Source organism: Paraburkholderia diazotrophica (assembly GCF_900108945.1).
GTDB classification, from domain to species: Bacteria; Pseudomonadota; Gammaproteobacteria; order Burkholderiales; family Burkholderiaceae; genus Paraburkholderia; species Paraburkholderia diazotrophica.
Map to the genome: position 1 here is coordinate 171810 of NZ_FNYE01000010.1, position 51169 is coordinate 222978.

The 51169-nt window shown below is 62.8% G+C and carries 37 protein-coding genes (1 of these 37 running past the window's edge); 15 read left to right on the forward strand and 22 right to left on the reverse strand.

Going from position 1 to position 51169, the window contains the following annotated elements:
* On the reverse strand, positions 1-477 hold the 5' portion of the coding sequence (gene tssD, locus BMW76_RS15535; RefSeq protein WP_090866454.1) for a type VI secretion system tube protein TssD. 6 nt of this gene lie to the left of the window's left edge; 477 of the gene's 483 nt are visible here — the first part of the coding sequence; the start codon lies at positions 475-477; the stop codon falls past the left edge of the window.
* A 281-nt stretch (positions 478-758) separates the two neighbouring features.
* Here tssD and BMW76_RS42815 point away from each other — a divergent pair, with 281 nt between their 5' ends.
* Positions 759-1040, forward strand: a complete 282-nt coding sequence (locus BMW76_RS42815; protein WP_407668962.1) for a hypothetical protein — start codon at positions 759-761, stop codon at positions 1038-1040.
* A 318-nt stretch (positions 1041-1358) separates the two neighbouring features.
* On the opposite strand, the gene BMW76_RS15545 is transcribed toward BMW76_RS42815, so the two are convergent.
* The gene (locus BMW76_RS15545) at positions 1359-4289 is read right to left on the reverse strand and encodes a putative bifunctional diguanylate cyclase/phosphodiesterase (RefSeq protein ID WP_245763242.1); all 2931 of its coding nucleotides are present in this window, start codon (positions 4287-4289) and stop codon (positions 1359-1361) included.
* 167 nt (positions 4290-4456) lie between these two features.
* The gene (locus BMW76_RS15550; RefSeq protein ID WP_090866458.1) at positions 4457-5200 is read right to left on the reverse strand and encodes an N-acyl amino acid synthase FeeM domain-containing protein; all 744 of its coding nucleotides are present in this window, start codon (positions 5198-5200) and stop codon (positions 4457-4459) included.
* Between the two features lie 587 nt (positions 5201-5787).
* Here BMW76_RS15550 and BMW76_RS15555 point away from each other — a divergent pair.
* Positions 5788-6690, forward strand: a complete 903-nt coding sequence (locus BMW76_RS15555) for a DMT family transporter (protein WP_090866529.1) — start codon at positions 5788-5790, stop codon at positions 6688-6690.
* Positions 6691-6713: 23 nt separating this feature from the next.
* Here the strand turns inward: BMW76_RS15555 and BMW76_RS15560 are convergent, their stop codons facing one another.
* The 9 genes from BMW76_RS15560 to BMW76_RS15600 form a co-directional block, all read right to left on the reverse strand.
* Positions 6714-9206, reverse strand: coding sequence for a glycogen/starch/alpha-glucan phosphorylase (locus BMW76_RS15560; RefSeq protein ID WP_090866460.1), 2493 nt, complete (start codon positions 9204-9206; stop codon positions 6714-6716).
* A gap of 206 nt (positions 9207-9412) precedes the next feature.
* Positions 9413-10357, reverse strand: a complete 945-nt coding sequence (locus BMW76_RS15565; RefSeq protein ID WP_177200395.1) for a helix-turn-helix domain-containing protein — start codon at positions 10355-10357, stop codon at positions 9413-9415.
* A gap of 193 nt (positions 10358-10550) precedes the next feature.
* The gene (locus BMW76_RS15570) at positions 10551-11951 is read right to left on the reverse strand and encodes a response regulator receiver protein (protein ID WP_143062267.1); all 1401 of its coding nucleotides are present in this window, start codon (positions 11949-11951) and stop codon (positions 10551-10553) included.
* 197 nt (positions 11952-12148) lie between these two features.
* Entirely contained in the window at positions 12149-13537 is a 1389-nt protein-coding gene (locus tag BMW76_RS15575; RefSeq protein ID WP_407668963.1) for a c-type cytochrome, read from the reverse strand.
* A 5-nt stretch (positions 13538-13542) separates the two neighbouring features.
* Positions 13543-14001, reverse strand: coding sequence for a hypothetical protein (locus tag BMW76_RS15580; protein ID WP_090866466.1), 459 nt, complete (start codon positions 13999-14001; stop codon positions 13543-13545).
* The gene (locus tag BMW76_RS15585; RefSeq protein WP_090866468.1) at positions 13998-14654 is read right to left on the reverse strand and encodes a cytochrome c oxidase subunit 3; all 657 of its coding nucleotides are present in this window, start codon (positions 14652-14654) and stop codon (positions 13998-14000) included. Before BMW76_RS15585 ends, BMW76_RS15580 begins: the two co-directional genes overlap by 4 nt.
* A gap of 1 nt (position 14655) precedes the next feature.
* A complete protein-coding gene (ctaD, locus tag BMW76_RS15590; protein ID WP_090866470.1) occupies positions 14656-16659 on the reverse strand; it encodes a cytochrome c oxidase subunit I in 2004 nt (667 codons plus the stop codon).
* A 16-nt stretch (positions 16660-16675) separates the two neighbouring features.
* Positions 16676-17749: a cytochrome c oxidase subunit II gene (gene coxB / locus BMW76_RS15595; RefSeq protein WP_090866472.1), complete on the reverse strand. Its 1074-nt coding sequence runs from the start codon at positions 17747-17749 to the stop codon at positions 16676-16678.
* 256 nt (positions 17750-18005) lie between these two features.
* Positions 18006-19799, reverse strand: a complete 1794-nt coding sequence (locus tag BMW76_RS15600; protein ID WP_090866474.1) for a thiamine pyrophosphate-requiring protein — start codon at positions 19797-19799, stop codon at positions 18006-18008.
* Positions 19800-19972: 173 nt separating this feature from the next.
* On the opposite strand from BMW76_RS15600, the gene BMW76_RS15605 reads away from it, so the two are divergent.
* From BMW76_RS15605 to BMW76_RS15625, 5 genes are all read left to right on the forward strand, one after another.
* Positions 19973-21112: an enolase C-terminal domain-like protein gene (locus BMW76_RS15605; protein ID WP_090866476.1), complete on the forward strand. Its 1140-nt coding sequence runs from the start codon at positions 19973-19975 to the stop codon at positions 21110-21112.
* 71 nt (positions 21113-21183) lie between these two features.
* The gene (locus BMW76_RS15610) at positions 21184-22140 is read left to right on the forward strand and encodes a hypothetical protein (RefSeq protein ID WP_090866533.1); all 957 of its coding nucleotides are present in this window, start codon (positions 21184-21186) and stop codon (positions 22138-22140) included.
* Positions 22133-22768 carry a gluconate 2-dehydrogenase subunit 3 family protein gene (locus BMW76_RS15615; RefSeq protein WP_090866478.1) on the forward strand — a complete coding sequence of 212 codons (636 nt, stop codon included), beginning with the start codon at positions 22133-22135 and terminating at the stop codon, positions 22766-22768. The genes BMW76_RS15610 and BMW76_RS15615 overlap by 8 nt, the downstream gene beginning before the upstream one ends.
* Positions 22758-24401 (forward strand): GMC family oxidoreductase, encoded by a 1644-nt coding sequence (locus tag BMW76_RS15620; protein WP_090866480.1) that lies wholly within the window; start codon positions 22758-22760, stop codon positions 24399-24401. The genes BMW76_RS15615 and BMW76_RS15620 overlap by 11 nt, the downstream gene beginning before the upstream one ends.
* Before the next feature lie 108 nt (positions 24402-24509).
* A complete protein-coding gene (locus BMW76_RS15625; protein WP_090866482.1) occupies positions 24510-25511 on the forward strand; it encodes an SDR family oxidoreductase in 1002 nt (333 codons plus the stop codon).
* Positions 25512-25542: 31 nt separating this feature from the next.
* Here BMW76_RS15625 and BMW76_RS15630 read toward each other — a convergent pair whose 3' ends face one another.
* From BMW76_RS15630 to BMW76_RS40350, 4 genes are all read right to left on the reverse strand, one after another.
* On the reverse strand, positions 25543-26853 hold the full coding sequence (locus tag BMW76_RS15630; protein ID WP_245763243.1) for an NRAMP family divalent metal transporter: 1311 nt from the start codon (positions 26851-26853) through the stop codon (positions 25543-25545).
* A gap of 17 nt (positions 26854-26870) precedes the next feature.
* Entirely contained in the window at positions 26871-28637 is a 1767-nt protein-coding gene (locus BMW76_RS15635; protein WP_090866484.1) for a SulP family inorganic anion transporter, read from the reverse strand.
* Between the two features lie 135 nt (positions 28638-28772).
* Complete coding sequence (locus BMW76_RS15640; RefSeq protein ID WP_218162536.1) at positions 28773-29729, reverse strand: NADP-dependent oxidoreductase; 957 nt, start codon at positions 29727-29729, stop codon at positions 28773-28775.
* A 118-nt stretch (positions 29730-29847) separates the two neighbouring features.
* Complete coding sequence (locus tag BMW76_RS40350) at positions 29848-30135, reverse strand: hypothetical protein (RefSeq protein ID WP_143062268.1); 288 nt, start codon at positions 30133-30135, stop codon at positions 29848-29850.
* Here BMW76_RS40350 and BMW76_RS15645 point away from each other — a divergent pair.
* The 3 genes from BMW76_RS15645 to BMW76_RS15655 all read left to right on the forward strand — a co-directional run bounded on the left by BMW76_RS15645 (position 30134) and on the right by BMW76_RS15655 (position 32391).
* Positions 30134-30727 (forward strand): ParB-like protein, encoded by a 594-nt coding sequence (locus BMW76_RS15645; protein WP_090866538.1) that lies wholly within the window; start codon positions 30134-30136, stop codon positions 30725-30727. The genes BMW76_RS40350 and BMW76_RS15645 overlap by 2 nt on opposite strands.
* Before the next feature lie 60 nt (positions 30728-30787).
* Positions 30788-31285: a DUF421 domain-containing protein gene (locus BMW76_RS15650; RefSeq protein WP_090866486.1), complete on the forward strand. Its 498-nt coding sequence runs from the start codon at positions 30788-30790 to the stop codon at positions 31283-31285.
* 320 nt (positions 31286-31605) lie between these two features.
* Positions 31606-32391 (forward strand): SDR family oxidoreductase, encoded by a 786-nt coding sequence (locus tag BMW76_RS15655; RefSeq protein WP_090866488.1) that lies wholly within the window; start codon positions 31606-31608, stop codon positions 32389-32391.
* A gap of 177 nt (positions 32392-32568) precedes the next feature.
* Here the strand turns inward: BMW76_RS15655 and BMW76_RS15660 are convergent, their stop codons facing one another.
* Both BMW76_RS15660 and BMW76_RS15665 read right to left on the reverse strand, forming a co-directional pair.
* Entirely contained in the window at positions 32569-33063 is a 495-nt protein-coding gene (locus tag BMW76_RS15660; RefSeq protein ID WP_090866490.1) for a hypothetical protein, read from the reverse strand.
* 165 nt (positions 33064-33228) lie between these two features.
* Positions 33229-34863, reverse strand: a complete 1635-nt coding sequence (locus tag BMW76_RS15665) for a mechanosensitive ion channel family protein (RefSeq protein WP_090866492.1) — start codon at positions 34861-34863, stop codon at positions 33229-33231.
* Between the two features lie 492 nt (positions 34864-35355).
* On the opposite strand from BMW76_RS15665, the gene BMW76_RS15670 reads away from it, so the two are divergent.
* The 5 genes from BMW76_RS15670 to BMW76_RS15690 all read left to right on the forward strand — a co-directional run bounded on the left by BMW76_RS15670 (position 35356) and on the right by BMW76_RS15690 (position 41760).
* Complete coding sequence (locus BMW76_RS15670; protein WP_245763244.1) at positions 35356-37089, forward strand: alpha-galactosidase; 1734 nt, start codon at positions 35356-35358, stop codon at positions 37087-37089.
* A 116-nt stretch (positions 37090-37205) separates the two neighbouring features.
* Positions 37206-38093, forward strand: coding sequence for a LysR family transcriptional regulator (locus BMW76_RS15675; protein ID WP_090866494.1), 888 nt, complete (start codon positions 37206-37208; stop codon positions 38091-38093).
* Between the two features lie 378 nt (positions 38094-38471).
* Positions 38472-39674 carry a CaiB/BaiF CoA transferase family protein gene (locus tag BMW76_RS15680; RefSeq protein WP_090866497.1) on the forward strand — a complete coding sequence of 401 codons (1203 nt, stop codon included), beginning with the start codon at positions 38472-38474 and terminating at the stop codon, positions 39672-39674.
* Positions 39671-40435 carry an enoyl-CoA hydratase gene (locus BMW76_RS15685; protein ID WP_090866499.1) on the forward strand — a complete coding sequence of 255 codons (765 nt, stop codon included), beginning with the start codon at positions 39671-39673 and terminating at the stop codon, positions 40433-40435. The genes BMW76_RS15680 and BMW76_RS15685 overlap by 4 nt, the downstream gene beginning before the upstream one ends.
* Positions 40436-40461: 26 nt before the next feature.
* On the forward strand, positions 40462-41760 hold the full coding sequence (locus tag BMW76_RS15690; protein ID WP_090866501.1) for an MFS transporter: 1299 nt from the start codon (positions 40462-40464) through the stop codon (positions 41758-41760).
* Positions 41761-41835: 75 nt separating this feature from the next.
* On the opposite strand, the gene BMW76_RS15695 is transcribed toward BMW76_RS15690, so the two are convergent.
* From BMW76_RS15695 to BMW76_RS15710, 4 genes are all read right to left on the reverse strand, one after another.
* Positions 41836-42096 carry a hypothetical protein gene (locus BMW76_RS15695; protein ID WP_090866503.1) on the reverse strand — a complete coding sequence of 87 codons (261 nt, stop codon included), beginning with the start codon at positions 42094-42096 and terminating at the stop codon, positions 41836-41838.
* A 101-nt stretch (positions 42097-42197) separates the two neighbouring features.
* Positions 42198-42362: an FmdB family zinc ribbon protein gene (locus tag BMW76_RS15700; RefSeq protein WP_090866542.1), complete on the reverse strand. Its 165-nt coding sequence runs from the start codon at positions 42360-42362 to the stop codon at positions 42198-42200.
* Positions 42363-42497: 135 nt separating this feature from the next.
* Entirely contained in the window at positions 42498-44642 is a 2145-nt protein-coding gene (locus BMW76_RS15705; RefSeq protein WP_090866505.1) for a response regulator, read from the reverse strand.
* Between the two features lie 9 nt (positions 44643-44651).
* Positions 44652-50687 carry a hybrid sensor histidine kinase/response regulator gene (locus tag BMW76_RS15710; RefSeq protein ID WP_218162537.1) on the reverse strand — a complete coding sequence of 2012 codons (6036 nt, stop codon included), beginning with the start codon at positions 50685-50687 and terminating at the stop codon, positions 44652-44654.
* Positions 50688-51169 lie beyond the last annotated feature (482 nt).

Below are 51169 nucleotides of genomic sequence, written 5' to 3' on the forward strand. Positions count from 1 at the left end.
CAATGTCCATGCGTCTGTGAATTTCAGATTGCCATCCAGATAGGACCATGCAATTTCCTCGCACCTGAATTCGACGATCTCGAAGTGGTTTCGATGCGCTGTCGCGTCTTCCTTGATGTTTGGGACTTTCGGGGAGACCGAGACCACCTTAACGTTGCGCATTGTTATGTTGTAGTACTCCTCCTCTTTTCCTGCGTCGTTTGTCCTGTACCACTTGAGTTCAGCAGACGCCAAAGTCTGGCCTCGTACAACAGCCTGATTTAGCAATACAGAAGAACGATCTACTTCCTTCTCGATGGTGATCGGTCGATGCGAACGACCACCGATCAATTTTCCCGTCACATTATCGGTAGGGGCATGTACCGAATGCGTCAGGCTGAGCACCTCGATGCTGCCTTCTCGTCCAGCGACCGTACTCGATCCTCTAATTGCAGCACCGCGTTCATCCTTTAACCAAAGGTGTAATGGGGTAGGCATAGCTCCTCCCTTCTTTTAGTAACCAGGGAGTCCTTTATTACCATCTGGCGCGCTGTGATCTGTTGCTTTTTGTAAAACGTTGCGATTTGAAGCGAGGTACGTGCAGGCCACTAGAGCTTGATCAGATCCAGCATCGGGACCGAGTAGTGAGTATGCAGCGCGAAGGTCTTGGTGTGGCGGTCGTGCTCGATCCAGAACGGTGATGCGAGCTTGTCACGTCCCGGTACAGACTACGCCGACTTACTTGTACCGAACCCATTGCTGGGGACTGCGCGACGCCGATGATGAAGCGCTGGAGACGCCTGAACGATGTCGTGAAACCGGGCAAGGGCGCGCTATATGGGCGTATCGGCGATGTTCGTGTGGCAGTTCGCGAAGGCGTTGGCGCATCGAAGCGGCATCATCTGGACGATGCCATTGCGGCATTTGATGTGACGCTCACCGCGGACGAACTCGCATCGCTGGAAGCGCTGTATGTACTGCATGATGTGGTGGGCTTTCAATTGCCATCTCGAACGTATCAGTCCGCGCGAGTGCTCAAGAACTTTACTGTTGCTTTTTAATGTCCCCAGCATCGATAGTTCCATTGTCAGGACACGAGTCTCGTATCCTGACATGGAGCTCGTAGTAATCGACGTTTGTCCCGCGCCCCCATGCGCGGGACTTTTTTTATATTCATGTATCGTCGCGTCGGCCCGTCGCGCATTTGCGCACGCAATAGAAGAAGCGATCTATATCAGCCGTAAATAGAGAACAAGACGGCGCATTAGCACAGATGCCTTCTTCGAGCGGCGCACTATTGAATGAAGAGATGAAGGAACGAACCGCGTCGGTGCGCAAGTCCCCAATGCGGAGACCGTGCGCCAGTTCAGTGCACGAGCCTAGTAAATCTCGAAGTGATCGCTCGAACGCGCCTGCGCGCCGATCGCGCTCGCCACGGCGGAATCCGTCACGAAATCCGCCGACGATTTCGCTGCGAGAATCAGCTCGGGCTCCAGTGGCCGCGCGATCGCGTAGCCCTGCACGTAGTCGACGCCGAGTTCCCTGAGCATCGTGAGCGTATCGGCGTCCTCGACCCACTCGGCGACGCTGCGCATCCCGAGCGCGCCCGCCAGCGAGACCAGCGCCTCGACGATCGCCACGTCCTTTGGATGCTCGCGCATCGAACGCACGAATTCGCCGTCGATCTTCAATGCATCGGCAGACAAACGCTTCAGATAACGGAACGATGTATAGCCCGCGCCGAAATCGTCGAGCGCAATTTTCGCGCCGAGATCATGAATGCGCGCGATAAAGCGCTGTGTGTTCTCCAGATCGTGCAACGCGACACTTTCGGTGATTTCGAGGCACAAGTACTGCAAGACGGGCCGATGCTCCACCAGCAGATCGAAAATCTCTCGCGTGAAGCGCTCGTCGTTGAGCGACGCGCCGTTCAGGTTCACGCAGACGAACTGCGTATTCGCAAGATGCGCCTGATGCCCGGAGATCCATTCGAGCGTGGTCTTGACGACCCACATATCGATGGCCGCGATCGCGCCCGATTCTTCGGCGGCGCTCAGAATGCGGTCCGGCGTGATGAGCTGCCCTTCCGGCGAGCGCATGCGCAGCAGCACTTCGAAGTTCAGCGATTCATAAGGCGCCGACAGCGACATGATCGGCTGCATCAGCAGGAACAGTCCCGGCGGCAGACTGGTGCCGCGGAACGACTCGACGAGCCGCAATTCCGCCGCGCGATGTTCGAACGCCTCGGCGCCGCGCCGGTACGCAACGATGCTGTTGCCCGATTTGTGCTTCGCCTCGCGGCACGCACGGTCCGTATGCGCGAGCGCATCCTGCACGCGCATGCCGTGCTCGCATTCGGTGAGGCCGATCGATGCCTTGACCATGAACGCCCGATTGCCAACCTGATAGGGCACATCGTTGATCGCGTTCACGACGTTGGTCCAATGCTCGAGCGCTTCGTCGATCGACACGTCCTTCATGATGCAGACGAACTCGTCTCCGCCGATACGCCCGAGCGAGCAGCGCTCGTCGAGCATGCCGACGATACGTTTCGCGACCAGCCTCAACACCTCGTCGCCGGCCTGATGGCCGAACAGATCGTTGATCAGCTTGAAGCGGTCCAGATCGATATAGACGAGCACCCAGCGGGAAAGCGCCTCCGACTGCGCGGCGATCGCGCTCTCTACGCCGCGCCGGTTCAGCAGGCCCGTCAGCGAATCGTGCTCGGCGAGAAAACGCAGACGCTCGACCGCCTTCGAGCGCTCCGTCACGTCCTGCAGCGATCCCTCGATGAACTGGCCCGAGCGGATCGCCGAAATTTGAAAACGCCGGTCGGTGTTGCCGAGCAGCGTCATGCCGTTGATACCCGGTTCGCCGCCCAAGCCGCCCAAGCCGACGGAGCCGCCCGTCAGGAACGACTCCAGCTTGCCCCACGCGCCCGCTTCGAAGAAATCGTTCCAGTGATGCATCCGGTACGACGCCCTGTCGAGGCCGAGCATCTGCAGCAGCGCCGGGTTCGCGCGAACGAAGCGGCCCATCGCATCGAGCGTGAATAGCCCAACGGGCGCCACGTCATAGGTGTTGCGCAAGTCGATTTCGGCCTGCTGGCGGTGCTGCCGTTCGGCGCGCATCTGCTCGGCGATCGCGAACGCGGCCATCATGCTCGACATCAGCGCGGCGAGCACGGGGCTCACCCCTGCCGCGAGCGCGGGAAAGCCGAACATCGCGCCGATCAGTTCCGAAAACGTCGAGCCGAGCACGACCGCGAGCGAGCCGACGTACCACAGCACCGTGCGCGAGCGCGCTTTCCTGACGAACTGCGCGAGATGAAGGATCAGCACGCAGATGCCGAAGCCGCCCAGCGACCACAGCGCCAGAATGAAGCGCGAATACGGCAGCACCAGCGCGGCGACGAGCAGCAGCACACCCGTCCATTGCGCCGTCCGATAGAGCCGGATGAACCCGGTGCGGCGCAACTCCCGGCGGAACAGCCGGCTGAACAGCGCGCCCGTCAAAATGTAGTACGCGGCAAAACTCAGTTCACGCAAGAAGGCGATCGACGTCGAAGGAATCGTGCGGTCGACCCACTGCGTGTCCCAGCCCATCGCGTTCGCGCACATGCGCAGATTGCCGACGAGCCACATCGAGAACAGCACGTACGTCCATTCGCGATTGATCAGCGCGGTAACGAACACAAAGCACGCGAGGGTCAGCAGGCCGCCGGCGATCAGCGCGGCGCCTTCCTGGAAGTCGAGTTCGGACGCGTGAAATTCGTCGATGCCCCACGACAACACCGATACCTGGGCCGGCCCGGAATATGTCGCGCGGCACAGGATTACGTTTGCGCTATCGTTTGCGTCGAGCGGAATCGCAAAGCCTGCCTTGGCTGCACGCATCGGCGCCATCTGGTGCTCGCGGTCCGCCCGGCCGAGCGGCGCGAGAGACGAAGCGAGCCAGCATTGCATCGACGTGGCGTGGCGCGACGGGAAGTCGAGAATGCGCTCCGCAGAACCGGATGCAGGTGCAAGGAATTCGATCCAGATTGGGGTTTCCGAAAGCTTCGTGCCGTAGCGGGTCGTTTCGCGCGCGCCCGACAGCGCCGCGCGTGCCTCCACGGGCCCCATTGACGCGGCCTTGTCGTCGAGTACCTTGAACTGCAATGGCTGCGCGGCTTTCGGCTGGAAAGCATGCGGCAGGCACACCAGCACGACGACCGTGCCGATCGCAACCGCGGCCGGCACGCCGTAAATGGAGAACGCGTCCAGCCACGCGTCGATCGACGAGCCAGCGCTACGTAGTATTCGTGACAACCATCGCGACCGCATCATGTCTGCGGCACCCCCAGTCCAACAAGCCTGTTTTATGACGGCTGCGCAATCCACTAGCGCACAACCGTGCTCTTTCCGTGATTCGATCAGCCACCTGCAACCGCATTATCCCTGCAAACAACGCGGCGCCGGTGGCTGTCCGGCACTTTTTACGCCGCCGCCTCGAAGCAGACCGCCCCATGCGTCGGCAGCGTCAGGTCCAGGTCCGGGTGAGGCGTTTCGAACACGAACCTGTATAGCGGGTGCTTCGCCTCCGACCAGCGCCGGCGAGCCGCCGATACCTCGCCCGCCATCACCCGGTGCGGCAGCCCGCCGACATGCGTCATTGGAACATACCGATGATCGGCAAATATGTCGCGAAACAGCATCGCCTCGTACTCACGGTCGATCGGCGAGCGCGCCGTAATGAGCAGCCAGTCGATGCCCCGCTGCTCGCACAGCAGGAACAGCGCCTTGAACAGCATCATCTTGATCATCCGGCCGCTCGACGGCCCCGTCACCGCCAGGCGCGTCGCTTCCGCCAGCCGGCCCGACGCGCACCAGGACGGGAGCTCGACCGAATGCTCGACGGGCAACGCCGAGAACTCGTTGGTCTGAACCCGCATCGTGCCAATCGGCGCGCGATCGAGCCTTGATTCCGCGAGCAGGATCGTCGTGCCCGGCGCGAGGTCGACGTCCTCGATCGTCATCGTTCGCGCGAATTCGGGCAGATGACGCCCATAGGCGCTGCGCCGGACGGCCACGGCTTTCGCGATGTCCTCGCGGGTGACGGCTATACGTACTGTAAACGGCAGACGTTCCGGCTCCTGAAGGCCGATGTTCGCAACTTTCTGATTTGCTTCGCTGTCGCGTGCCGTACGAATGACTTCGTGGTTGAGCTCGAGAATTTCCATTTTTCATCCCTTTTATTGGTCGTAGAACAGACATCCGCTGACGTTCCCTATGTCCGGAACGAGTCCGGAACGACAGCGGCAGCCAGGAGGCGGGCCTTCAAATTCACTTCGCAGTACGACGGGGACTGGCATCCACCGGGATAGTGGGTGTAGCGCGTGCTGTCAGAATCGAAGCCGACTCTGATGCGATGGTGGCACTTTTCATCGGACCGCACCCGCACGAACACAAAAAAGCCGCCTTTTCAAGCAGGCGGCGTGACTGTCCGACACTACCGCGCCGGGTCGATCGGGGATGGGAAGTTCTGTACGTCCCTGTGTCACGGGAAGTACACGGACGGGCGCCCCGTTGCAGATGAACGCAAGGGCCGCCATTGCACTACGCACCTGAAAGATGCGTGCGGAGGGATGCTTTGATAAGGCGGCTCCTGATCGAACGGGGTTAGATCCATGTGCGGAGTGGCCTGGAGAGACGGTGTTGCCGCGCCACCGACATCGCCCGCCGCGCATCCCGGCGCTCACTCGCTTGTCAATGTGGACAATGTGCGCTGCAATCACACACCGTGACTTCACAACCAATAAGGATGGAAATGGAACAGGCGTCGAACGCAGTATCGGCCGACGGACAACGCTGGTTGACGGTCGCGGGTCCCGTGATCTTTCTGCTGTTGTGGTCCGCGGGTTTTCCGATTGCGAAGATCGGCCTGCGCTACGCATCGCCCCTCACCTTTCTGGCGATCCGCTTTGCGTTGAGTGTCAGCGTGCTCGTCGTCATATGCGCGGTCCGCCGGCCTGCATGGCCGCGCGGGCTGCATGCGTGGAAGCATCTGATCGTCGTCGGCTTTCTCGTGCAGGTGCTGTACTTCGGGCTGAGCTATCTGTCGATGACGGCGGGCATCGAGACGTCGGTGCTCGCACTGATCGTCTCGCTGCAACCGATACTCGTCGGCGTGCTCGCGCCGAAGCTGGTCGGCGAGCGCGTCGGCGCACGCCGCTGGACGGGACTGATACTCGGTCTCGCGGGCGCAGCGGGCGTCATCGTTGCGCGCAGCCGCGTCCATGTGGATTCGCTGGGCCCGGTGCTGCTCGCAATCGGCGCGCTGCTCGGCATCACGGGCGCGATGCTCTACGAAAAGCGCACGGCCGCATCGAACGATCCGTTGATGGCGAATCTCGTTCAGTACGCAGTCGGCCTCGTGTGCTGCGCGCCGATGGCCTTGCTGTTCGAGCATGGCCACGTGCAGTGGACGGGAACCTTCACGGCTGTCATGGCGTATCTCGTGCTCGGCAATTCACTGATCGCCATCAGTCTATTGCTCGCGATGACACGCGCGGGCAAGGTATCGAAGGTGGCCGCGCTGTTCTTTTTCGTGCCGCCCGCCGCGGCGCTGATGAGCTACGCATTCCTCGGCGAAATGCTGCCGACGTCCGCGTGGTGGGCGATGGGCGTTGCAGTAGTGGGCGTTGCGATTGCAACGTCCCAATCGCGATGACGCGCGTAGCCCGCACTCAGCGGTCAATCCAGCGAAATTTTCACAGGAGCTATCTTCCAGATCCGCTCGCAATACTCGGCGATCGCGCGATCGGATGAGAACTTCCCCGAGCGTGCCGTGTTGAGTATCGACATGCGAGTCCAGCGTGCCGGGTCCTGCCACGCAGCGCTCACGCGCTGCTGGCACGCGATGTAATCGGCGTAATCGGCGAGCACGAGGAACGGGTCCGCGTGAAGCAGGTTGTCGACGAGTGGGCGGAATACCTGCTGATCGCCGCGCGAGAAGTGCCCGCCCGCGATCAGGTCCAGCACCTCGCGCAATTCCGCATTGCTTTCGACATGCACGGAAGGACGATAGCCTTCGCGCCTGACGCGCTCCACCTGCGCCGCCGTCAAGCCAAAGAGGAAGAAGTTCTCGTCGCCCGCTTCTTCGCGGATCTCGACATTCGCGCCGTCCAGCGTGCCTATCGTGATCGCGCCGTTCATCATGAACTTCATGTTGCCGGTGCCGGACGCTTCCTTGCCCGCAGTCGAAATCTGCTCCGACAGGTCTGCGGCAGGATAGATGAACTGCGCATTCTTCACGCTGAAATCCGGAAAGAACACGACCTTCAGTCTGCCGTGCATCGCAGGATCGTTGTTCACGACTTCGGCGATGCCCGTAATCAGCCGGATCATCAGCTTCGCCATCGCATAGCCCGGCGCGGCCTTTCCGCCGAACACGAAGCAACGCGGCACGGCACCTTGCTCCACGTTGCGCCGCAGACGCTGGTAAAGCGTGACGATGTAAAGCGCGTTCAGATGCTGTCGCTTGTACTCGTGGATGCGCTTGACCTGAATGTCGAACAGCGCATCGGGGTCGACGTCGATATTCGTCACATGGCGAATCTGTTCCGCGAGAATCTGTTTGTTCGCATGCTTGACGGCACGCCACTTTTCCTGAAACGCGTGATCGTCGGCATACGCTTCGAGCTTGCGGAGCTGTGTGAGATCCGTGACCCAGCCATCGCCGACGGTAGCGTCGAGTAGCCGCGCAAGACGGCGGTTGCTCAGCAGCAGAAAGCGGCGCGGTGTGACGCCATTGGTGACGTTGTCAAAACGCTCGGGCCACAACTCCGCGAAGTCGTGCAGCACAGTCTGCCTGAGCAGCGTCGAATGCAGCGCCGCGACGCCGTTGATGGCATGGCTGCCGATCGTCGACAGGTACGCCATGCGGATTCTCTTGTCGCCGCTCTCGTCGATCAGCGACATGCGCGCGACGCGCGCCTCGTCGCCCGGATACTTTCGGCGCAGGTCGTCGAGGAAGCGGCGGTTGATCTCGTAGATGATTTCGAGCGGACGCGGCAGCAGCGCGCCGAAAAGACGCAAGCCCCATGTTTCGAGTGCTTCGGGCAACAGCGTGTGATTGGTATAGGCGAGCGTGCGGCACGTGATGTCCCATGCTTCTTCCCAAGGAAGAAGCCGTATGTCGACGAGCAGGCGCATCAGCTCGGCGACGGCGATGGACGGATGCGTGTCGTTCAGCTGCACCGCGAACATGTCAGCGAAACGCGAGACGGGCACGCCCTTCAGATCGAGAATGCGCAGCATGTCCTGCAGCGAACAGGAGACGAAGAAGTACTGCTGCGCAAGACGCAGCCGCTTGCCGGCTTCGGGCTCGTCGTTCGGATAGAGTACTTTCGACAGCGTCTCCGAAATCACCTTTTCCTCGACGGCCTGGTAATAATCGCCCGCGTTGAAGTCGTCCAGGTCGAATGACTCGACGGCCTCGCTTTTCCACAAGCGCAGCGTGTTGCACATGTTCGCGCGATAGCCCAGCATCGGCGTATCGCAGGCCACGCCCTTGATCATCCGTGCCGGCATCCAGCGCACGCGAAAATAGCCTTGCTCATCGGTCCACTGTTCCGTATGCCCGCCAAAGGCGGCGTAGTAACACACGCTCGGGCGCACGATCTCCCACGGATTGCCCTTTTGCAGCCACTTGTCGGTGACTTCCACCTGGCAGCCGTCGCGTATCTCCTGATCGAAGATGCCGAACTCGTAGCGGATGCCGTAGCCGACGGACGGTATTTCGAGCGTCGCCAGCGAGTCGAGATAACAGGCAGCGAGCCTGCCGAGCCCGCCGTTGCCGAGCCCCGGTTCTTCCTCCAGCGCGAGCAGCGTATCGAGGTCCTGGCCGAGCGACTGCATGACAGCGCGCGCGTTGTCCTCGATGCCGAGATTCAGGAGATTGTTGCCGAGTTGCGGGCCGATCAGGAACTCAGCGGAGAGATAGCACGCGACCCGCAGCTCGCGCACGACATAGGTCTGGATCGTCGCGGCCCAGCGCGCCAGCATGCGGTCACGCACGCTGTACGACAGCGCCATGTACCAGTCGTACGGCGTAGCGATGCTGGGAGGACGGGCCTGCAGGCAGACCAGATTGTCGAGCACGCCGCGCCGCAGCGCATCGACGTCGAGCCCGGTGCGCGCCGACCCGGCGCTCGGGGTTACGCCTGATACCGGGTTGGTGGTCACGATGCTCTCTCCCGATTCGCCGCGTCAAACGCATCACGATTTCGCGCCCGTTCGCCGACGCAGGGCGCGATTCGCGCCCTGGCCGAAAGAACCTCAACGGCAGCATATGTTACGGCGCAAGGATTGCAAGCTCGACGAGCCGCGCGGGCTTTCCGCTGACGATTATCGGGTATGCAATGCGACGTATGTCGATCAACGAAAGAACGTCACGCGGCGGCGTACTGCGTTGCCTCCACGTCCGCCTGAAGCTCGCGCGGCTGCTCGTTCGTGTGAATGGTCTGCAGACCATTCGTCCTGGCACGCTGCCACGCGCGATATTCGGTCGGCGACTTCCCGATACAGCGGCGAAACAGCTTGCCGAGCCGGCCGCCGTCGGTCAGACCGACGCGTCGCGCGATCTTGTCGGCGGGCAGCGAGGTCTCGGCCAGCAGCAAGCACGCCAGATCGAGCCTCGCCCGTTGCAGGTATTCCGATGGCGAAGTCCCAAGGTATGCCTGAAAGTAGCGCAGCAACGTGCGCTGGCTCATCGCGCATGCATGCGCGGCATCGGCGACGCTGACGGGACGGTGGCAGTTGTTCTTGAGCCACCGCCCCGCCGCGCGCACCTTGTCGGCCGTGCTCATGCCCGCGTCGATCGATGACAGGATCGTGTCGACGTGTACGCTGATCGTGCGATGCAAGGCCTCGCGCGCAATCGGCTCGCCCATGTCGTCGCGGATGATGTCGAAGGCCGCCTTGATCGCGCCGGATAGTCGCGCTTCCGCCTGCGCCCCTTGCACGATCCGATCGCCCTCCGATGCGTGCGCGGCATCGTGCGCGAATCCGTGCACGGTATCGGCCGCGAGAAACCGCACGGGCGTGCCGGCCGCCCTGACCCGCTGCAGCCACGCTGCATGCGATAGCCCGTTGCACACCTCGTCCGCGTTCGGCCCTGCCGCGACCAACACGCACGCGAATCGCGTCCCGATCGTATCGGCCAATTTGCCCGTCGACACGGGGAGCGAGCGATGGCACGTCACGGGGCCGCCATTCGCCGACAGAAACTGCATTCCGTACTTGCACGCATGCTGAACGCCCGCGAGTTCGCTCGCACAATCGAGCGCTTCGGCGACGACGGCTGCGCCTAACAGGTCGCACGCTTGCGTCAGCACGAACGCGATCCGTTGCAAGCTCGAAACACTGCCTCTGTATTCGTCGGCGCATCGACGCCCGTTCTCTGCCACAAACATGATTCCTCCGGCTGATTCATCGCGGCATGCGTCGGCATGCATCGTTTGACAAGACGAACTTCTTCAGACGTTTTCGCAATTCTGTGTACGCCCGGCAACGATGCGCACCTCTGCGCTACCGTCTGCGCAGCGCTTCCATCACCGCTTCGACCACTTCGCCCGGATCGGCGGAGCGCGGAAACCAGCCGTCCCACTGGGTCCAGTCGAGGCGCGCATCGTCCGCCGAAAAGGCGATCATCACGGGACGGCCCGCGCCGGCCGCGCTGCGCAACCCGGCGTCCGACACATCGCCATCGTCGACGCCGGCAAAAGGACTCGACGTAACGATGACGCGCGGATCGAGCCGCCGCGCTGCATCGCGTGCTTCTTCCATCGTGAGGACCGGCATGACGACGACACCCCGCGAGGTCAGCCGTGAAGCCAGCGCCGACAACCGGCTCGCGTTCGCATCGAAAATCAGCACATCGACCCTCGCAGCGCGACCCGCTGGCATCAGGCGCACACGCGCGCGTGCGCGGCGCCATTGTCTGAGCGGCCACAGCATCCGGTTGAACGCATGTGCCAGCACGAGTCTGCGCCAGATACGCGCCGCACTGAACGTCGGGCGGCGCGCCTGACGTTCGAGCAGCCGCTTGCTGTCGGGCAGATGCAGCAACGCACATCCCTTGTACCAGCGCAGATCGCGATGCGTGTTGCCGGACCAGTGCCGTCCCACCAGCCGGTGCGCGCCGATATCGACGATCTGTTGCCCTTCTTCAGCAAGCAAGTTCAGTGCCGCCGAGACGAACGCTTCGTCGCCGTGATGATTCAACTGGCCGATCGATGACCTGTACCGCTCGAAACATATGCGCGCGAGAGGCACGAGCTTGTCGATGAACGCAGCCGATGCCAGCAGCGTCTCGCCGCCGAACCATCGCGGATTGATGAGCCGCTTGCCCGCGACCGTCTCCAGATCGGCGATGACGCGGCTTTCGCCATAAGCGGAGAACTCCTGATCGGTGATGTCGTACGCGCCCACGCCCGTCGCCCGGCAGCGCAGCAGCAGTTCCGCACTCACGCCCCGAAGCGCGAGCATGTCGGTATCGAGCAGCATCAGCAGCTGGCCCTCGCGCAACGTAGCGGCTGCCTGTTCCAGCAAGTCGAGTTTGAAATGCGCGCCATAAAACCGCGTGAGCTTCGGCAACTCGAGTGTCGACGGCTTTAGCTGCAATACATCGGGACGCCAGTCCCCTGCGACATCGGCAAGATAGTGCTCGACCCTGTCCGCCACATTGGTCGCGACGGTCAATCGCGGCAAGCCGGCAGCGAGCAGACTCCGGTTGAGCGTGATGGACTGTTGGAGATATGCGAACGGATCGACGCTCGTGCTGTTGGGACTGCCAACACTGTCCGTGTCGACGAATACGAGCGCGTAGGGTACGACGCCGGAATGGGAGCGCGCCACACGCGACGAACGCTGTCGGCTCTGCGCGGAGGTGGACCGAAAACCGTTGCTAAAAACAGCGGTGTCAAGCATGGTCGCCTCCAGCGGACCGCATCGACGCGCGCATGGCACTCGCCATCCGACACGTCCCGTTATCAAAGACTAGTCGCTACGGATTACTTTATTAAGACCGTCGCTATGTCCGTAGATCGGCTCTTTCGCACAAGATACGATACATAGCTTCGGCTCGAAGCTCGCGGATGCAACTATTCGGCCCTCGACCTTCAGCGCTACTTGCCTAATGTTTGACGGATGCGCGCTACTTCGCGTGTCGTCACAGGCGCGGCATCGTTGCCCCATGTATTGCGCACGAAGGTCAGCACACGCGCCATTTCCGTATCGGTCAGCTTGCCCGCGAACGACGGCATTTTCTTCGGATCGGGTCCCGATTGCGTATGCGGCGCCTCGCCGCCTTCCACCAGCAAGCGCACGAGCGAATCGGCGTGCTCGCTCAATACAGCAGGGTTGCCCGCGAGCCGCGGATATTTGAGCGGCTCGCCCATCCCGTCCGCCTGATGACAGCGCGCGCAAAAGCCTTGATAGAGGCCCGCGCCGGGCAATTCGACATCGCCCGTTTTCAGCGCGCGAACGGTCCGCAGCGCGGCGTGCGACTGGTCGTCGAAATGGCCGGACGACGCTTGCGCCGGCAGGCCCTTTAAATAGCGCGCGATTGCGTGGAGATCGTCGTCGGTCAGATACTGTGTGCTGTCCTCGACGACCTCGACCATGCTGCCGAACGTGACGAGACCGCCGCCATGCCCGCGTCTCAGGAATGCGGCGATGTCCTCTTCGGAAAAGCGTCCGAGGCCTGAGCCCATGTCGCCTGTCAGATTCGGCGCGAACCAGTGATCGTTCGTGCCGCCCGTCAAGTAGAGCCGCGAATGCTCGCTGTAGCCGCGCTCTTCGTAAGCGGGTCCGCGTGGCGTGTGACATGCGCCGCAATGCCCGAGCGATTGCACGAGATAAGCGCCGCGATTCCATTGCGGGCTACGCGACGATTGCGGCACGAACACGTCATCGGGTGCAAACGCAGCGCTCCAGAACATCAGCCCCCAGCGCAGATCGAACGGAAACGGCAAGCGCGTGTGCGGCGCGGCCTTCGATACGGGCGCGACGCCGTGCATGAAATACGCGTAGAGCGCGTGCATGTCGTCATCGTTGATCTTCGCAAACGACGGATACGGCATCGCCGGATAGAGCCGCCGGTTGCCGGGCGCAACGCCCTCGCGCACGGCGCGCGCGAAATCGTCGTAGCTGTAGCGCCCGATGCCCTCCACGGAATCGGGCGTGATATTCGACGACCAGATCGTTCCGAACGGCGACTCAATCCCCAGGCCGCCCGCGAAAGGCGCCGACGGATGCAACGGTTGCTTGCCCGAAGGACCGCCCGGCGGCGCCGTATGGCAGCCCGCGCAATCGGCCGCTTTCGCGAGGTATTCGCCTTTCGCGATCAGCCTGGGATCGCTGGTGTCGATCGGCACCGTCGACATCTGCGCATCGGCCCGCTCCGGCATCGCCCCCGACGCGACAAAAGCCGCGCCCGTCGCGATCGCCGCGATGCCGATACCTATGCCGATGCCGATGCCGATGCCGATGGCAGGAACGACACGTCTGCTCATCGTCGTCACCACTGCCCGCACGGCGACACGACCACCACGGCAACAACGGTCGTGGCCAGCCCGAACATGAACATCGCGCTCGACAGCGCGCTCACCCGCGCGAGAAACCACTCGAGTTCCGCGACCCGGCGTGCGCGCCCGTCGAGCGCATGTCCGCGCCTGCCGCGCGTGAACACGACGGCGCGCCACGCGACGATCACGCCCGCGATGCCCACGATCATGCATACGACGCTCAGCGCGACCAACGCCGTCGTCACCCAGGCCGGCGGCGACACGGGACGCAGCGGATCGGATACCGCACATGCCTGCGACGTCAGCACTTCGCCGACGAACATCTGCGCGAACCATGCGAGCGGCGTCGCCAGCGCGGCCGTCAACAGGCGCCGCGAGTGGAAGCGCGGAATGTCGATCCGCGCCGCCGGCTCGTCGCGCCGCTGCCGCGTCTGTGTGCGGTTGTCGCTCATGCGCGTCCCCTCAGCACATACGGCGACAGATAAATCGTCGTAAAGATGAAGAGCCACACGAGATCGACGAAGTGCCAGTACAGGCCGCCTATCGTCAGCGCGAGGCAGCGCTTTTCGTCGAAGTAGCCGCGCGCCGTCCATAGCAGCAGCAACGCGAGCACCACCAGTCCGACGACGACGTGCGCCATATGAAAGCCCGTGATCGTGAAGTACAGCGAGCCATACAGATGGGCGGTCATGCCGTAAGGATGGTTCTGCCATTCCTTGATCTGAATACCGACGAATGTCACGCCCAGCGCCAGCGCCGTGCTCATCGACGCGACGGCCCAATGGATGCGCCGACGCTTCACACAGCGCTCGCATAGCCACACGAAGACGCTGCTCGTCAGCAGGATCGCCGTGTTCACGCCGCCGAGGCCGAGCTTCGGCAAGCCTTCGGGCGGCCACATGCGGCCGCTCTGCGACGCGAGGTACAGGTACGAAAAGATCAGATAGCCGAACAACGAGCCTTCCGTGACGATCAACGCGAGACATCCGAACCAGCCGCCCGAACGTTCGCCCGCGCTGCCGACGGGCAGGCTCACCTCGCGTCCGTAGGCGTCGCCGCGAGAGGTATCGTCGTGCACCGTGCCGTTGCGCAACGCGTCGCTCATGTCAGCTCCCCGCGTCGCGCACGCGCTGCGGCTCGCGCTGGATCAGTCTGCGCTCGGGCCACAGCCACACGATAATCGACGCCGCGCAGCCCACCAGCATTGCCGCCACGAGCCACCACGCGAGCAGCGCAAGCCCCGCGAAAAGCAGCGTCGCGCATGCGCTCAACACGAAAGGCGTGTACGAGTCTTCCGGCATCTTCAGGATCACGTCCGGCCGCGCTTCGAGCGCCGTCGTGCCGAGCGCTTCGCGGCCTCGATCGAGAATGAAGCCCTCTTCGAGCGACGAGCGCAAACCGTTCTGCCCCTCCTCTTCGATGCGTCCTTCCCATAACGGGTGCCGGCTCGCGATCGTCGGCGCGACGGCGAAGTTATACGGAGGCGGTGGCGAAGTCGTCGACCATTCGAGCGTGCCGGCGTCCCATGGGTTGTCGCCTGCGACGGCGCCGCGCCGCAAGCTGTAGAGCAGATCGCACAGGAAGATCAGGATGCCGAGCGCGAGCACGAACGAACCCACGGACGTAATCAGGTTCACCGTGCTCCAGCCCATGTCTGGCGCGTACGTATAGATGCGGCGCGGCATGCCGAGCAGTCCCGCAAGATGCATCGGAAAGAACGCCACGTTGAAGCCGATGAACATCACCCAGAAGGCAAATTTGCCGATACGCTCGCTCATCATGCGTCCCGTGAACTTCGGGAACCAGAAGTACACGCCGCCGATCACGGGAAACACGTTGATGCCGAGCAGCACGTAATGCAGATGCGCGACGACGAAGTAGGTGTCCGTCAATTGCCAGTCGAAAGGCACGGCCGCCGTCATCACGCCCGATACGCCGCCGATCACGAACAGCAGGACGAAGCCCGCGAAGTAATAGAACGGCACGCGGAACACGGGACGCCCCGTCCAGATCGTCGCGATCCACGCGAAGGTCGCGATCGCGCTCGGCACGGCAATCGCCATGCTCGCCGCGCCGAACAGCGACAGCGCGAGCGCGGGCAAGCCCGTCGCGAACATATGGTGAATCCAGACGACGAAGCCGATCAGCATCGTCGCGACCGTCGACAGCGCGACGGGCCCATAGCCCACCAGCGGCCGGCGGCAGAACACGGGCAACGCATCGGAGACGATGCCCATCGCAGGCAGCACGACGACATACACCCACGGATGCGCGAAGATCCAGAACAAGTGTTGCCACAACAACGCACGTCCGCCGTTCGCCACGTCGAAGAAGTGCGTGCCGATGCGCCGGTCCATCCACAACAGCAGAAACGCGAGGCTCACCGACGGCACCGCCAGCAGATTGCCGCACGACGCCGTCATCGTGCCCCACACGAGCACCGGGATGCGATCGAGCGACATGCCCGACGCGCGCATGCGCAGCAGCGTCACGACGAAGTTCACCGCGCCGACGGTCGTCGAAATGCCGAGCAGCACCATGCCGAGCGCGTACACGTCGATGTTCGGCCCCGTGTCGTATTCGAGCCCGGACAGCGGCACATAGTTGAACCAGCCGGCGTCGGGCGCTTCGCCGAGCGGAAAGCTCGCATACAGAAAGATCGCTGCGAACAGAAAGATCCAGTACGAGAACGCGTTAAGGCGCGGAAACGCCATGTCGCGCGCGCCGAGTATCAGCGGCCATAGATAGTTCGAAAAGCCGGACAGCACGGGCAGCGCGTACAGGAAGATCATCGTCACGCCGTGCATCGTGAAGAGCTGGTTGTATTGCTCCGGCGTGAGCACCGTGCCGTTCGGCTGAGCGAGCTGCACGCGCATGATGAGCGCCTCGACGCCGCCCGCGATCAGGAACACAAAGGCCGTGACGAGATAGCGAATGCCGATGCGCTTGTGATCGACAGTCGACAGCCAGCCGCGCCACCCCGGCGGCGTCTCCCACCGTTCGCGAAGGGCCTTCTCTGCCGCGCTGCCGCGCGCGACGACGCCGCGCCGCAACGTGCGCTCGAGCGGCTCGCGCGAGGAAGTCGAAGAAGGAGTCGTCGTGTCGGCCATCCGTGTCTGTTCCCCGTCAATGCAAGGTCGCGAGATACGCGGACAGGGCCGCTGTCTCGTCCGTCGTCAGCGCGATACTGGGCATCAGCGAATCGGGCTTGATCCGCTGCGCGTGGCGAATCCAGTCGAGCTGATGCTCGCGCGTGTTCGTCAATGCGCCCGCCGCGATCAGCCTGCGCGCATTCAGATGCGTGAGATCGGGCGCCTGCGCGCCGTTCGCATCCGTGCCGCGCACCGTGTGACAACCGGCGCAGCGCGCGTCGAAGAGCTGTTTGCCGTGCGATGCCTGCGCACCGGCCGAAGCGGCGGCGGGCGTCGCGGGCTTCGCTTCCTCGCGGCGCCACGCATCGAAAGCGGCGCGCTCCTGCGCGACGACTTCGAACGCCATATGCGCATGCTGCGCGCCGCAAAACTGCGAGCATTGCCCGCGATACACGCCCGGCGCATCGGCCTGAATCCATTGCTCGTTGATCTGCCCCGGAATGGTCTGCGTCTTGCCCGCGAGTTGCGGCACCCAGAACGCGTGAACGACGTCGGCGCTTTTCAGCACGATCTTCACGGGTTCACCGACAGGGATGTGGATCTCGTTCGCCGTGGCGAATCCGGGGATGCCGTCCGCCTCGTCGTAGTCGATCTTCCACCACCAGTCGTACGCCGTGACCGTCAACGTCAGCGAAGGCGCACGCGGCGGCGCCGCGACCGAATCGAGCGTAACGAGGGTATAGGCGAGCGTGGCCATCAGCAGCACGGACGAAATGCCCGTGCCGATGTACACCCAGCGAAGCGCGCGCTTTTCCCCTTGTTCAAGCGTGTTCGCGGCGAGTGCATGACGGCGGCGCGCAATCGCGACAGCGAGCAGCAGCGCGACGATCGCGATCACGCCCATCGAGAGCGCGGCGAGCGCCCAGCCGAGGCGCATCGTCGGCCCGGCGGCGGGACCGCCCGCGTGCAGGAAGTAATCGAGGGGCGCGCCCTGTGCATCGGTGTGTGCAGCCATCAAGCCAGCCATCGACGCGATCGCGGCGGCAGCGGGCGCACGAGTCCACACGCCTGTACCGCCGCGACGCGCGTCTTCCGGCCTCCGTTGCATCCGCCTACTCCCCCTTTCGATGCCTGCATACCGCAACATGACGCGCCCGTACTTGCCGAGCAAGAAACGGGCACGGTCCCGTCACGCGGTTTTCCCAATCAGGACGACAAGCCGCCGCGAACGCCGCATCAGGTAGGCGAAGACATCCCTGCAAGCGCGAGCCCGCGATGCAGGTACGATTTACATCACGCCGTGATATTTACATGCAAGACGGGCGCGGCGCTTCGCATGTAAGCGCATCACACACGACCGTCCGCTAGTCCTTCCCGCCCGGAATCACGGAGCCCAGCACCTGACGCGCGGTATTCGCAATCACGCTGCCTTCTTTCGGATCGCCTTCCATCAGCGTCCGCGCGAAAGCGCGCGCCTGCGCCATCGTCACGTGGGGCGGCAATGGCGGCACTTCCGGGTCCGACTTCACTTCCAGCACGACGGGGCGCCTCGCGGCCAGCGCCGTTTCCCACGCATCGGGCAACAGCCCGGCATCGTCGACGTAAAGGCCCGTTAAACCGAGCAGCTCGGCGAACCGGTGATAAGGCACGTTGGGAATTTCCTGCGACGCGTTGAACTTCGGATCGCCTTCCATCACGCGCTGCTCCCACGTCACCTGATTCAGGTCCTCGTTGTTCAGCACCATGCAGATCCAGCGCGGATCGGCCCACTGTTTCCAGTACTTCGCGACGGTGATCAGCTCGGCCATGTTGTTCATCTGCATCGCGCCGTCGCCGACCATCGCGATCACGGGGCGGCCCGGATATGCAAATTTCGCGGCGATCGCATACGGAACGGCGGCGCCCATCGATGCGAGACCGCCCGACAACGACGCCATCATTCCGCGGCGAATCTTCAGATCGCGTGCGTACCAGTTTGCGCACGAGCCGGAGTCGCTGGTAAGAATGACGTTATCGGGCAGGCGCGGCGACAGTTCGGTGAACGCGCGCTGCGGATTCACGCCCTTGCTCGATGGCTGATGCGCGCGCTCGTCGAGCGTCTCCCACCAGCGCGAGGTCCAGCGCTCGATGCGTGAACGCCATACGTGACTGTCCTTCTCTTTCAGCAGCGGCAACAGCGCGCGCAATGTCTCGGCGCTGTCGCCGACGAGGTTCACTTCCATCGGATACCGCAGGCTCAGCATGTCGGCCTTGATGTCGATCTGCACGCCGCGCGCATCACCTTCCTTCGGCAGAAATTCCGAGTACGGAAAGCCCGAGCCGATCATCAGCAGCGTGTCGCATGACGTCATCAGCTCGTAGCTGGGTTTCGTGCCGAGCAGGCCGATCGATCCCGTTACCCACGGCAGATCGTCCGGCAATACGGCCTTGCCGAGCAGTGCTTTCGCGACGCCCGCGCCGAGCCGGTCCGCCACGGCGATCACTTCATCCGTTGCATTCAACGCACCGGCGCCGACCAGAATCGCGACCTTGTGACCAGCATTGAGCACATCGGCGGCGCGTTGCAGATCGTCTTGCGCGGGCACGACTCTCGGCCGCGAATAGCCGACGCCCGAATGTGCGGTGCCGTGCTTGCGCGCGGGCGGCTCGAATTCGAGGTCCTGCAAGTCGTTCGGCAAGACGAGCGCCGTCACGCGCCGCTCCGATAACGCAATGCGTATCGCGCGATCGATCATGTGCCGCACCTGTGCTGGCACGCTCGCCTGCTGCACGTACGAGCCCGCGACGTCCTTGAACATCGCCGCAATGTCGACTTCCTGCTGATAGTGCGAGCCCAGCGCGGCGCGCGCCTGCTGGCCGGCGATCGCGAGCACGGGCATGTGGTCCATCCGTGCGTCGTAGAGGCCGGTGATCAGATGCGCGGCGCCCGGCCCCGACGTCGCGATGCAGACGCCCAGCTCGCCGGTGAACTTCGCGTGCGCGCTCGCCATGAACGCGGCCATTTCTTCGTGACGCGCCTGCACGAATTCGATCTTCCCTTCCGCCCGATTCAGCGCGCCGAAAACACCGTTGATGCCATCGCCCGGATAGCCGTACATGCGTCTTACGCCCCATTGATGCAGCCTGTCGACGATGAAGTCGCCCACTGTCTTTGCCATGAAAGCCTCCGCAGAAGAGAAGTTGTGCATGTCCTTGTGCGGACACTGCGCCGTCTGTCGAGACAGCAAGACTCGCGCCCCATCGCGCGAAACCCTGCTGTAAGGCACATCCATTGCTGGCCGGTGAGTAGCGCAACACGACCTGTCACAGCCGCCTGTCACGGATGCATACCATGCACGAAGCCGCTTCTTCTACGACGACGGATCGTTACGCCACGGCGCTCATCACGAGAATCACGGCAGACGCCTACACGATTCCGACGGATGCGCCCGAGGCAGACGGAACATTCGAATGGAACTCGACGACGCTCGTGGTCGCCGAAGTCGAAGCCGCTGGCGTCACGGGCCTTGGCTACACGTATAGCGACGCCTGCACGGTGCCGTTGATAAGACACGCGCTCGCCGATGTGCTGATCGGCGAAGATGCGTCGCAAGTGCGGCGCTTGTGGCTTCGGATGCAGCGCCGCGTGCGCAACCTCGGTCGCGAAGGCATTGCGGCAACGGCGATCTCCGCGTTGGACTGTGCGCTATGGGACCTGCACGCAAAGCGCCTGAACGTTCCTCTCGCGATGCTGCTGGGCCAGGCGCGCGATCGCGTGCCCGTCTATGGAAGCGGAGGCTTCACCACCTATACCGATGCGCAAATGCGCGAGCAGTTGACGCGCTGGGTGCACGACGACGGATGTCGGTGGGTGAAGATCAAGATCGGCAGCGAGCCGCAGCGTGATCCCGCACGCGTGCGATGCGCGCGCGATGCGATCGGCGATGACGCGGGGTTGTTCGTCGATGCGAATGGCGCGTATGACAGAAAGACCGCGCTGCGATTTGCGGCGCAGTTCGCGGAACAGCATGTGCGATGGTTCGAAGAGCCCGTCAGTTCGGATGATCTCGCAGGGCTTCACGCGATCCGATGCAGCGCGCCGCCCGGAATGGACATTGCTGCCGGCGAGTACGGCTATACGCTGGACTACTTTCGGCGGATGCTCGAAGAGAATGCCGTCGACGTGCTTCAGGCCGATGCGAGCCGTTGCGGCGGCATCACGGGCTTCATCGAGGCCGCTCACGCCGCGGCGGCTTTTCATGTGCCGCTGTCCGCTCACTGCGCACCGGCCTTGCATCTGCATGCCGCGACGGCCGTGCCTGGAATCGGGCATCAGGAGTGGTTTCACGATCATGCGCGCATCGAGTCGATGCTGTTCGATGGCGCGCCGCGTGTTGCGGATGGAAGCATTGCGCCCGATCTTTCACGGCCCGGCTGCGGCCTCGAATTCAAGCGCCAGGACGCTCGCCGCTTTGCGACCAGCGTGCGTTGAAAGAACCGAACACCACGTATCGAATCCACGCTGACGCATCGAGCGGACCTTATGCAAACGATCTGACCACGATGACAAGAACTGCGTTATATGTGCTCGGCGTGCTCTGCGCTGCCTCCGGTGTCGCCGCGCTCGCAACGAAAACGAACAGCGCGCCCGCGCGGCAACGAGCCCGTCTTGCAAACGCACCGGCTAGTGCGACGGGCACGGCATCGCGCGCTCACATCGATGCCGCGCGCGGTTTCAATCACGGTTCCGCGTTGCTCGCTTTTTCCGCGCTCGCCGACAGCGCGGTCGAGCACTATCGCGGATCGTTCGACAACCCGGCCATGTATACGCCGCTCGTGTCCGCGACCTGCGCGCTGATCGCCGGACTGCACGGCGGCGCGGACCGCACCGAGGCCGCGCATTCGATCCGCCACGCGGTGTATGTCACGGCAGCGGTGGCAGGCGTCGCCGGGACGGCATTTCATCTCTACAACGTCACGAAGCGGCCGGGCGGCTTCAGCTGGCACAACCTGTTCTATGGCGCTCCGCTGGGCGCGCCGATGTCGCTGCTGCTGTCCGGCGCGCTCGGGGCAGTCGGCGAGCGTTTGCGCAACGAACCCGCTGTCGATCCGCGTCTGTTCGGCATGCCTGCCGGCAAGGCGCTCGCGCTCGCGGCCAGTATCGGATTAGCGGGCACGGTTGCCGAAGTCGGCCTGCTGCATTTTCGCGGCGCGTTCCAGCACCGCGCGATGTATGCGCCCGTCACCGTGCCGCCGCTCGCCGCTGCGATGCTCGCGAACGCCGCGCTATCCGCGCCACGGCAGCACTGGCTCACGCGAATCTGGTTGCGCGTGACGGCCGTGCTCGGTGTGGTCGGCACGCTGTTCCATGCACGGGGTATCGCTCGCAGCCAGGGCGGCTGGCGCAACTGGTCGCAGAACATTCTGGGCGGGCCGCCCTTGCCCGCGCCGCCCAGCTTCACCGCGCTCGCGCTGGCAGGACTTGCCGCCTTGCGCATGAGGGAGACAGAAAATGAATGACGCCACGCCTCTACCCGATTACACCGGCTATGACGTGCTCGACAAACGCGACACGCCATCGTGGGACGACGCGTCGCGCGCAGTCATCGGCGATCGCATCGCGACGGCCGATGAGCCCGCGTGGTGCAATCGCGAGCAGTGGCGTACGCTGCGCGCGCTGTGCGCGATCATCGTCCCGCAGCCGGAGAACCGGCCACCCGTGCCGCTTGCCGCGCTCGTCGATCGCAAGATCGCGACGGGCAAGAGCGACGGCTATCGCCGTGCCGGTCTGCCTGCGTTGCAGGAAGCATGGCGAATCGGTCTCGCGGCACTCGACGACGAAAGCGTTCACCGACACGGCGCCGCCTTCGCCGACCTCGACGAGCGCACATGCATCGCTCTCGTTCAGGCGATGGAGCATGGAACGCTGACACGCGACACATGGCGCAACATGTCGTCGAAGCTGTTTTTCACGCAGCGCGTGCTGCTCGATATCTGCACGACCTACTATTCGCATCCATCGGCGTGGAGCACGATCGGATTCGGCGGGCCAGCGAATCCGCGCGGCTACGTGCGCATGTACTTCAATCGTCGCGATCCGTGGGAAGGCAAAGAAGTGCCGCCCGAGGAGAGACAGCGTGCTCGATGATGCGCTTCGCGATCCGCGCGGCAAGCACGGCCGCGCGCCGGATGTCTTCACGCCTGGCGGATGGCTGCCGATGCGCGAGTATCCGCTGCACGAGGAAGTCGATTTCGCGATTGTCGGCACGGGCGCGGGTGGCGGAACGCTGGCCTGCCGGCTCGCGGAGAAAGGCTTCAAGGTGGTCGCACTCGACGCGGGCGCGTGGTGGAGACCGCTCGAAGAATTCGCCTCCGACGAAACGCATCAGTCGAAGCTGTACTGGACCGACGAGCGCATCGTCGATGGCGACGATCCGCTCGTGCTCGGCGCGAACAATAGCGGCAAGGCCATTGGCGGAAGCACCGTGCACTTCGCGATGGTGTCGCTGCGATTCAGGCCCGAATGGTTCCGCTCGCGCTCGTTGCTCGGCTACGGCGCGGACTGGCCGCTCGACTGGCGTGAGATGTGGCGCTACTACACGTACGTCGAAGATGCGCTGAAGATTTCCGGGCCCGTGCGTTATCCGTGGGGACCGAAGCGGCCGCGTTATCCGTATCGCGCGCACGAAATGAATGCGGCCGCGCTGGTGCTCGCGCGCGGCGCAGACGCGCTCGGCATCGGCTGGAGCCCGACGCCGCTCGCGACGATATCGGCGCCGCGCGGCAAGGCGCATCCGTGCGTCTATCGCGGCTTCTGCGTATCGGGCTGCGCGACGAATGCGAAACAGAGCGCGCTCGTCACGTGGATTCCGCGCGCAGTGCATGCGGGCGCCGAGATTCGCGACCTCGCGATGGTCGGCCGCATCGACGTGAATCCGGCGGGACGCGCAACGGGCGTCGAATATCTGCGCGAAGGACGATGGCAGTTTCAGCGCGCGCGTCATGTCGTCGTGGCCGGGTATGCGATCGAAACGCCGCGTCTGCTGCTGATGTCGGCCAACGACCGCTATCCCGACGGCCTCGCGAACAGCTCGGGGCTCGTCGGCAAGAATCTGATGGTGCAGTCGAATCAGGCCGTGTGGGGCGTGCTGGACGACGAGATACGCTGGTACAAGGGGCCGCCGTCGCTTGCGATCACCGAGCACTGGAACTACACGGACAAGGGCAAGGACTTCTTCGGCGGCTATGCGTACATGAGCCAGGGGCCGCTGCCCGTCGTGTGGGCACAGACGCAGATTGGCCGCGGCCTGTGGGGACAGACGCTGCTCGACGAGATGCAGATGTACAACCATCAGGCGGGCCTCAAGATCGTCGGCGAGACGATGCCTCAGGAGCGCAACCGCGTCACGCTCGCCGACGAGAAAGACCAGTACGGTCTGCCCATCGCGCGCGTCACATGGAGCTACTGCGATAACGACCGGCGGCTGATCGCGCATTCGCTCCGGTTCATGACGCAGGCGCTCGAAGCGGCAGGCGCGAAACGCGTCTGGGCGCAGCACGACGATACGTGTCATCTGAACGGAACGGCGCGCATGGGCGACGATCCGGCGACGAGCGTCGTCAATGCCGACTGCCGCAGCTGGGACATTCCGAACCTGTGGATCTGCGACGGCTCGGTGTTTCCGACCGTCGGCGGCGTCAACCCGTCGCTGACGATTCAGGCGATCGCCTGCCGCACGGCCGACAGGATCGAGGCGCTCGCGTCGCGCGGCGAGCTATAGGCATGCACCGAGGGCACGCACCGAGGGCATGCACCGAGGGCACACACCGAGGCATGCACACCGAGGCATGCGCATCGGGCAATATCGAACAGCAAGGAGGGATTCATCGTGGGCGGCATCCGCAAACCCCGAACGGTCGTGATCACAGGCGCAACGGCGGGCGTGGGACGCGCGGCCGCACTTGAATTTGCGCGGCACGGCGCCGACATCGCGCTGATCGCCCGCGATGCGGATGCGCTGCACGACACGGCGCAGGAAGTCCGCGCGGCCGGCGTGCGCGTCGTGTCGATCAAGGCGGACGTGAGCGACGCCGACGCGGTCGATGCAGCGGCGGCATCGATCGAAGCGCGTCTCGGGCCGATCGACGTGTGGGTGAACAACGCGATGGTCACGGCATTCGCGCCCGTCGATGCGCTGCCGCATCGGGATTTCGCGCGCATCACCGATGTGACGTACCACGGCTTCGTGTGGGGAACGATGGCCGCGCTAAAGCGGATGATCCAGCGCGACGATGGCATGATCGTGCAGGTCGGCTCCGCACTCGCGTATCGTTCGATCCCGCTGCAATCCGCGTACTGCGGCGCAAAGCACGCGATACGCGGGTTCACCGATGCGCTGCGCTGCGAGCTGCATCATCGCAAGAGCCGCGTTCATGTGACGATGGTGCAGATGCCGGCGCTCAACACGCCGCAGTTCGACTGGGCCGAGAACAGGATGCCGCATGCGCCGCGGCCCGTCGCGCCCATCTTTCAACCGGAAGTCGCGGCGCGCGCAATCTACTGGGCCGCCACGCATCGACGCCGCGAAGTGTGGGTCGGCGCTTCGTCGATCAAGGCGATTCTCGCGAACCGATGGGTGCCGGGCTGGCTCGACCGCTATCTCGGACGCAGGGGCGTCGATGCGCAGCAGGATGCACGCTTCGCCGTTGAAGGGCAACCGTCGAATCTGTGGAAGCCCGTCACCGGCCTGCATCGTGTGCGAGGGCGCTTCGATGCGCAAGCGTCGTCCTCGAGTGCGGCTTTGTGGCTCGACACGCATCGCGGACTCGCGGCGCTTGGCGCCGCTGCGATTGCCGCGCTCTGCGTTGGCGCGATCCGGCGACGGATGTGATCGTGCCATCGAGCGGCATGAACGCTCGATGTCAGTCCAGCCATTCGAGCACGAACAGCGAGACCAGCGCGGCGCCCGCGCAAACGGTCGCCAGCCAGCACAGACATCGCAGAACCCAGTGCGCGCTCAGATCGCCGACAGCCGAATGCTTCGTGCTCAGCAGAACGAGCATGAACATCACGGGCATCGCTGTCGATCCGTTCACGAGCGCGCCCCAGTACAAAATGCGCAGCGGCTCGACCTGCGCGCACACCATCGACACGCCGAGCGCGCCGCCGAGCAGCATCACGGCGACCAATGCGAGCGCGACCCGACGGTTGGAGAGCGCGGCGTCCTCGTTCTCCTTCTCGAACACGCCAGCCGCCGCGTGCGCCGCCGAACCCGCGAGCGGCGGCAGCGCAATCAGCGCCGTGCCGATGAGCGCCAGCGCAAGCACCTGCGACGCATACCCATGTACGACGGGCTCCAGCACACGCGCGGCGTCGCGCATGTGCTGCATGTCGTGCCCATACGCGTAGAGCGTTGCGGCCGTCGCCGCCATGATCACGAATCCCACCGCGTTCGAATACGCTGTTCTGATCAGCGTGTCCTTGCGCACCTTGCGAAACTGCGCGTCGAGCTTGTGCCTGTACTCGTCCGATTGCTTGCGTTCGGGATCGAGCCGCATTTCTTCGGCCTGCTGCGTCGCCTGCGAAAAAAGCAGGTACGGGCTGATGGTGGTGCCGAGTATCGCCATCAGCATCGAGAAGTAGTGTTCCGTCCAGTGCAGATGCGGCACCAGTGATCCAATCAATACGCTGTGCCACGATACCTGCGCGACGATCATCACACCGGCGTACGCGAAAAGCGTGAGCGTCAGCCACTTCAAGAACTTCGCATAGCGCGGGTACGGCACGGTGAATTGCAGCACGATGGAAAGCACCGTCGATAAAGCCGCGAACACGGGCACGGAGCCGTCCCACAAGAAGTTCGCCGCGACGCCCATCGCGACCGCGTCGGCGGCAATGTTGAAGACGTTCGCGATCAGAAACCGTGCAACGGCGAGATAGAAAAAGATGCGCGGATAGTGCTCGCGCATGTTGCTCGTCAAGCCCTTGCCCGTCAGCGACGCGATCCGCGATGCGACGAGCTGAAACGCGACCATCGACGGGTAGGACAGTACGCACAGCCACAGCATCTCGTAGCCGAACTGCGCGCCCGCAAGCGAGTAGGTCGCGATGCCGCTAGGATCGTTGTCGCTCGCCGTCGACGCGAGCCCCGGTCCCAGGTCCGCCGCCCACGAGCGAGTGGGCGTCTCGTTGGGGCCTTTGGCGTTCTGCTTGCGTCGCGTGGTTGTCGACATGGTCCACTCGACGCGTGCTACGCGTCCTCCCAGTCACGCCACTTCACATCGTGTGTTTGCAGATAGCCGCTGACAGCCGCCCCAATGGTCGGAAACACATAGTCCTCGCCGATCATGTCGAACATCTCGTATCGCTTGAGGCTGTCCTTCACGGGTCCCTTCATCTCCGCAAAACACAGCGTGATGTTCCGCTCCGCGAGTTCCGCGTGCAAGGTCTGAAGCACTTCGGCGGCTGTCAGATCGATATCGGTGACGGGCTCGGCGGCAATGACGATCCAGCGCACCTGAGTCGGCGATTCGTCGATCGCGCGCAGCGCGTGCTCGCGAAAGATCTCGCTATTGGCGAAGAACAGCGGCGCGTCCCAGCGCAACAGCACGAGCCCTGGAATGCGCCGCGCTTCCGGATGTCGCGACACATCGTGATACCCCTTTCTGCCGTCGACGCGACCGAGCACCGCATCGTAAGGACGCCACGCGCGCCATAAAAAAGACAGGACGCTCAGCAGCAGCGCGAGCGCAATGCCATTGACGACGCCAACCACCGCGACGCCCACGAAGCACACAAAGGCCTGCACGAACTCGCTCTTGCGCAGACGGTACAGACGGATCATGCCGCGAACCTCGATCATCCCCAGACACGCGGCGATCACGACGGCGGCCAGCGCGGACTGCGGCGTATCCTTCAGCGCGCGCGGCGCGAATACGAGCAGCGCGGCCACGACACCCGCCGCGACGACGCCCGTCAATTGTGTCTTGGCGCCCGCTGCCTCGGCTACCGGCGTGCGCGAACCGCTGGCGCTCACTGCAAACCCCTGAAAAAAACCGGCAGCGATGTTCGACAGGCCGAGCGCAACGCACTCCTGGTTGCGATCGACCTTTGTTTCGTCGCGCACTTCATAGGTGCGCGACAGAACGCTGACGTCAGTGAGCGACACGAGCGCAATCGCAGCGGCGCTGCTCGCGAGACGCCACCATTCGTCGAGCGGCAACATCGGCAGACGCGGCACGGGCAAGCCGTGAGCAATCGTGCCGACCACGGCCACGCCCGCGCGCTGCGCCGAATCCATCAGCATCACGGCGAGTGTCGCGCCCGCTACCGCGATCAGCACGGCAGGCACCTTCGGCCAGAATCGCTTGAGCACGAGGATCAGCACGAGCGCAGCGGCGCCTAGCGCGAGCGACATCAGGTTTACTTTCGATGCGGCAATGCCGCCCGTCAGATCGCGTATCTGCTCGAAGAACGACTCGCCGTTTCCCTTGAAGCCCAGCAGCTTAGGCAGTTGACCGACGATGATCGTCAGCATCACGCCGTCGAGAAAGCCATAGCGGATCGGCAGCGATAACAGCTCGGTGACGAAGCCGAGCTTGAGCATACCGACGACGACGCACGCCGCGCCCGCGACGATCGCGAGCGCGGCTGCGGCAGCGAGCGCATGATTTGCGTCGCCGTGAGCCAGCGGCATCACGCTCGCCGCGATGAGCGCGACAAGCGCCGAGTCGGGACCGAGCACGAGAATGCGGCTGGGGCCGAACACCGCATAAGCGAGCAGCGCCGCAAACGATGCATACAGTCCATTCACGGCCGGCACGCCGGCGACTTCGGCGTAGGCCATCCCTGCCGGAACGAGCACCGCGCTCAGCGTGACGCCCGCCACGATGTCGTGCGGCAGCCAGCGGGCCTCGTAGCTGCGCGCGACGGCGAGTCCGTTGATCCAATGCATCGGACCGTGTGGCTGGGCACGCGCCGCGTCTTTCGCGTGACGGTGATCGATTCTGCTGTTCATTGCGGTGTGTTTTCCGCACGCCCTGATGACTACCCTGGCGTTTGAATCAGCAAAAACGATTCCAGATGATTGCAGTGATCGACCGCTTCAGTCGGGGCTGAATCAGCCGTAAAGCAGCCGTAAATCAACCTTCACTCAGCCGGCAATCGTCGCATCAATCACGATCTTTCCGTGTACGTGGCCGCGTTGCAGATGCGCGAGCGCGGCGCTCAGTTCATCGAACGGATACTTCGCCGAAACGACGACGCGCACGGCCCCGTCGTCGATCAATTCGCCGATTCGCGCGAGCGTCTTGCCGTCGGGATGCGCGGTGTAGCGCAACGCCTCTGCGCCGCGTTCGCCCGCCTTCACCTGCGACGGCTCGTTGAGCGTCGACACGATGCGGCCGCCCTTGCGTATCACGTTCCACGATCGTTCCTGCGTCTGCCCGCCGACCAGGTCGTACACGAGATCGACGTCACAGACGGCATCTTCGAACTTCTGCGTCTTGTAGTCGATCACGTGATCGACACCGAGCGAACGGACGAATTCGACGCCGTCCCCTGACGCCGTCGCAAAGACCTTCGCGCTCGTGAGCCTCGCGAACTGGACAGCGAAATGCCCGACGCCGCCCGAGCCCGCATGAATCAGTACGCGCTCTTCGGCTTCGAGCATCCCGTGTTCGTAGAGCCCCTGCCACGCTGTCAATGCGGCAAGCGGAACGGCGGACGCCAACGGGAAGTCGAGCGTATTGGGCTTTCTCGCGAGCGCGTGCTGATTCACGAGCACGTAGTCGGCGAATGCGCCCGGTCCCTGGCCGACGAACGCGTACACCTCCTGCCCCGGCTTCCATCCGCTGACACCCTCGCCGACGCGCGCGACGACGCCCGCGAAATCGCGGCCCGGCGTGAATGGCAACGCTTCCTCGCGTATCGGCGGATAGCGGCCTTCGCGCGTCTTGATATCGACGGGATTGACGCTCGCCGCAAGCACCTTGACGAGCACCTCGTCGCGTCCGGGCTGCGGCACGGAAACCGGCTCGCGTTCCAGCACTTCGGGGCCGCCGAAGCGGTGGATGCGGTACGCGCGCATGTTGTCGGGCACATCGGACATGGCTCTTTCTCCCTTGGATGTCTGCGTTTCAAGATTTGACTGCGCTGCCTGTCGATCGCCATGTGCTGCGCCTTCATCCAGAGCCGGCCAAAGTCGAAGGCGAGCTGGCCTTTCTTCATCAGCTATGGGTTGCGGTGACTTTCACCAGAACGTCGGTAGGCTTTTCGATCCGCGAATCGTGCATGTCCTCGACGACGACTTTTCCTGGGCCCTCGTACACGGCTGCTTTCATTCGACACTCCCGTTCGAGATTGAAGATCTGGCTCACGCCATTCGCATCGTTCGCCATATGGCCACGCTGTTTTCGAGCATCCGTTGTTCCCATCGGGCCGTGCGCGTGGTAAGGGCATCGGCACAGGCACGGGCACAAATCCTGCACCGCGAAGGCGGGAGGGATGGACAGCATGGAGAAACTGGAAATCGAGCGCCTGCGTCCGACGCAGATGACGCACGGCGAGCGCCAGATCGAACAGAAAGCCGCTGTGTACAAATCATTGAGCGGTCACGATCTGGACATGGCGATCGCCGAAAAGCCCGTACCCGTCGTATACGGACCAGGCGGCTCGCCGTATGCAATCGATCACCATCACGTCGCCGCCGCGTTGTGGCGGGTCGGTATCCGCATGGTGCCGTTCGTCCTCGTCAGCGATCTGTCGTCACTGACGCAAGCTGAGTTCTGGCTGACGCTGGAAAACAACGCGTGGACTTATCCCTATGACCCGGACGGCCGGCGCGTCTCCTTCGCGCAAATGCCTGTGCATGTATGGGAAGCCGCCGACGACGAATTCCGCAGCCTTGCCGCTGTCGTGCGCAATGCGGGCGGCTATGACAAAACATCGGTGCCGCTCGGAGAATTCAGATGGGCCAATCTGTTTCGAGGCGCGCTTCCTCATCCCGATAGCGATGAGGCATTCGACGCGCTGGTCGTAAGAGCCGTCGAACTCGCGAAGTCGACAGCCGCAATGGGACTGCCGGGATATATCGGACAGCAGGCATAGGCTAGCCGATGGCTGATCGGGCTGGTCGCGTCGGGCCGCCATGCAGGAAAGGAAAGCAAAATGGATGTGCTGATTGCAGTATTCGGCGAGGGCAGAGACCTGAACGCGCTTCAGACCGCGATGCGGGCGATCGTCGTATTCTTCGCGGCGCTGCTTTTTATCCGCATTTCCGGCCGACGTTCGTTCGGCCAGCGCTCTCCGTTCGATTATGTCGTGGCCATTCTGCTTGGCGCGACGTTGAGCCGCGTGATCGTCGGTGCGTCGCCCGTCGTTCCGACTCTGACCGCGTCGCTCGTGATCGTTCTGATCCATCGCGCGCTTGCATGGGTTTGCGTGCGCTCGCGATGGCTCGAATCGCTCGCGGTCGGCAGCGAACGCGAGGTCTATCGCGAAGGCCGCTTCGACGCGCGGCAGATGTCGGCGGCGCTCATCACGAAGACGGATATCTTCGAGGCCGCGCGGCAGTCGTTTCACTCGCCCGATCTCGACGACGTGCAGGCCGCCATTCTTGAACGCAACGGCGAGGTCAGCCTCATTCGCAAACGAACCCGTTCGTGACGCAAAGCGGGTCGGGATGCACATCGGGGACGCACATCGGGAATGCACGTCGAAGCCGCGGCGACGGGAGACAGGCATAGCGCTTGCGCTCTCTGCTGTGGTCAAGGAAAACGGAGGCCGACATGCAACCAGGCGAAACACCCTTGAACCCCGGAGACGAAGGACCGCCCGACGCGCCCGGTGTCGGAGAGGACATATGCAGCGCATGTCGCGGAACAGGCATCGTCGAAGGGCAACGCTGTAGCGTTTGCAACGGCACAGGAAAGGTGCTCCAGGGAATCGGCGGCGGCTAGACGATAGCGCTGGAACGGGAGAATCGGATGGACTTGAAAGACAGGGTCGCGCTCGTGACGGGCGCGGGCTCGGGCATCGGCAAGGCGTGCGCGCTCAAGATGGCGGCCGAAGGCGCACGCGTGATCGCCCATGCACACAAGGAGCAGGAAACGAAGGCGACGGTCGACGAAATCGGCCGTGGCGGCGGCGTCGCATTCGGCATCACGGCGGACCTGCGCGACGACACGGGCTATCGGGCTGCGCTCGAAAAGGGTATCGGCCATTTCGGCGCGCTCGATATCGTCGTCGCGAACGCGGGCATCAACGGTGTGTGGGCGCCCATCGACGAGCTTCAGCCCGACGAATGGGACAACACGCTCAACACCAATCTGCGCGGCACGTATCTGACGCTGCACTACACGGTGCCGCATCTGAAGCGTAGGGGTCGCGGCTCGATCATCATCATTTCGTCGATCAACGGAACGCGCGTCTTCAGTCATGGCGGCGCATCCGCGTACTCGACGACGAAAGGCGGCCTGCTCGCACTCGGGCAAATGACCGCGCTCGAACTCGCGAAGCACAAGATACGCGTGAACGTCGTGTGTCCGGGCAAGATCGAATCGCAGATCGGCGAGAACACGCGCGCGCGTTCCAGCGAAGAGGCGTCGGAACCCGCCGATTATCCGGGCGGAAAAATTCCGCTGACGGGCGGCCAGGCGGGAACGGGCGAAGATATCGCGGAAATGGTGAGCTTTCTTGCGTCGGAGCGTGCGAAGTTCATCACCGGGACGCCCGTATGGATCGACGGAGGCCAGTCATTGCTAGTGGGATAAAGGACGTCTCCTCCATATCTCCTCGGATATGGCTTGAGCCCGCCATGACGGCGGGCTTTTTTTGGGCTCATCGCGAGTGCTCGGGGAAATGATGGTTGTCGGACGGGAGCACTCCTCCGTGCTTCTTGCCGCCAATGGCCAATCCCGAAGCAATCCGCTCATTCGCTCGCGCAGACTTTACTGCGGCGAAGCAGGAGGACCCATCCAGTACTGCTGTTGCCACATCATGTTGTTCATCATTTCCTGTTGCATCCGCAGGTACTGGTCAGTCATGTACTGGCGCTTGCGAAGTTGTTCGGGCGTCAACTGCGAGTAATACCCTCCCATATGCCCCCAGCCGCCCATCATGCCGTGGCCCATCCCGCCATAGCCCATCATCCCGGGTCCCCACATGCCGTGCAGGGTGCTCATCGCATTCTGCATCGTAGCCCCGTGTTGCCGCAGAAGCTTCTGGCGTTCTTGCGGGTCCTGGGTCTTGCGAATCTGATCCATTTGCGCCTGCATGATCTTCATCTGCTCCTGAAACTGAGCCAGATTCTTGTCGAATGTGGCGGTATCCGCACTTTGAGATCTGGAACTGCTTTGCGCGGTCGCGGTGTCTTTGGATGCGGCAACAAGCATCGGCGACGTCAGTGCGGAGCAAAGCGCGATTGCGAACACGAGTTTTTTCACGATGCCTCCCGGGGGCGTGTAGCGCGTGCGAATGACACGAGCTGTCGTTGATTTCAAGCCTACTTCCCGGTCCGAAACCTCCGTTGATGTGTGTCAACGGCTTCTTGCGCAATGGTCAGGTTTGTACCGCGGTGGCGGAAATCTGCGTGGCGTAGCGGTGAGCAGTCAACCTGCTTTCCTTTGATCGGACGATGCCGGTGCCGCATACCATTGCGCGCGCGGTACAACCTTCGGTTCGTCGGGATCGCCCTCGTAGGCAGGCGTCATGATCTGCACTCCGTACTCGTTGAAGACATCGAGAACATGCCGATGCAGGTCCGCATTGATCCGCGCGATCCCATGCGGGTCACGGATATAGACGTTGAGTTCGTAAGTAACCGCAAAGTCCCCCAGCTTGATTAGCAGGATGAACGGCTGCGGCTCCCCGAGCACCCCCGAAGTTCGTTCGGCGGCTACACGCAGCATCGCCTCGACCTGTCGCCATGGGGTCTCGTACCCGATTCCGACCGTGGTATGAAGGATCAATCCCCGCGTCCCCGCCATCGAGCTGAAATTGGTTACGTCGCCGTTCAAGATCTGGGAATTGGGAATCGTGACCTCTTCGTTCTTGATCGTCCGCAGATGCGTCACCTGGAGGCGGACTGCGATCACTTCGCCCGTCACGTCGCCCACCTTCACCCGGTCGCCGACCTTGAACACCCGTCGATAAGTCATCAGGTAGCCGGCAATGAGATTGGAAATCGCTGTCGAGGAGCCGAGAGAGAGCACCAGACCGATGAAGATCGAAATCCCTTTGAACGCGGCCGATTCGGAGCCGGGGATATACGGGTACGCGACGATAAGCGCGAAGGCCAGGATCAAGATCCGGACAAGCTTGTAGGTCGGGAGGGCCCATTCCGGCTCGAATTGGGCGAAGATGACGCGCTTCTGCTCGACCGCATCGAAGAAGTGCCGGACCCGGCGCAGGACGAACTGGGCGAGATAGTAGATGATCCCCAGAATGAGAAGATCCGGGATCGTGGCGCCCACGGATTTCCCCATATGCTCGACCGCGCCTGTGGCGAGTGCGAACAGACCGTTGGAGATGGAGTGGGTCCACGGAAAGAGCGCAAGCACGTAGTGCAAGTAGGCATACGTTGATACAGCGATGGTCGCGACGCCAATCACACGCATCAGGCCATGAAACGCCTTCCAGATAGTCTCGGAACGAAGAATCTCAAAAGACTGAATGCCGATAGCGTGGACACGACTCTTCAGACGTTGCGAAAGCGCTTTGTCCAACCATCGGTTGAGCACGAGCAGAACAGCGATCACCAGCGCTAGAAGGGCCGTGGCTCCGGCACCATACAGCCCCGCCTTGAGCAGAGCGTCGCTTCGACGGGACTGCCGGTATTCGTCGATGGCCCGGCGGATTCGCATCATATTCAACGTGGCGAGATGGTCCCGGCTCGTGTGTTCCAGGCGGGCGTCCGCTTCGCTCACGATCATCAGCGTAGCCTCACCGGCCATGATCATCGTGACGTTCTCCACGATCTCGGCGCTCAGACCGTCGCTCGGGAATGAGGGGTCCGCTGCGACCTTTTCGATTCTTCCCCTGATGGCCTCGGCGCGCTCCGCGGCCGGAAAGGACGAAATCCCCCGGACCCTGAAGAGAAGCTGACCGTCGATCTCGACGGGGGCCGTTTCCAGCGCCGACTCGAGCACGGAAGGCGTTTCCGGTCGCACCTCCTCACTTGCAGCCTGAAGCGGAGCCGCCAGCATCACGAACAGAAACGCGAGGACGGGAGTTCTGACAATCATGGTTCCCTCTCATGTCAAGAAAGCCGTCATCGGGCCGCCGTACAAGGCGTCTGCTCATGGCGGTGCCGGCGCGCGGGCCGGCGCCCGCGCGGCACCCCTCGTCATCTGCGCTCTGCTGCGAGTCGGCAACTGCCAGCAAATGCCCTGTACTGGTAACGTACTTCTGCTCCCTGCCTTTCAGTTGACGTAGGTCAAATTGCACGTTCGACAAGCACCTTGGGACAGAGAGCAATGCGTGCAATCCGGTCGCCAGCTTTGTCGTATCGCAGCACGTAACCTTGTCCTTCATAGAGATATTGTCGAACGGTCGGCGCGCGATGGTCTGTAGCCAGGTAACAGACTGACGCTTGAATGTGGTGCAATCGTATGGGCCATTGACCGCTCCCGGCCGATCGCATCCCAACTACCGCGTGCCCCTGGATATCCGCGAAGAACTTTCTTTGCGCACCTACTATTCAAGCTGGCTTGATGCGGAAGACGGGAGAGAGAGCTATGCCATTGCATTGTGATCGGCGCGTGTTCGTTGTTCTATGGCTCATTTCGAGCCTGTGCGCGTGCGGCCGCGTCACCGACTCCGCGAATGGCGAAGCAGCGTATTCCGCTCACACGCCCGCCGACACCGAACGTGCGACGCAGATACCGGTGCCTCCACCGCCGATGGGTTGGTCATCATGGAACAGCCTCGGCGAAGCCGTGAACCATGACGTCATCAAGGCACAGGCCGACGGCCTCGCCGCGCTGAACGCGCGCATTGCCTCGGGCCATCGATACGAGTATGTGAACATCGACGAAGGCTGGTGGCGCTCGGGACAACGAGACGCAAGCGGCAGCTTTATCGTCGATACGGCGCAATGGCCCGGCGGAATGCAGGCCATTGCTCGATATATCCACGGCAAGGGGCTGAAGGCGGGCATCTATATCGATGCGGGTCCGCGAGGCTGCGGCAAGCGGGCCGATGGTATGCATTTCGTCGGAAGCGATCCGGCTCACTACGATCACGACTTTCTGCAATTTGCCCAATGGGGATTCGACTTCGTCAAGGTCGATTTTTGCGGGGGCGCGGCGAAAGACTACGATCCGGAGAAAACCTATCGTTCCATTGCGCAGTCCATCAACCGGGCTTATTCGCAGACGGGCCATCGCCTCACGTTCAGCCTGTGCGACTGGGGCACGATACCCACCGACAAATCGTTTCCCGACTACAACGAAGGTCCTTGGGCGTGGGGCGCCGGCGTCGGCACGATGTGGCGAACCACGCGCGACATCACACCGGACTTCGATAGCGTCGTCTTCAACCTGGCCGGCAACTATCATCCGGAGGGACAGCATACCGGCTACTACAACGACCCCGACATGATGGTCGCCGGAATGCGGATGTCCGCCCTTCACGATCAGACGCACATCAGCCTCTGGGCGATTTCCGGCGCGCCGATGATCCTCGGCAACGATCTGGCGAAGCCGCTCCCGCCCGACACTGCACGTCTGCTGACGAATCCCGAAGTGCTCGCAATCGATCAGGATGCGCTGGGCCTGCAAGGTCTGCTGGTCGCGCAGTCCGGACGCCTGCAGGTGTGGGCGAAGCTGCTGGCGGGAACGGGGCAGCGAGCGGTCGTCCTCTTCAACAACTCGGCGAAGGCTGCGCCGATGACGGTCACATGGGACTCGCTCGGCCTCGTTCCGTCATCGCAGGCGACGGTGCGGGATGTGTGGGCGGGCAAGGACCTCGGTCGATTTGCGACGTCCTATGCGGCACCCGGCGTGCCCGCCAGAGGCGTCGTCATGCTCACGATAAGCGGCGCGGACCCGTCGCCCGTGACGTGGCAACCGGGTTCGCTCGCCGGCGGTGCCGTCTATGCACGCTGCCCGGCGTGCGCGAGCGGCAAGAGGGTGACGGGCCTCGGCACCGTGAATTTCAGCGGAATGGCATCGGGCGCGCGCGCGGGCTTCATCGAAATCGGCTACGTCAACGACAGTACCCGGACCGCGTTTGCGCAACTGACGATGAACGGCCAACGGCCTACGATGCTCGCCTTCCCTCCCACTCGCAGCGATGGAAGCATGGGCGCCATCACGGTCTATGTGCCGTTTCAAGCAGGACCCAATACGCTTGCGTTGTCGAATGCCGACGCATCCACGCCCGCGCCCGACATCGGTTACGTCGCGACGGTCGGCGGACCGGTGCCGCTTTCGCAAGCCGTTTCGACAGCGCGCCGCGCCGAAAACTGACAGAGGACTGATTGCCAGTCGAGGAACGGTCAGCCCTCAACCCGGCTAGTCACCCGCGTCCCACTGACGGACAATCTCGCTCACCCGCCCTCATTCAATCCGGAGATTCGATCATCGTGAGAGTCGACACGACAACCGTTCGGCTGGTCCTCGCCATCGTGGACGAGGGCAGCATTTCGCGGGCAGCGGACAAGCTGGGGCTCGCAGTGGCGGCCGCATCGCGCCGCGTATCCGATCTGGAGGAGCAGCTCGGTGCAAAGCTGTTTCGCCGTGTGCCGCACGGCGTCGAAGTCACCGAATCGGGCGACAAGCTGCTGCGCTATATCCGCCAGATCGACACGCTCGTCGACCGGCTCGCGGGCGATGCGCAGACGCTCGCTCACGGACTGGAGGGGCGCATCATCATCGGCGCGCCGAAGGCGGTCGTCATCGAATTTCTTGCTCGCGATATCGCGGGCATCCAGCGCAAGTACCCGGGCATCTCGCTGAAAATCGTCGAGGAGAACAGCAAGATCGTCCAGCAGTTGCTGCGCGACAAGGTGATCGACATCGGCATCTACGAAAAGAAGAGCGGCTTTCTGGACCTGCCGCAATTGCCATATCGCGAAGACCGTCTGGTGCTGGTCTACAGCCGGCCGCATTTCCGGTTTCCCGATACGCCCATCGCTATCGACGATCTGTTCGACATTCCCCTCGTCAGTCTCGGCAAAGGCTCGGCGATTCTTTCTGCGGTGCAGCGCGCGTATCGCAGCCGCGGCCGTCATTTCACCAACGATTATTCCGTCAACGGCTTCGACACGATGCTCGCGTTCGTGCGGCACGGTCTCGGCGTCGGCCTGATGCCGCCTGACGTGCTGGACAGCTTTCACCCCGAGCAAACGCTCGCCTGCGCCGAACTGCAAGGCGACTGGCATCAGCGCAGCTATGTGCTTTCGTGCGTCGAAGGGCATGCGCAAGCGCAAACGCTGGAGAACGTCGTCAACGCATTGATCGAGAGGCGGTGATAGGGCGCGTGCCCCATGCCCTGGCCGTAGCTGGGTCATGTACCCATGGCCATACCCGACCACAACTGGCCACACCAGGCCGAAATCGCCCATCGCCTTTCGCGATTCGCGAAACCAGCCATGATTCTTAGATGCTTGCCGCCGTCTCCCGACTGAGTGACAGTTGTAAAAACAACGAGCACCCGGAGACAACACGACGGGCGGCACACTTCGGCTCTTAACACCGAAGCCCCCAGGCGGCCGTCACACACCGCGCCGCATACACACGCCCCGACATTCCGGCAGCCCGCTTCTTGCCGCTGCCGATGCAATTCCATCGATTGCCGCCCCGCCCTTGACGCGCGGCGATCGTTCGCACAACCTTTCAGGAGACTTTACATGGCGCAAACCGACCAATCCGCGCGATCGGCGCAATCCGTACAAGCGCGAGCGTTGCCGCTGCAGGGCATCCGCGTGCTGGATGTCAGCCAGGTGATGGCGGGACCGTTCGCCTGCATGCTGCTCGCCGATCTCGGCGCTGACGTGATCAAGGTCGAGCCGCTCGAAGGCGATCAGACGCGCGGCGCAATGGGCTTCAAGATGAAAGGGCCCGACAGCATGGGCTTTCTGAACATGAACCGCAACAAGCGTTCGCTCGCGCTCGATCTGAAGAGCGACGAAGGCCGCGAGTTCTTCTACAAGCTCGCGAAAACGGCCGACGTCATCGTCGAAAACTACCGGCCCGGCGTCGTGCAGCGTCTGCGGATCGACTACGAGTCGATTCGCGCGATCAATCCGAAGATCGTGTACGCGAGCATCTCCGGCTTCGGTCAGAGCGGGCCGTGGGCGTCGCGTCCGGGCTTCGATCTGATGGCGCAGGCGATGTCGGGCGTGATGAGCGTAACGGGCTACAAGGGCGGCAAGCCCGTGAAGGCGGGCGTGCCCGTCGCCGATATCGGCTGCGCGCTCTTTGCCGTCTATGGCGTGTTGTCGGCTTATATCGGCGCGCAAGCGACGGGCGAGGGACAGCACATCGACGCATCGCTGTTCGACTCGGCGATGGCATTCTCGATCTGGGACATGTCGGACTTCTGGGGCACGGGCGTGCCGCCGGCGCCGCTCGGCACGAGCAACAAGATGAGCGCGCCCTATCAGGCGGTGAAGGCGCGCGACGGTTACTTCGTGATGGGCGCGACCAACCAGAAGCTGTGGACGAAGCTCTGCGAACTGCTCGAACGACCCGACCTCGTCCGGCATTCCGACTATGAAACCGTGTCGCTGCGCCTGAAGAATCGCGAAGCGCTGATCGAAACGCTCGAGCAGTCGTTTGCTCGACGCGACTGCGAGGACTGGATCGAGACGATGCTCGCGGCCGGCATTCCGGCGGGCCCGATCCTCTCCTATCCCGAGGCGTTCGGCAGCGAGCACGCGCAGCATCGCGGCATGTGCATGGAGATCGATCACCCGATCGAAGGCAAGGTGAAGAACATCGGCTTCCCCGTCAAGCTGCTGGGCACGCCGCAACGCGTGCGGCGCCACCCGCCGCTGCTTGGCGAGCACAACGAGGAACTCTTCGCCGAAATCAACGGAGCGCAGCCATGAGCGACGAGGTCAAGTTGAGCATGCCCGACGCGGGCACGGCCGAGATTCTGATCGATCGTCCCGAGCGGCACAACGCGATGACGATTTCGATGTACGAAGCGTTGCTCGCGCTGATCGACCAATGCGAGCGCGATGCAGGCGTGCGCTGCATCCTGATCCGCGGCGCGGGCGGCAAGTCGTTCGTATCGGGCACCGACATCGGCTATTTCAGCGACTTCCGCGATGGACGTCAGGGCGTCGCCTACGAGGCCCTCGTCGAACGCGTGATCGATGCCGTCGAACGCATCCGTGTGCCGACGGTCGCCGTCATCGACGGCTGGGCCGTGGGCGGCGGGCTTGCGCTCGCGACCGCGTGCGATTTTCGCGTGTGCAGCGACGCGTCGAAGTTCGGCGCGCCGATTGCGAAGACGCTGTCGAACACACTGTCGTCGCGCAATATCGCACGGCTTCACGCGGCGTTCGGCGTGCCGCGCGTCAAGAAGATGCTGATGCTCGCCGACTATCTGGGCGCCGACGAAGCGCTCGCATGCGGCTACGTCTACGAAGTCTGCGCCAAGGACGCGCTAAACGCAGCGGCGCGCGCGCTCGCGCGGCGCCTGAGCGCGCTGTCGCAAGTGACGCAGCATGCCGTCAAGGAAAGCCTGCGGCGCATCGTCGTCGAGCAGCGCCTCGACGACGAAGACCTGATCGAGACCGTCTACGGCAGCAGCGCGTTTCGCGATGCCGTCGCCGCATTCACGGCCGGTTCGTCGAAGCGCTAACAGCAGAACCCATAAGAGGAGGAGACATGAAACGAACGCTGCCGAAGGCCACGACCGTGGTTCTGGCAATGCTGTGCCTGATGTACTTCATCACCTACGTCGACCGGGTCAACATCAGCACGGCTGCGGGTCAGTTCAAGAGCGAACTCGGGCTCACGAACACGCAACTTGGACTGATCTTTTCCGCGTTTGCCTATCCGTATGTGATCTTCCAGTTCATCGGCGGATGGGTCAGCGACCGCTTCGGCGCGCGGCGCACACTCATCGCGTGCGCGGCCGTCTGGGCCGTCGCGACGGCGCTCACGGGTCTCGCGGGCGGATTCGTCTCGCTGATCGCCGCGCGCCTGCTGCTGGGGCTCGGCGAAGGCGCGACCTTTCCCGCATCGACAAGCGCAATGGCCGCATGGGTGACGAAGGACAAGCGCGGCATGGCGCAAGGCATCACGCATTCGTGCGCGAGACTCGGCAACGCGATCGCGCCGATGCTGGTGCTCGCACTGATGACGGCGTTCGACTGGCGCTTCTCGTTCTATCTGCTCGGCGCGCTCAGCGCAGGATGGCTCGTGCTGTGGCTTCTCACGTACACGGAACGGCCCGCCGATCATCCGCGCATCACGCGCGAAGAACTGGACATCCTGCCGCCGCCGAAGACGACGCATCCCGCCGATGCGCGCGGCACATGGATGCGGCTCTACCGGCGCATGGCGCCCGTGTCTGCCGTCTACTTCTGCTACAACTGGATTCTGTGGCTGATGCTCGACTGGATGCCGCTCTACTTCATGCACAGCTTCCATCTGAACATCAAGAAGGCTGTCGTGTTCACGTCCGGCGTGTTCATTGCCGGCGTGGTCGGCGATCTGGCGGGCGGTCTCATCAGCGACCGGCTGTTGCGCAAGACGGGCAACGTCAAGCTCGCGCGCAGCTATTTCGTCGCGTCGTGCATGGCGCTGACGGGTCTCTCGCTGGTGCCCGTCGTGCTGCTGCACGATCCCGTGTACTCGCTCGTATTTCTAGGTGCCGCGATGTTCTTCAATGAAATGAACATCGGCCCGATGTGGTCGATCCCGATGGACATCGCCTACGATCGCGCCGGCACGGCGAGCGGGATCATGAGCGGCAACGGCTTCATCGCGGCAATCGTGAGCCCGGTGGTGGCGGGCTATGTCGTCGATCACATCGGCAACTGGAACGTGACCTTCATGCTGTCGATCGGCATCATGATCTGCGGAATCCTGTTGAGCTTCGCGATGAAGCCCGACGTCGCCTTTGCCGAAAGCACACCGGCCGACCGGCCGCGCGGCATCGCAGAGCCGTCGGCTTTCTGAGCGTCGGGAAAATTAACGCACCGTGCGCTTCGCAACTGCCGCGAAGGCGCCCGTAAAGCGCAACGTGCGGCGGCGTCAGCGATGAACGTCGCCGTCGGGAGCAGGCAACGCAAAGCCCTTCGCCTGCTCCCGGTCCTGCAGGTTCACTGCGGCAATGACGGTGTTTCGCGGAATCAGGATTTTCAGTCCTTCATGTTCCGCTTCGCAGATGTCTTCGCTCGCGTCGAAGGTTTCGCAAACCAACTGGCTCCAGTCGTCCCGTTTCGCGTGCTCCTTGAACGCTTCGGGTGAGACGTCGCGCCAGTAGGCGCCATGCAGAATGACGAGCCATGCCATCACGACCTCGTGACGTTAAGACGTGTTTTGATGCATCCATTTACCGCACAACGCACAACGCACAACGGCATGCGTCATGACGGCGGGATTTGATCGGGCGCTCAACTCTTCCTGGAAGTCTTCGCAACGAACGGCGTCGGTGCATGCTGCACCTTGTCGCTCCCGCATTTGGGACATTTCAGCTGCACCGTTGAATGTTCTGCGAGATGCTCCGCGTGTTCGAACGTTTCACCACAACTCTGGCAACGATACTGGTAGGTCGGCATGCTGATCCTCCCGTGCGGATGAAGGGGATGCGCGATCACGCGCATTCGTGCGACGTCGGCTCATCTCATTCTAGTTCGTGCGCGGGGCGCGCACATACCATCGTTTGCGCGATCGGACGAAACCGCCGGCGAAAATCACGTCGCGGCCATGCCGTCATAGTCGCGGCCCTCTTCGCGTGTGGCCAGCAGTTCGAGCAGCGCCGCAGGATCGGCGGGCTTGACGAGATAGTGGTCGACGCCTGCTTCCATCGCCTGCCGCACGTTCTCTTCCTGGCCATAACCGCTTAGCGCGATCATCAACGCGCGTGGGCACGCGCTTCCCTGCCGCAGATATCGCGCGAGCTCGTAGCCTGTCATGTCCGGCAGTCCGATGTCGAGCACGACCACGTCGGGCTTCATTTCCGCGGCGACGCTCAATGCCGACTCGCCGTCCGTCGCGCATCGGACAATGTAGCCGTGTATCGCGAGCAGCGCTTCGAGGCTTTCGGCAGAAGCCACGAGATCGTCCACGACGAGAACGCGCGTCGCCGCCTTGCGGTTCAGATGGACGACGGTTGCCCGTACGGGCGTAACGCGCTCGGTCATCGTGCCGGGCAAGCGGATCGTAAACTCCGAGCCCTTGCCGAGCCCTTCGCTCCTGCACTGAACCGACCCGCCGTGCAGTTCCGTCAGATGCCGCACGAGCGTCAGTCCGATGCCGAGTCCTCCGAGCGAACGATGCAGCGATGCATCGGCTTGTGCGAAAAGATCGAACACGTGTGGCAGGAATGCTGCGTCGATGCCCTGTCCGTCATCGGCGACGGTAATCGACGCGATGCCGTCGGCAAAGCGCGTCGACAGCGAAATATGCCCGCCTTGCGGCGTGAACTTGGACGCATTGTTCAGCAGGTTCGCGACGATCTGCGCGAGCCGGACGACATCGCCATCCACGACGGCATCGACGGCCCCTTCGTCGCAAGTCAACGTTTGCGAGTGACGTATGAGATGAGGACGGCTCGTCTCCACCGCCCGGCCGATCACGACGGAAAGCGGCACGGGCGCCTTGCGCAGCGTCACCGTGCCTCTCGCAATACGCGACACGTCCAGCAGATCTTCGACGATGCGCACCATATGCTCGACCTGCGTGCCGACGATCTCGCTCGCCCAGCGCAGCACTTCCGCATCGCCCTTCTTCGCGCTGCGCATTACGGCGGCTGCATTGGCGATCGGCGCGAGCGGATTGCGCAGTTCATGCGCGAGCATCGCGAGGAATTCGTTCTTGCGCCTGTCGCCATCGCGGATCGTCGAAAACAGCAGCGCGTTTTCGAGCGCGATGGCAGCACGGCTGACGAACTCCTGGACGAGCGTGGTCCGCTCGGCGGGCATCGGCCCTGCCGCCGCGCAGAGCACGAGCACGCCCTTCTGGCTGCCCGTCAACAGCGGAAACGCGCTCACGCACCGGATGCCTTCGCAAGAGCACGCGTCGCTGATGTTTTCGGTAACGAACTCGTCGATACCAGGCTCGTTTTCAGGGCTGCTCTCATGCAGCAGTCGATCAACGAAGCGGTTCACGTCGGGAAAGGCCTGCGCGAGCGTGCCGGCCCGAAACGCGGCGAAATCCGGCGGATGCGGATGGTTGCGCCGCGCCGATCTTGCCGTATAGTCCGCGGCGAACTCGCCGATGCCCCTCACCGCGACGAACGCCGTCTCGGCGAGTTCGCCCGATGCAAGCTCTGCAATGCGCTGCAACGTCGTATCGATTTCGAGCGAACGGGTCAGCACGTGGCTCGCGGCGGCAAGAAAATCGGCGCGTTGCCGTGCGCGCTCGGCAGCTGCTCTGCCCGCTTCCGCGCGCACGAACGCTTCGCGCTCTTCCGCGCGCAACAGCAGCTCCTTGTGCATGCGATGCATTTCCACGAAGACCTTGACCTTCGAGCGCAGAATCTCCGGAACGACGGGCGCGGAAATATAGTCGACGGCGCCCAGCAAATAGGCGCGCTTCATCTCGGACTCGTCGATATACGCGGTCACGAAGATGATCGGCGTGCTGGCCGTGCGCCGGTAAGTGCGCAACAGCGACGCCGTTTCGAGACCGTCCATGCCCGGCATGTTCACGTCGAGCAGGATGACCGCGAAGTTCCGCTCCAGCACGGCCTTCAGTGCTTCACGCCCCGATCCGACCGTAATCACGTTCTCGCCGAGCTCTTCGAGAATCGTGCGCATCACGAGGTGCTGTTGCGGCAAGTCGTCCACGACGAGAATGTTGACGGGTTGCCGCGAAGAGGCGACGGCATTGTCCATTGCGCTCTCCTAGCGATGCAGCCACGCATGAAGCACCGCGAGCAGATCTTCGCGGTTGACGGGCTTCGACAGATAGTCCCACGCGCCCGCTTCGATGCAGCGTTCGCGATCGCCCTTCATCGCTTTCGCCGTCACCGCGATGATCGGCAGCGTGCGGCCGACCTCGCGCTTGCGGATCTCTCTCGTTGTCGCGAGGCCGTCCATCTCCGGCATCATGATGTCCATCAGAATGATGTCGATCTCGTCGTCCGCTTCGACGAGCCGGATTGCGTCCCTGCCGTTGTCGGCCCAGACATGCTGCATGCCGTGATCCTCGAGGACGGTTGCAAGCGCAAAGATATTGCGCATGTCGTCGTCGACGATCAGCGCCTTGCGGCCGGAGAGATCCGCATTCGCGCCATGGAGACTGTCGATCACGTCGCGCGCTTCATCATGTAGCCACTTGCGGTCGAAGTGCAGCGATGCGACCGTCGCATCGAGCAGGCGGCTCATGTCGGAAACGGCGAGCGGCCGGAACGTTTCGATGTCGCGCGCCCATGCGCCCGGCTCTTTCCCGTGCGTCAGCACGACAAACGGCAACGGCGCGAAGAGTCCTCTGTTCGACAGTGCCGCCTTGATGTCCTCAAGGCTCGACTCGAACAGTTCCGCGCCGATCGCGACCGCGCCCAGATTCCTGTCGGCAAGCGCCGCTATCAGCTGCTCGCGTGTTGCTGCAAATACAGGTGAAATCTTGTCGCTCGACAACGACGAGGCGAAGTGTTCGCGCTCGGGCGAATCGGGCAGCGCGACGAGCAGCTTGCGCGGCGTCGTATCGGCGTAGCGGGCCAGCACGCTCAGCGCATCGTCCAGTATTTCGCGGGCCTGGATCGGCTTCGCGAGAAAAGCGAACGCGCCCGCCTCCAATGCGCGCTCGCGCGCCTCGTCCGTCGAGATCACGCAGACGGGCATATGCCGCGTCGCCATATCGTGCTTGAGGCGGTTCAACACACGCCATCCATCCATATCCGGCAGGAACAGATCGAGCGTGATGACGTCGGGCTTGAACTGATCGGAGAGCGTCAACGCGGGTGCGCCAAGCGGCGTGACGAGCCCCTTGAAGCCGCGCTCGCGCGCTGCGTCCAGCAGGAAATGTGCGAACGCCAGATCGTTTTCGACGATCAGCAGCACGCGGTCTCCGGGCATGATGTTGAAGCGGTCGTCTTCGGGTGTGCCCGCCAGTTCGCGCGTTTCGCTGACGACGGTATCGATGAATTCATGCGCCGCAAGCGCATCGGCCTCGCTGGCGGCATCGCTGCTGTTGAGAACGGTGGCGGCATCGTCGCCGGAAACGGAGACCGTCTTTCTCGCGACGCGGCCCATCTCGCCCGACAACGGCAGATAGAGCGTGAAAGTACTGCCCTTGTTCGGCGAGCTGACGAGCCGGATTTCTCCGCCCAGCAGTTTCGACAGTTCGCGGCTGATCGCAAGGCCGAGACCCGTGCCGCCGTATTTACGGCTGGTGCTGCCATCGGCCTGCTGGAATGCCTCGAAGATGATCTGCTGCTTGTCCGCCGAAATGCCGATGCCCGTGTCGGACACCGAGAACGCGATGACCTCTTTCGCGCAATTGAGCTCTTCGTTATCCGCGTTCCACCCGCCGAATACTTCTTCGATCGATAGCGTGACATGTCCGCGATGCGTGAACTTGAATGCGTTCGACAGCAGGTTCTTGAGGATCTGCTGCAAGCGCTTGATGTCGGTGCGGACCGACGCAGGCAGACGCGTGCCGAGATGGATCACGAAGTCCACGTTGCGCGCTTCGGCGACGTGGCGGAATGTGCGCTCGACATACGACATGAGATCGGCGAGGCGATGTTCGGCGAAGTCCATCACCACTGTGCCCGACTCGATCTTCGACAGATCGAGAATGTCGTTGATCAGCATGAGCAGCTCGTTGCCCGACGAGTGTATCGTTCTCGAGAACTCGATCTCTTTCGTCGACAGATTGCCTTCGGGGTTCTTGCACAGCTGATCGGAAAGAATCAGCAGGCTGTTGAGCGGCGTGCGCAGCTCGTGCGACATATTGGCGAGAAATTCCGATTTGTACTTCGACGTCAGCGCAAGCTGCTTTGCTTTTTCTTCGAGTGCCTGGCGCGCCTGCTCGACTTCGGTGTTCTTGCGCTCGACTTCCTGATTCTGATGCGCGAGAAGCCGCGCTTTTTCCTGCAGTTCTTCGTTGGTCTGCTGTAGTTCTTCCTGACGGCTCTGCAATTCATGCGCGAGCGACTGCGATTGCTTGAGCAGATCTTCCGTTCTCGTGTTGGCCTCGATCGTATTGATGACGATGCCAATGCTCTCCGTCAGCTGATCGAGGAACGCGAGGTGAGTGGGATTGAAGCACTCGGACGAAGCGAGTTCGATCACGCCCTTCACCTGCCCTTCGAACACGATGGGCAGCACGAGAACATTGTGCGGCACGATGCTGATCAGCCCGGACGTGATGCGGATGTTGTCGGCGCCGGACGGCTCCAGCAGAATCTTGCGGCGCTCGACGGCACATTGGCCGATGAGTCCTTCGCCCAGTTGCACGCGCTTGCCATGCGACAGATGACCGCTCGATGCATAGCTCGCCATCAGCCGCAACGACGCGGCGTCATCGGACGAATCGAGCACGAAGAACTCGGCCTGCTGAACGCCGACCACAGGCGCGAGCTCGGAAAGAATCAGCTGGCCGACAGCGACGAGATCCTTCTGCCCTTGCAGCATGCGGCTGAACTTGGCGAGATTCGTCTTGAGCCAGTCCTGCTCGGTGTTGACCTGCGTCGTGTCCTTCAGGTTGCGGATCATCTCGTTGATCGTGTCCTTCAGCGCCGCGACCTCGCCTAGCGCCTCGACGGTGATCGACCGCGTGAGGTCGCCCTGCGTGACGGCCGTCGCGACTTCGGCGATGGCCCGCACCTGCGTCGTCAGATTCGCCGCAAGCTGGTTGACGTTTTCCGTCAGCCCCTTCCATGTTCCCGATGCGCCCGGCACCTTGGCCTGGCCGCCGAGCTTGCCCTCGACGCCGACCTCACGCGCCACGGTCGTCACCTGATCGGCGAACGTTGCGAGCGTATCCGTCATGCTGTTGATCGTGTCCGCGAGCGCCGCGATTTCGCCTTTCGCTTCGACCGTCAGCTTGCGCGCGAGGTCGCCGTTCGCAACGGCCGTCACGACCTTTGCGATGCCGCGCACCTGGCTCGTCAGGTTGCCCGCCATGAAGTTCACGTTGTCGGTCAGATCCTTCCATGTACCCGCTACACCCTGCACATAGGCCTGGCCGCCGAGCTTGCCTTCCGTGCCCACTTCGCGCGCGACGCGCGTCACTTCCGATGCGAACGAGCGCAACTGATCGACCATCGTGTTGATCGTGTTTTTCAGTTCGAGTATTTCGCCCTTCACGTCGACCGTGATCTTCTTCGACAGATCACCCGCTGCAACGGCTTTGGTCACGTCCGCGATATTGCGCACCTGCGCCGTCAGATTGCCCGCCATGAAGTTCACGTTGTCGGTCAGATCCTTCCAGGTGCCCGCCACGCCCTGAACGTCCGCCTGGCCGCCGAGCTTGCCTTCCGTGCCCACCTCGCGCGCCACGCGCGTCACTTCGGATGCAAACGAACCGAGCTGATCGACCATCGTGTTGATCGTGTTCTTCAGTTCGAGGATTTCGCCCTTCACGTCGACGGTGATCTTCTTCGACAGATCACCCGCGGCAACGGCCTTCGTCACGTCGGCAATATTGCGCACCTGCGCCGTCAGATTGCCCGCCATGAAGTTCACGTTGTCGGTCAAATCTTTCCACGTGCCCGCCACACCCTGCACGTCCGCCTGGCCGCCGAGCTTGCCTTCCGTGCCAACTTCACGCGCAACGCGCGTCACTTCTGATGCGAACGAGCGCAACTGATCGACCATCGTGTTGATCGTGTTTTTCAGTTCGAGTATTTCGCCTTTGACATCAACGGTTATCTTCTTCGACAGATCGCCGGCCGCAACAGCCGTCGTCACTTCGGCGATATTGCGCACCTGTGCCGTCAGATTGCTGCCCATCGAATTGACGGAGTCGGTCAGATCTTTCCATGTGCCCGCCACGCCCTGCACATCCGCCTGGCCGCCGAGCTTGCCTTCCGTGCCCACTTCGCGCGCGACGCGCGTCACTTCCGATGCAAATGAACTGAGCTGATCCACCATCGTGTTGATCGTGTTCTTCAGCTCGAGAATTTCGCCCTTCACATCGACGGTGATCTTCTTCGACAGATCGCCCGCCGCGACAGCCGTCGTCACCTCGGCGATGTTGCGAACCTGTGCGGTCAGATTGCTGCCCATCGAATTGACCGAGTCGGTCAGATCCTTCCACGTGCCGGCGACGCCCTGTACCTCCGCCTGGCCGCCGAGCTTGCCTTCCGTGCCCACTTCTCGCGCGACACGCGTCACTTCCGATGCGAACGAACGCAACTGATCGACCATCGTGTTGATCGTGTTCTTCAGCCCGAGAATTTCGCCCTTCACATCGACGGTGATCTTCTTCGACAGATCGCCCGCCGCGACAGCCGTCGTCACTTCGGCGATGTTGCGCACCTGTGCGGTCAGATTGCTGCCCATCGAGTTCACCGAATCGGTCAGATCCTTCCATGTGCCCGCGACGCCTTGCACCTCGGCCTGGCCGCCAAGCTTGCCCTCCGTGCCGACTTCACGTGCGACGCGCGTCACTTCCGACGCAAACGAACGCAACTGATCGACCATAGTATTGATCGTGTTTTTCAGCTCGAGAATTTCGCCCTTCACGTCGACGGTGATCTTCTTCGACAGGTCGCCCGTTGCAACGGCAACCGTGACCTCTGCGATGTTGCGCACCTGGCTCGTGAGATTGCCCGCCATGAAGTTCACGTTGTCGGTCAGATCCTTCCACGTGCCCGCGACGCCCTGCACGTCCGCCTGGCCGCCGAGCTTGCCCTCCGTGCCGACTTCGCGCGCGACGCGCGTCACTTCCGATGCGAACGAGCGCAACTGATCGACCATCGTGTTGATCGTGTTCTTCAGTTCGAGTATTTCGCCCTTCACGTCGACGGTGATCTTCTTCGACAGATCGCCGGCCGCGACGGCTTTCGTCACTTCGGCGATGTTGCGCACCTGGCTCGTGAGATTGCCCGCCATCGAGTTGACGGAATCGGTCAGATCTTTCCACGTGCCGGCAACGCCCTGCACGTCGGCCTGACCGCCGAGCTTGCCTTCCGTGCCGACCTCGCGCGCGACGCGCGTCACTTCGACGGCAAACGTGCCGAGCTGCTCGACCATCGTATTGATTGTCTTGGCCGTGTGCAGAAACTCGCCCTGCAACGCACGGCCATCGGCTTCGAGCGCCATGCTTTTCGACAGATCGCCCTGCGCGACCGCGCCGATCACACGCGCGACTTCGCTCGTCGGATGAACGAGGTCGGCGATCAGCGAATTCACCGCATCGATCGAATCGCCCCAGAAGCCGCGCGCATACGGAAGCGCAGCGCGTTCCTTCAGCCGCCCTTCCTTGCCGACCACCCGGCTCAAGCGGCCGAGTTCTTCCGACATGCAGATGCTCTGCTCGACGACATCATTGAAGACTTGCGCGACTTTGCCGTGCATGCCCGTCCAGTCCGCCGGCAACGAAACGGCCTCTCCTTTTTGCAAGGCAGCCAGCGCAGCGAGCACTGTTCGTGTGCATTCGTGGGCGGTCGTCACGCTGTCGAAAAGCTGATTCACGTGGGACGCGCTATCGAGCCAGACGCCTGCCAGCGCATCGCTGCTGACCGCGACTTCCTTCGGCAGAAAGCCGGGACCGGACAGACGCCTCGACATCTTGCCGATGTCCTGTGCGACGCGCCCCGTCTGCGAAGACAACAGATTGAATTCGGATGCAACTTTCCCTGCGTCACCCTCCCAGTCATCGGGCAGACGATATGACGTGTCTCCCCGACGCAGCGCATTGAGCGCAGCAGCGATATGGGCAAGCTGATCATTGGATTGCTGCGGTGACTCGACTGCGAACGTGTCCATGCGTTCCTCACCTGTCACAAATAAGCGGCTTTATTCTGGTTTTGAATTGGGTGCCTTCAAAAACTTCTTCGGTCTATGTCTTTGCTCTATTTCCACAGGAGTCGCGTCTGCGCAGGCGAACGCCTGCACGGGCCAAGCTGGATGCCCAGCAAGCATAGACGTTACCAGCTATACGCATGCATCGGGAGGCGCGCCGCTATTAAATTTGTCGTCGGCTTCCGGGCTAACACCGACGTACGCAACAAAGAATAGATGAATCCACGGTGAAATGTTAAAGGCGGATTACAACCTCTGATCTAGCCTAAAGAGAGCCGGTACTTGTTTCCGGTTTATCTTTAAAGACCCGTAGATTTTTCTTGAGCGTGCGCAATCGAATTTGCTCAAGAATAAAAAAAGCCCGGCGATTGCCGGGCAAGCACTGCATTCGATTGGTCGCCGCCATAACTTCGGCGGCGAGTCGTCGATGTCACTTCATATTATTG

What these genes read in the sequence shown, in the direction of transcription:
- BMW76_RS15610 (WP_090866533.1), top strand. Translation starts at nt 21,184, where the DNA reads ATGACAAGAACTGCGTTATATGTGCTCGGCGTGCTCTGCGCTGCCTCC.
- BMW76_RS15700 (WP_090866542.1), bottom strand. Translation starts at nt 42,362, where the DNA reads ATGCCGACCTACCAGTATCGTTGCCAGAGTTGTGGTGAAACGTTCGAA.
- BMW76_RS15695 (WP_090866503.1), bottom strand. Translation starts at nt 42,096, where the DNA reads ATGGCATGGCTCGTCATTCTGCATGGCGCCTACTGGCGCGACGTCTCA.
- BMW76_RS15690 (WP_090866501.1), top strand. Translation starts at nt 40,462, where the DNA reads ATGAAACGAACGCTGCCGAAGGCCACGACCGTGGTTCTGGCAATGCTG.
- BMW76_RS15570 (WP_143062267.1), bottom strand. Translation starts at nt 11,951, where the DNA reads ATGCTTGACACCGCTGTTTTTAGCAACGGTTTTCGGTCCACCTCCGCG.
- BMW76_RS15640 (WP_218162536.1), bottom strand. Translation starts at nt 29,729, where the DNA reads ATGTCCGATGTGCCCGACAACATGCGCGCGTACCGCATCCACCGCTTC.
- BMW76_RS15630 (WP_245763243.1), bottom strand. Translation starts at nt 26,853, where the DNA reads ATGTCGACAACCACGCGACGCAAGCAGAACGCCAAAGGCCCCAACGAG.
- BMW76_RS15645 (WP_090866538.1), top strand. Translation starts at nt 30,134, where the DNA reads ATGGAGAAACTGGAAATCGAGCGCCTGCGTCCGACGCAGATGACGCAC.
- BMW76_RS15585 (WP_090866468.1), bottom strand. Translation starts at nt 14,654, where the DNA reads ATGAGCGACGCGTTGCGCAACGGCACGGTGCACGACGATACCTCTCGC.
- BMW76_RS15600 (WP_090866474.1), bottom strand. Translation starts at nt 19,799, where the DNA reads ATGGCAAAGACAGTGGGCGACTTCATCGTCGACAGGCTGCATCAATGG.
- BMW76_RS40350 (WP_143062268.1), bottom strand. Translation starts at nt 30,135, where the DNA reads ATGCTGTCCATCCCTCCCGCCTTCGCGGTGCAGGATTTGTGCCCGTGC.
- BMW76_RS15680 (WP_090866497.1), top strand. Translation starts at nt 38,472, where the DNA reads ATGGCGCAAACCGACCAATCCGCGCGATCGGCGCAATCCGTACAAGCG.
- BMW76_RS15615 (WP_090866478.1), top strand. Translation starts at nt 22,133, where the DNA reads ATGAATGACGCCACGCCTCTACCCGATTACACCGGCTATGACGTGCTC.
- BMW76_RS15705 (WP_090866505.1), bottom strand. Translation starts at nt 44,642, where the DNA reads ATGGACAATGCCGTCGCCTCTTCGCGGCAACCCGTCAACATTCTCGTC.
- coxB (WP_090866472.1), bottom strand. Translation starts at nt 17,749, where the DNA reads ATGCAACGGAGGCCGGAAGACGCGCGTCGCGGCGGTACAGGCGTGTGG.
- BMW76_RS15665 (WP_090866492.1), bottom strand. Translation starts at nt 34,863, where the DNA reads ATGATTGTCAGAACTCCCGTCCTCGCGTTTCTGTTCGTGATGCTGGCG.
- BMW76_RS15670 (WP_245763244.1), top strand. Translation starts at nt 35,356, where the DNA reads ATGCCATTGCATTGTGATCGGCGCGTGTTCGTTGTTCTATGGCTCATT.
- BMW76_RS15555 (WP_090866529.1), top strand. Translation starts at nt 5,788, where the DNA reads ATGGAACAGGCGTCGAACGCAGTATCGGCCGACGGACAACGCTGGTTG.
- BMW76_RS15710 (WP_218162537.1), bottom strand. Translation starts at nt 50,687, where the DNA reads ATGGACACGTTCGCAGTCGAGTCACCGCAGCAATCCAATGATCAGCTT.
- BMW76_RS15650 (WP_090866486.1), top strand. Translation starts at nt 30,788, where the DNA reads ATGGATGTGCTGATTGCAGTATTCGGCGAGGGCAGAGACCTGAACGCG.
- ctaD (WP_090866470.1), bottom strand. Translation starts at nt 16,659, where the DNA reads ATGGCCGACACGACGACTCCTTCTTCGACTTCCTCGCGCGAGCCGCTC.
- BMW76_RS15605 (WP_090866476.1), top strand. Translation starts at nt 19,973, where the DNA reads ATGCACGAAGCCGCTTCTTCTACGACGACGGATCGTTACGCCACGGCG.
- BMW76_RS15550 (WP_090866458.1), bottom strand. Translation starts at nt 5,200, where the DNA reads ATGGAAATTCTCGAGCTCAACCACGAAGTCATTCGTACGGCACGCGAC.
- BMW76_RS15655 (WP_090866488.1), top strand. Translation starts at nt 31,606, where the DNA reads ATGGACTTGAAAGACAGGGTCGCGCTCGTGACGGGCGCGGGCTCGGGC.
- BMW76_RS42815 (WP_407668962.1), top strand. Translation starts at nt 759, where the DNA reads ATGATGAAGCGCTGGAGACGCCTGAACGATGTCGTGAAACCGGGCAAG.
- BMW76_RS15635 (WP_090866484.1), bottom strand. Translation starts at nt 28,637, where the DNA reads ATGAACAGCAGAATCGATCACCGTCACGCGAAAGACGCGGCGCGTGCC.
- BMW76_RS15575 (WP_407668963.1), bottom strand. Translation starts at nt 13,537, where the DNA reads ATGAGCAGACGTGTCGTTCCTGCCATCGGCATCGGCATCGGCATCGGC.
- BMW76_RS15580 (WP_090866466.1), bottom strand. Translation starts at nt 14,001, where the DNA reads ATGAGCGACAACCGCACACAGACGCGGCAGCGGCGCGACGAGCCGGCG.
- BMW76_RS15685 (WP_090866499.1), top strand. Translation starts at nt 39,671, where the DNA reads ATGAGCGACGAGGTCAAGTTGAGCATGCCCGACGCGGGCACGGCCGAG.